The organism is Enterobacter cloacae complex sp. SHL021, from assembly GCF_049237765.1.
Taxonomy (GTDB): Bacteria; Pseudomonadota; Gammaproteobacteria; order Enterobacterales; family Enterobacteriaceae; genus Enterobacter; species Enterobacter cloacae.
The window spans coordinates 56649-110194 of sequence record NZ_JBMKJG010000018.1 but is presented as its reverse complement, the minus strand read 5'-3'; the positions used below and the strand labels follow the sequence as shown (position 1 = coordinate 110194).

At 50.8% G+C, this 53546-nt stretch carries 67 protein-coding genes; 61 read left to right on the top strand and 6 right to left on the bottom strand.

Annotated elements, in window-relative coordinates; translation table 11 throughout:
• Positions 1–209 precede the first annotated feature (209 nt).
• From ACOTZF_RS18150 to ACOTZF_RS18115, 8 genes are all read left to right on the top strand, one after another.
• Positions 210–557 carry a hypothetical protein gene (locus tag ACOTZF_RS18150; protein WP_421636170.1) on the top strand — a complete coding sequence of 116 codons (348 nt, stop codon included), beginning with the start codon at positions 210–212 and terminating at the stop codon, positions 555–557.
• Positions 558–679: 122 nt separating this feature from the next.
• Positions 680–1453 carry a phosphate starvation-inducible protein PhoH gene (gene phoH / locus ACOTZF_RS18145; RefSeq protein ID WP_072105572.1) on the top strand — a complete coding sequence of 258 codons (774 nt, stop codon included), beginning with the start codon at positions 680–682 and terminating at the stop codon, positions 1451–1453.
• A 10-nt stretch (positions 1454–1463) separates the two neighbouring features.
• Entirely contained in the window at positions 1464–1667 is a 204-nt protein-coding gene (locus tag ACOTZF_RS18140) for a crAss001_48 related protein (RefSeq protein WP_284953666.1), read from the top strand.
• A 15-nt stretch (positions 1668–1682) separates the two neighbouring features.
• Complete coding sequence (locus tag ACOTZF_RS18135; RefSeq protein ID WP_421636169.1) at positions 1683–2048, top strand: Gp49 family protein; 366 nt, start codon at positions 1683–1685, stop codon at positions 2046–2048.
• Positions 2048–2293: a GrxA family glutaredoxin gene (locus ACOTZF_RS18130; protein WP_105625560.1), complete on the top strand. Its 246-nt coding sequence runs from the start codon at positions 2048–2050 to the stop codon at positions 2291–2293. Before ACOTZF_RS18135 ends, ACOTZF_RS18130 begins: the two co-directional genes overlap by 1 nt.
• A 96-nt stretch (positions 2294–2389) precedes the next feature.
• A complete protein-coding gene (locus ACOTZF_RS18125; protein ID WP_006812569.1) occupies positions 2390–2914 on the top strand; it encodes a hypothetical protein in 525 nt (174 codons plus the stop codon).
• Positions 2905–3321: a type II toxin-antitoxin system YafO family toxin gene (locus tag ACOTZF_RS18120; RefSeq protein WP_052735733.1), complete on the top strand. Its 417-nt coding sequence runs from the start codon at positions 2905–2907 to the stop codon at positions 3319–3321. The genes ACOTZF_RS18125 and ACOTZF_RS18120 overlap by 10 nt, the downstream gene beginning before the upstream one ends.
• 172 nt (positions 3322–3493) lie before the next feature.
• Positions 3494–4600, top strand: coding sequence for a tyrosine-type recombinase/integrase (locus ACOTZF_RS18115; protein ID WP_101740085.1), 1107 nt, complete (start codon positions 3494–3496; stop codon positions 4598–4600).
• Here the strand turns inward: ACOTZF_RS18115 and ACOTZF_RS18110 are convergent.
• Entirely contained in the window at positions 4592–4978 is a 387-nt protein-coding gene (locus tag ACOTZF_RS18110) for a transcriptional regulator (protein ID WP_022649892.1), read from the bottom strand. The genes ACOTZF_RS18115 and ACOTZF_RS18110 overlap by 9 nt on opposite strands.
• A 263-nt stretch (positions 4979–5241) precedes the next feature.
• On the opposite strand from ACOTZF_RS18110, the gene ACOTZF_RS18105 reads away from it, so the two are divergent.
• The 5 genes from ACOTZF_RS18105 to ACOTZF_RS18085 all read left to right on the top strand — a co-directional run bounded on the left by ACOTZF_RS18105 (position 5242) and on the right by ACOTZF_RS18085 (position 13407).
• Positions 5242–5454, top strand: coding sequence for a hypothetical protein (locus ACOTZF_RS18105; protein WP_004110118.1), 213 nt, complete (start codon positions 5242–5244; stop codon positions 5452–5454).
• A gap of 109 nt (positions 5455–5563) precedes the next feature.
• Complete coding sequence (locus ACOTZF_RS18100) at positions 5564–7936, top strand: cobaltochelatase CobT-related protein (RefSeq protein WP_421636168.1); 2373 nt, start codon at positions 5564–5566, stop codon at positions 7934–7936.
• 96 nt (positions 7937–8032) lie between these two features.
• Positions 8033–9268, top strand: coding sequence for an AAA family ATPase (locus ACOTZF_RS18095; protein ID WP_042863512.1), 1236 nt, complete (start codon positions 8033–8035; stop codon positions 9266–9268).
• A 180-nt stretch (positions 9269–9448) separates the two neighbouring features.
• Positions 9449–12967 (top strand): DNA polymerase III subunit alpha, encoded by a 3519-nt coding sequence (dnaE, locus tag ACOTZF_RS18090; protein ID WP_421636167.1) that lies wholly within the window; start codon positions 9449–9451, stop codon positions 12965–12967.
• Entirely contained in the window at positions 12964–13407 is a 444-nt protein-coding gene (locus tag ACOTZF_RS18085; protein WP_421636166.1) for a hypothetical protein, read from the top strand. The genes dnaE and ACOTZF_RS18085 overlap by 4 nt, the downstream gene beginning before the upstream one ends.
• 29 nt (positions 13408–13436) lie before the next feature.
• Here ACOTZF_RS18085 and ACOTZF_RS18080 read toward each other — a convergent pair whose 3' ends face one another.
• Both ACOTZF_RS18080 and ACOTZF_RS18075 read right to left on the bottom strand, forming a co-directional pair.
• Positions 13437–14000 carry a helix-turn-helix transcriptional regulator gene (locus ACOTZF_RS18080; RefSeq protein WP_071684167.1) on the bottom strand — a complete coding sequence of 188 codons (564 nt, stop codon included), beginning with the start codon at positions 13998–14000 and terminating at the stop codon, positions 13437–13439.
• Between the two features lie 79 nt (positions 14001–14079).
• Entirely contained in the window at positions 14080–14304 is a 225-nt protein-coding gene (locus tag ACOTZF_RS18075) for a hypothetical protein (protein WP_006812563.1), read from the bottom strand.
• 254 nt (positions 14305–14558) lie between these two features.
• Between ACOTZF_RS18075 and ACOTZF_RS18070 the strand changes: the two genes are divergently transcribed.
• From ACOTZF_RS18070 to ACOTZF_RS18010, 13 genes are all read left to right on the top strand, one after another.
• The gene (locus ACOTZF_RS18070; RefSeq protein ID WP_000102109.1) at positions 14559–14990 is read left to right on the top strand and encodes a hypothetical protein; all 432 of its coding nucleotides are present in this window, start codon (positions 14559–14561) and stop codon (positions 14988–14990) included.
• Between the two features lie 119 nt (positions 14991–15109).
• Positions 15110–16138, top strand: a complete 1029-nt coding sequence (locus tag ACOTZF_RS18065; protein WP_421636165.1) for a regulator — start codon at positions 15110–15112, stop codon at positions 16136–16138.
• Positions 16139–16198: 60 nt separating this feature from the next.
• Positions 16199–17143: a 5'-3' exonuclease H3TH domain-containing protein gene (locus ACOTZF_RS18060; protein WP_421636164.1), complete on the top strand. Its 945-nt coding sequence runs from the start codon at positions 16199–16201 to the stop codon at positions 17141–17143.
• Positions 17143–17409, top strand: a complete 267-nt coding sequence (locus tag ACOTZF_RS18055; protein ID WP_000920226.1) for a hypothetical protein — start codon at positions 17143–17145, stop codon at positions 17407–17409. The genes ACOTZF_RS18060 and ACOTZF_RS18055 overlap by 1 nt, the downstream gene beginning before the upstream one ends.
• Positions 17410–17411: 2 nt before the next feature.
• Positions 17412–18488 carry a recombinase RecA gene (locus tag ACOTZF_RS18050; RefSeq protein ID WP_001051805.1) on the top strand — a complete coding sequence of 359 codons (1077 nt, stop codon included), beginning with the start codon at positions 17412–17414 and terminating at the stop codon, positions 18486–18488.
• Positions 18489–18578: 90 nt separating this feature from the next.
• On the top strand, positions 18579–18779 hold the full coding sequence (locus ACOTZF_RS18045; RefSeq protein ID WP_016051664.1) for a hypothetical protein: 201 nt from the start codon (positions 18579–18581) through the stop codon (positions 18777–18779).
• 3 nt (positions 18780–18782) lie between these two features.
• Positions 18783–19613 carry an SPFH domain-containing protein gene (locus ACOTZF_RS18040; protein WP_421636163.1) on the top strand — a complete coding sequence of 277 codons (831 nt, stop codon included), beginning with the start codon at positions 18783–18785 and terminating at the stop codon, positions 19611–19613.
• A gap of 162 nt (positions 19614–19775) precedes the next feature.
• Positions 19776–20147, top strand: coding sequence for a DUF2591 domain-containing protein (locus tag ACOTZF_RS18035; protein WP_054625105.1), 372 nt, complete (start codon positions 19776–19778; stop codon positions 20145–20147).
• Positions 20131–20541, top strand: a complete 411-nt coding sequence (locus ACOTZF_RS18030) for a DUF7238 family protein (protein WP_421636162.1) — start codon at positions 20131–20133, stop codon at positions 20539–20541. Before ACOTZF_RS18035 ends, ACOTZF_RS18030 begins: the two co-directional genes overlap by 17 nt.
• A 68-nt stretch (positions 20542–20609) precedes the next feature.
• Positions 20610–20885, top strand: coding sequence for a hypothetical protein (locus ACOTZF_RS18025; RefSeq protein ID WP_004110038.1), 276 nt, complete (start codon positions 20610–20612; stop codon positions 20883–20885).
• 40 nt (positions 20886–20925) lie between these two features.
• Positions 20926–21090: a hypothetical protein gene (locus tag ACOTZF_RS18020; protein WP_284953662.1), complete on the top strand. Its 165-nt coding sequence runs from the start codon at positions 20926–20928 to the stop codon at positions 21088–21090.
• Positions 21091–21101: 11 nt separating this feature from the next.
• Entirely contained in the window at positions 21102–21437 is a 336-nt protein-coding gene (locus tag ACOTZF_RS18015) for a hypothetical protein (protein ID WP_105625568.1), read from the top strand.
• A complete protein-coding gene (locus tag ACOTZF_RS18010; protein ID WP_006812558.1) occupies positions 21437–21649 on the top strand; it encodes a hypothetical protein in 213 nt (70 codons plus the stop codon). The genes ACOTZF_RS18015 and ACOTZF_RS18010 overlap by 1 nt, the downstream gene beginning before the upstream one ends.
• Positions 21650–22217: 568 nt before the next feature.
• Here the strand turns inward: ACOTZF_RS18010 and repA are convergent.
• Complete coding sequence (gene repA, locus ACOTZF_RS18005; protein WP_016051671.1) at positions 22218–23282, bottom strand: replication protein RepA; 1065 nt, start codon at positions 23280–23282, stop codon at positions 22218–22220.
• 743 nt (positions 23283–24025) lie between these two features.
• Here repA and ACOTZF_RS18000 point away from each other — a divergent pair.
• Positions 24026–24670: a hypothetical protein gene (locus tag ACOTZF_RS18000; protein ID WP_022649908.1), complete on the top strand. Its 645-nt coding sequence runs from the start codon at positions 24026–24028 to the stop codon at positions 24668–24670.
• 125 nt (positions 24671–24795) lie between these two features.
• Positions 24796–25239 carry an N-acetyltransferase gene (locus tag ACOTZF_RS17995; RefSeq protein ID WP_421636161.1) on the top strand — a complete coding sequence of 148 codons (444 nt, stop codon included), beginning with the start codon at positions 24796–24798 and terminating at the stop codon, positions 25237–25239.
• A gap of 31 nt (positions 25240–25270) precedes the next feature.
• Here the strand turns inward: ACOTZF_RS17995 and ACOTZF_RS17990 are convergent, their stop codons facing one another.
• Positions 25271–25771: a hypothetical protein gene (locus tag ACOTZF_RS17990; protein ID WP_252072658.1), complete on the bottom strand. Its 501-nt coding sequence runs from the start codon at positions 25769–25771 to the stop codon at positions 25271–25273.
• Between the two features lie 228 nt (positions 25772–25999).
• Here ACOTZF_RS17990 and ACOTZF_RS17985 point away from each other — a divergent pair, with 228 nt between their 5' ends.
• From ACOTZF_RS17985 to ACOTZF_RS17845, 29 genes are all read left to right on the top strand, one after another.
• On the top strand, positions 26000–27085 hold the full coding sequence (locus ACOTZF_RS17985; protein WP_058652539.1) for a metallophosphoesterase family protein: 1086 nt from the start codon (positions 26000–26002) through the stop codon (positions 27083–27085).
• On the top strand, positions 27082–27318 hold the full coding sequence (locus tag ACOTZF_RS17980) for a hypothetical protein (RefSeq protein WP_000107766.1): 237 nt from the start codon (positions 27082–27084) through the stop codon (positions 27316–27318). The genes ACOTZF_RS17985 and ACOTZF_RS17980 overlap by 4 nt, the downstream gene beginning before the upstream one ends.
• On the top strand, positions 27315–29231 hold the full coding sequence (locus ACOTZF_RS17975; RefSeq protein ID WP_421636160.1) for an AAA family ATPase: 1917 nt from the start codon (positions 27315–27317) through the stop codon (positions 29229–29231). Before ACOTZF_RS17980 ends, ACOTZF_RS17975 begins: the two co-directional genes overlap by 4 nt.
• A complete protein-coding gene (locus ACOTZF_RS17970) occupies positions 29221–29967 on the top strand; it encodes a hypothetical protein (RefSeq protein ID WP_213845524.1) in 747 nt (248 codons plus the stop codon). The genes ACOTZF_RS17975 and ACOTZF_RS17970 overlap by 11 nt, the downstream gene beginning before the upstream one ends.
• Before the next feature lie 11 nt (positions 29968–29978).
• Positions 29979–30548 carry a hypothetical protein gene (locus ACOTZF_RS17965; protein ID WP_002214145.1) on the top strand — a complete coding sequence of 190 codons (570 nt, stop codon included), beginning with the start codon at positions 29979–29981 and terminating at the stop codon, positions 30546–30548.
• Between the two features lie 77 nt (positions 30549–30625).
• Positions 30626–32941 (top strand): class 1a ribonucleoside-diphosphate reductase subunit alpha, encoded by a 2316-nt coding sequence (nrdA, locus tag ACOTZF_RS17960; RefSeq protein WP_421636159.1) that lies wholly within the window; start codon positions 30626–30628, stop codon positions 32939–32941.
• 107 nt (positions 32942–33048) lie between these two features.
• Entirely contained in the window at positions 33049–34191 is a 1143-nt protein-coding gene (gene nrdB, locus ACOTZF_RS17955) for a class Ia ribonucleoside-diphosphate reductase subunit beta (RefSeq protein ID WP_002231164.1), read from the top strand.
• 82 nt (positions 34192–34273) lie between these two features.
• Positions 34274–35152, top strand: coding sequence for a phosphoribosyl-ATP pyrophosphohydrolase (locus tag ACOTZF_RS17950; RefSeq protein WP_421636158.1), 879 nt, complete (start codon positions 34274–34276; stop codon positions 35150–35152).
• Positions 35153–35332: 180 nt separating this feature from the next.
• Positions 35333–36436 carry a thymidylate synthase gene (locus ACOTZF_RS17945; RefSeq protein ID WP_022649915.1) on the top strand — a complete coding sequence of 368 codons (1104 nt, stop codon included), beginning with the start codon at positions 35333–35335 and terminating at the stop codon, positions 36434–36436.
• 19 nt (positions 36437–36455) lie between these two features.
• Positions 36456–36851, top strand: a complete 396-nt coding sequence (locus ACOTZF_RS17940) for a hypothetical protein (protein ID WP_160859100.1) — start codon at positions 36456–36458, stop codon at positions 36849–36851.
• Complete coding sequence (dfrA51, locus tag ACOTZF_RS17935; RefSeq protein WP_000781812.1) at positions 36848–37324, top strand: trimethoprim-resistant dihydrofolate reductase DfrA51; 477 nt, start codon at positions 36848–36850, stop codon at positions 37322–37324. Before ACOTZF_RS17940 ends, dfrA51 begins: the two co-directional genes overlap by 4 nt.
• On the top strand, positions 37324–37968 hold the full coding sequence (locus tag ACOTZF_RS17930; RefSeq protein ID WP_101740151.1) for an AAA family ATPase: 645 nt from the start codon (positions 37324–37326) through the stop codon (positions 37966–37968). Before dfrA51 ends, ACOTZF_RS17930 begins: the two co-directional genes overlap by 1 nt.
• A 63-nt stretch (positions 37969–38031) precedes the next feature.
• Positions 38032–38451: a hypothetical protein gene (locus ACOTZF_RS17925; RefSeq protein ID WP_004109992.1), complete on the top strand. Its 420-nt coding sequence runs from the start codon at positions 38032–38034 to the stop codon at positions 38449–38451.
• A 9-nt stretch (positions 38452–38460) separates the two neighbouring features.
• Complete coding sequence (locus tag ACOTZF_RS17920) at positions 38461–39018, top strand: 3'-5' exonuclease (RefSeq protein WP_000208226.1); 558 nt, start codon at positions 38461–38463, stop codon at positions 39016–39018.
• Between the two features lie 128 nt (positions 39019–39146).
• Positions 39147–39989, top strand: coding sequence for a hypothetical protein (locus tag ACOTZF_RS17915; protein WP_023180903.1), 843 nt, complete (start codon positions 39147–39149; stop codon positions 39987–39989).
• Between the two features lie 185 nt (positions 39990–40174).
• A complete protein-coding gene (locus tag ACOTZF_RS17910) occupies positions 40175–40768 on the top strand; it encodes a phage N-6-adenine-methyltransferase (RefSeq protein ID WP_004109976.1) in 594 nt (197 codons plus the stop codon).
• 202 nt (positions 40769–40970) lie between these two features.
• On the top strand, positions 40971–41201 hold the full coding sequence (locus ACOTZF_RS17905; RefSeq protein WP_000262979.1) for a hypothetical protein: 231 nt from the start codon (positions 40971–40973) through the stop codon (positions 41199–41201).
• 594 nt (positions 41202–41795) lie between these two features.
• Positions 41796–42404: a ribonuclease HI gene (gene rnhA, locus ACOTZF_RS17900; RefSeq protein WP_421636157.1), complete on the top strand. Its 609-nt coding sequence runs from the start codon at positions 41796–41798 to the stop codon at positions 42402–42404.
• 141 nt (positions 42405–42545) lie between these two features.
• The gene (locus tag ACOTZF_RS17895) at positions 42546–43040 is read left to right on the top strand and encodes a hypothetical protein (RefSeq protein WP_421636156.1); all 495 of its coding nucleotides are present in this window, start codon (positions 42546–42548) and stop codon (positions 43038–43040) included.
• 9 nt (positions 43041–43049) lie between these two features.
• Positions 43050–43238, top strand: coding sequence for a hypothetical protein (locus tag ACOTZF_RS17890; protein WP_421636155.1), 189 nt, complete (start codon positions 43050–43052; stop codon positions 43236–43238).
• Between the two features lie 108 nt (positions 43239–43346).
• Entirely contained in the window at positions 43347–44189 is an 843-nt protein-coding gene (locus ACOTZF_RS17885) for a Rha family transcriptional regulator (RefSeq protein ID WP_421636154.1), read from the top strand.
• 108 nt (positions 44190–44297) lie between these two features.
• Positions 44298–44870: a hypothetical protein gene (locus ACOTZF_RS17880; protein ID WP_421636153.1), complete on the top strand. Its 573-nt coding sequence runs from the start codon at positions 44298–44300 to the stop codon at positions 44868–44870.
• Positions 44871–45010: 140 nt separating this feature from the next.
• Positions 45011–46696 (top strand): DUF4942 domain-containing protein, encoded by a 1686-nt coding sequence (locus ACOTZF_RS17875; protein ID WP_421636152.1) that lies wholly within the window; start codon positions 45011–45013, stop codon positions 46694–46696.
• 58 nt (positions 46697–46754) lie between these two features.
• The gene (locus tag ACOTZF_RS17870) at positions 46755–47444 is read left to right on the top strand and encodes a hypothetical protein (RefSeq protein ID WP_100151319.1); all 690 of its coding nucleotides are present in this window, start codon (positions 46755–46757) and stop codon (positions 47442–47444) included.
• Entirely contained in the window at positions 47441–47722 is a 282-nt protein-coding gene (locus tag ACOTZF_RS17865) for a hypothetical protein (RefSeq protein WP_101740081.1), read from the top strand. Before ACOTZF_RS17870 ends, ACOTZF_RS17865 begins: the two co-directional genes overlap by 4 nt.
• Positions 47723–47724: 2 nt before the next feature.
• The gene (locus tag ACOTZF_RS17860; protein WP_421636151.1) at positions 47725–48096 is read left to right on the top strand and encodes a hypothetical protein; all 372 of its coding nucleotides are present in this window, start codon (positions 47725–47727) and stop codon (positions 48094–48096) included.
• Positions 48097–48187: 91 nt separating this feature from the next.
• Positions 48188–48829 carry an HD domain-containing protein gene (locus tag ACOTZF_RS17855; protein ID WP_421636150.1) on the top strand — a complete coding sequence of 214 codons (642 nt, stop codon included), beginning with the start codon at positions 48188–48190 and terminating at the stop codon, positions 48827–48829.
• On the top strand, positions 48826–49377 hold the full coding sequence (locus ACOTZF_RS17850; RefSeq protein ID WP_058687813.1) for a hypothetical protein: 552 nt from the start codon (positions 48826–48828) through the stop codon (positions 49375–49377). Before ACOTZF_RS17855 ends, ACOTZF_RS17850 begins: the two co-directional genes overlap by 4 nt.
• A 38-nt stretch (positions 49378–49415) precedes the next feature.
• The gene (locus tag ACOTZF_RS17845; RefSeq protein WP_042863531.1) at positions 49416–50114 is read left to right on the top strand and encodes a lysozyme inhibitor LprI family protein; all 699 of its coding nucleotides are present in this window, start codon (positions 49416–49418) and stop codon (positions 50112–50114) included.
• A gap of 55 nt (positions 50115–50169) precedes the next feature.
• On the opposite strand, the gene ydfZ is transcribed toward ACOTZF_RS17845, so the two are convergent.
• Positions 50170–50373: a putative selenium delivery protein YdfZ gene (gene ydfZ / locus ACOTZF_RS17840; RefSeq protein WP_006812537.1), complete on the bottom strand. Its 204-nt coding sequence runs from the start codon at positions 50371–50373 to the stop codon at positions 50170–50172.
• 187 nt (positions 50374–50560) lie between these two features.
• On the opposite strand from ydfZ, the gene ACOTZF_RS17835 reads away from it, so the two are divergent.
• The 4 genes from ACOTZF_RS17835 (at position 50561) to ACOTZF_RS17820 (ending at position 53480) form a co-directional block, all read left to right on the top strand.
• Positions 50561–50827 (top strand): hypothetical protein, encoded by a 267-nt coding sequence (locus ACOTZF_RS17835; protein WP_421636149.1) that lies wholly within the window; start codon positions 50561–50563, stop codon positions 50825–50827.
• An 84-nt stretch (positions 50828–50911) separates the two neighbouring features.
• Positions 50912–51229 (top strand): hypothetical protein, encoded by a 318-nt coding sequence (locus ACOTZF_RS17830; RefSeq protein WP_421636148.1) that lies wholly within the window; start codon positions 50912–50914, stop codon positions 51227–51229.
• Positions 51230–51311: 82 nt separating this feature from the next.
• Positions 51312–52148, top strand: a complete 837-nt coding sequence (locus ACOTZF_RS17825; RefSeq protein ID WP_421636147.1) for a GIY-YIG nuclease family protein — start codon at positions 51312–51314, stop codon at positions 52146–52148.
• Positions 52149–52289: 141 nt separating this feature from the next.
• Positions 52290–53480 carry a hypothetical protein gene (locus ACOTZF_RS17820; RefSeq protein WP_039264864.1) on the top strand — a complete coding sequence of 397 codons (1191 nt, stop codon included), beginning with the start codon at positions 52290–52292 and terminating at the stop codon, positions 53478–53480.
• Positions 53481–53546: the final 66 nt, after the last annotated feature.

The window sequence follows — 53546 nt, the reverse complement described above, 5'->3', positions numbered from 1 at the left end:
GAATTTGCAGCGGGCTGGAGAAAGGGTCATTCTGAGAATGAAGATTCCGACGTTACTAACTGAGTGTTGTATCTAATCGTGGGGGCAGGTCAGCTCGCCAAGCTGCCGCACAAGAACTTTCACAGCAAGGTGTCGCCACAACCTATAGTGATAGAGATATCCGCGTTCTAAAAGAACTTACCGATAAGTTCAACTATCGCTACCTCCAGATGCTAGAGCAAGAGCCATTCGGAGCCAAAGTACGTGATGTGATTACGACACCACTTTATGAATTTTTTGTTCAGTCTGATGACCCATTTTGTTCATTCAACAGCCGAGAGCTTGAATCGATGCGAGTTGAATTAATAGGTAAGGTCAAAAATTTCTGGCGTCATTTCGGCCAACATTCTGCTGGTTGTGTAGGGTACTATGACTACATTGATATTTCGGCAATAAGAATGAGAAATCCTGACTCGGTTAATCGTTTTATTGAGCTAATTTATCAGACGCAGGAACTCGCCCAAGACATTTGCCGTACAGCACGGAAGTTGTTGGAAATACGAGCAAGACTGGAATAAAAAGGCTCATTCAAAGATTCTCACTCACGGTATTGAGAGTCTTTTGAAACACAAAATAGGTAATGACTTACCTATTACTTATCGGTATAGTTCTTTCAGTTACTCACTTGAAAGGACTCAATATGGGAAACAAACGTAAACAGGCGCGTCGCGCAGCTCGTCAGGCACTGAAGTCAAAACCACGCATCCACGGCTACGAAATTGACACAATCATCGTTGACGAGCTGGCTGCCGCCCCTGCTCTGCCACCAAAACCTAAACGCGACAACTCCCCCATCGAAGCGCGTAACGAGGCCCAGGCCCACTATCTTATCTCCCTCGATACCAAACCTCTGACGTTCGCCGCTGGTGAAGCCGGTTGCGGTAAGACCTACCTGGCTGCTGCCGTCGCAGCGCAGCGTCTGCTGGATAAGGAGGTCGGGAAGATCATCGTGACGCGTCCGGTATTGCAAGCAGAAGAAGATCTGGGCTTCCTTCCGGGCGACATGAGCGAGAAGTTCGCTCCGTTCTTCCGGCCCGTCTATGACGTGCTACAGAAGCGTTTGGGTGGCTCGTTCCTTGAATATTGCTTAAAACCAGAGGTGGCCAAAGTAGAGATTGCCCCCTTCGCTTACATGCGTGGGCGCACGTTCGAGAATGCTGTAGTCATTCTCGATGAGGCGCAAAACGTTACAGCGTCACAAATGAAAATGTTCCTGACCCGTATGGGTGAGAACGTAACCGTCATTGTGAACGGAGATGTGACGCAATGCGACCTGCCAGGCAATGTTAAGTCTGGTCTGGAAGATGCACTGGAGCGTTTTAAACCTTCCTCCCATGTTGGCCTTATTGAGTTTGCGACCGAAGACTGCGTGCGTTCTGAGCTATGCAAAGTCGCACTGGAAGCCTATCAGTAAGGGAAAGCCAATGATCAAAGAGTACCTGCCACACCAGAAACGTGTCATGGATGAACACGAAGAACTGTGTGGCCGCATCAAAGAACTGGAGGCGTACATTGCCGGCGACGAGTTTGCTCGCCTGCTGTATGTCGACCACATCATCCTCATTAAGCAGCTGGACACGATGAAGGCGTATGACCTGATTCTTCGTGCTCGGATCGCTCGTTTTTAACGTAAGGAAACCAAAATGACCGATATGGATATCGAAAACGAGATTGTGGCCAAAGGCAAAACGGCCGCGCGTGTTACCCCGGAACGCATTGAAGCTGTTATCTCAGGCGAGTTTTACTTTACCGGCGCGGACGGATATCGCAGCTCACCGTTGTGGCTGAAGCAGGAAGAGCCTGAACCGGCCCCGCAATTACTCGAACTGCTGACCTTCTGCGTTCTTGTGCTGGAGAACGGCTACACCGTAACCGGCGAGTCTGCGTGCGCCAGCCCGGAGAACTTTGATCCGGAGATCGGACGTAAAATTGCACGCCAGAACGCGATTGCCAAAATCTGGCCCCTGGAAGGCTATCTTCTCAAGCAGCAGCTGCACGAGGTGAAGTGATGAAGGTCGTTATCTACGGACGGGATAATTGCTCATACTGCAAACGTGCGGTCGAGCTGGCGAAGCAGCTGCACGGCCACGGCTTTGGCGATTATGAATACATCGATATTGTGTCTGCCGGGATCGACAAAGAGAAGTTGAGCGACCTGGTTGGCAAGCCGGTGGAGACCATACCGCAGGTGTTCGTAAATGGCGAAACTATCGGGGGTTATACGGAATTTGCTGCTTTTGCGAGCACCCTGTAATACAATACGGCTCCTTTTGGGGCCGTTTCTGTTTGTCGCAGTTTCAGGGAACGCGTACACTTAGTTACGAGCCAGCAAAAAGCAGGCAGATAAATCATGAAAGACTCAATCACCAAAATCGCAATGGTTGTGGCACTGGCACTAAGCAGCCTGTCACACGGTTCTTATGCCAAAGATCACACCCATGAACGCAGCGCTATTACTTCAGGGGCGAGCGCACCATCCCTCGCAGAACTGCGCGAAAGTGTGGGTAAAATCCAGGAAGTTACCGCTGATGGCCGTGAAATTTACGCCAGACTGGATGCGCTGGCAGAACATGATTTTGAGCAGGCAAAGTTTGCCGCAGAAGGCTTACGTGCTGATGTAATTGGCTCCCTGGCAATTGCCGAGTTCTTATTCCAGGCATTACCAGAGATGTCGATCATCCGGTCTTACGACAAAAACTCCACTGAATACAAGCTATGCAGGGCTGTCGCTGAGATGCGTCACGGGGCCAAAAATCTCGATAATCTGGTTAATCAGATCCTGACAGTTAGCCCTCTTCGCGAATCAGAAATTAGCCATGCGGCTCTTGCTGTTCTGGCAGCCAGTGGCACAGAGGCTTCGACCAAATGGCTCTGATTGTCGAGATCAACCCCGATACACGCGCCGCATTTTTAGACCCCACTTTCAAAAAGTTCCCTGGATTGGAACAGCAGCTCATAGAGGAATTTATTTACTGCAAGGAGCACAACGCCACAACGGATACCTTCGGCAGTGACGCCGTCTTCACTTTTCCACCTTATGCCGTAGACGCTCAACTCGCTCGCATCCACATCAAGCTACCCGACGAACAGCCCTGGCCACCTCGCACTCCAGATCGGCAGAAGAAGAGTAATACTTATTTAGTTTATGCACAGCATTTGTGGAATCCGGACAGATACTCCATTCTTGCACTTGTTACCCCAGCACACGATCTCATGAGCGCCGCCAACACACAGTTAATCTCCCACTTTTCAGCCTGTGCTGAAGATTTTCACAACCGCTAAAATCATCTTGCTTGTTTCTCAGATTTAAAAAAATCGACTCTCAATGATTCCATACCTATTAAGTATGGAATCATTGTACAAAACAGACTATTTTATGGTTGATCATACAAAAACTTATGCCTAATATACTGTTTATACATACAGTAAAAAGGCTTCACTCAGTGAGTGGATAATGAAAAACACCTTTGATAAAGCACGCGCAGCAGAAAACACCTCTCGGGAAGCCATCGAGTACCTCGAACGCGCTTCCGGTTTGTCGGCAGTGTCGACCGCCAAATTCGACGGAGACATGTCGTTTTCTTCCGCCTTCATGTTATTCACTCGCTTATCTTTACTGATAACGAGACGTCGACCTGAAATAGCCGTTCATTGTGTTTTGATACATGTAATGCCGCATATCTCTGAAGTAAAGGTAAGTGATATAAGTAGGGTCTTGGTCAACCAACTGGTGAACCCACTGATACTGGAAGGCAAGATCGTCCAGGGCAGACGCGTATTCTCCCTAATGAAACAGTTCCTGAGCTGGTGCGCTTTTCAGGGGCTGATTGATACATCGCCGTTGAATGATATGTCTCTCAATAAAGTTGCTGGTGGCGCGAAGCCAGTACCGCGCGAACGTAAGCTGACCGACGCCGAGGTCTGGGTATTCTGGAACGTCTGGGATTACTTCAATGTGTGTGAAGGCACAAAGTGGGCGGCCAGGCTCTGTCTTGTTGCTGCCAGACGACCCGATGAAGTGCTCCGGGCCAGAAAGGATGAGTTCAACCTTCAACGTGATGTATGGAATCAAGGTACGCGAAACAAATCGGCCAGACAGCACGCGCTGCCGTTAAGCCCATTGATGCGTCAATGCGTGGAAGAGTTGTTCGAGTACGGGAAAGGCAGCCAGTGGCTCGTTCCTTCGAATAAGAAGAAGGGCGTAGATACGCCAATGTCTAAGGTGGCCATTGCCCAGGCACTGAGAAGGATACTGGAACGACCTGAGTTGATGGAGGTTGAGTCATTCACCCCACGCGATCTGAGACGTACAGCTCGTAGCTATTTCCCCGCTCTGGGGATTAGTCAGGAGGTGGCTCGTAAGATTATGAACCACAGTCTTGAAGGGATAGATCGCGTCTATGACCGCCACGATTATATGGATGAGATGCGAGACGCCTTGAATAACTTCTCAACGTACATCGCATCCATCGTTAATCAAACAGACTTAGACGAGATAGACCACAAATTCAAGGGAGATCGTCTAGCCACCGAGCTTATTCGTGTAAATTTCTCACAGTGACTTGATGGCCTCAACCACCTTTTCTGACGCACCTTGTTGACCGTCAAAACGGTTACGGAACGCTTCTAGAACGAGTTTTTCATCAGCGGAGAGAGGTGCAGTGCCCTCTTCGCGAAAAAACTCAAGCAGCTCAGGATGACGTTCTTCCAGAACCATCAGCATCAGTCGAACCGGATCTGCATCCAGCGCTTCGGCTAATGCTCGAACCTTATCTACTGGAAGTGGGATTTTGCCGCTTTTGATGAGAGAGAGATTGTTGGCGTTCTTGTACCCAACCTCTTTGGCAATGGTAGCCTGACTTTTAGGCGAGATTGTGATTAACGAGTCAATGTAAGCTGCGTAGCGACCTTGTTTGATCTCTGTTTCGTTGGTAGCCATGTAGTTAACCTTGCGTGTTTTGTTTATCTCTGGTAAGTGCTTACTGATATTACAGCAAAGGCCAGGGTTGTAAAGACTTATCTATTTAATTTCGGTAGGCACAAAATCCCGGCATACCGCCATTATACTATGGTTTTTAGGCGGTTTGTCACTATTCGCTTACAGAAATAAGTAAGACGTATCTGATATAGTTGCATTCCATATTGATACAATAGGTAGTAGTATTGCCGAACTTTCAAATGTGTTCAGTTGGATGATATGAAATGAAAAATATAACTTCTAAATTGACCGCCCTTGAGGTTGGACACGCATATGCGATTGGACTGGATGGCGTCGCGACGATCCTGACAGAACTAGAATCTGAGGAGCTTCCCGTGGAAATGGTTGATACGACGGTTTTCACTTTTGAGCTAAAAAATAAACATTTCACTCTCATCAATACCGGTTGCGGCTCCCTTGCCGTGAGAACCATTTAAAACACATTCCTGCCTATAGATGCCTGTACGAACAGCTTAGTTACCTGTTCGTACAGTGATAAATTACGCACATCAGAAAACAAATTGTTTTAATAACAAGGAAATTCTCATGTCCAAAGCCATGACCAGATCTGTGCTGAAAGAGGTACAGGACTTTCGCGACTGCGTAAAACGAGTTGTAGCGATGCTATCAGGCAAACAGATACCTGTTGCAGAGCGAGGCAATGAAGCATATGTCCGCTACAACCGGCGCGGCGAACCAGTGCTGGTAAACATCCCATCTATACCGGACGACGCGTCACCAACCCTCATGAACGCAGTACGTGGTTTTCTCGACCATGAGGTAGCCCATATCCTCTTTACTGATCCGAAAGTCGCAATGAAGATGCGCGAGAAAGGAAAGGCTCCGTCTACCGGGCTTTGGAACGCGCTGGAAGACGTTTTTATTGAACGCAGAATGGGACAGGTATTCAACGGAACTCGTCGCAATTTGCTGGCCACACAGAACCTGGTGATCGACAAATACTTCAAGGGCAAAGTGTCAGAGGCGGTTTCAATCTGCCACGGCAACCAGCGTGAATTGTTCCTGAAATTCTTCCTTTGCCCGGTCGTTCGCGCCTGGGATGGCCAAAGCCCTTTCATCGACTTTATGGAAGAACACTGGCACCTCATCGAGAAGCCTGTGGCCTTGCTCAAAGAGCATGGTATCGACGTGGCCGTTCGCAATATGTCGAACACAGAAGACTGCGTGAAGGTAGCAGCTGCTATCGCCCAAATCATGCAGGATATGAAAGACAAGCCAGAGGGCAAATTACCAGAGCTTAAATCGTCTGCTAGGAAGCCGTCGAAGAGTGAGGATGAGTCAGAGGAAACCCCAGAAGCCGGTGACGAACCGACTCATAGTGAATCAGCACCAAAGCGTACCAAAGGCGAAGACGACGACAAGGAAGAGCAAGAAGATGATGCCTCAGAAGAGGAAGAGTCTGGGGATTCTGATTTGCCTGAATCAGTAGATAAGGACTTACCTATAGAAGATAAAGAAATTAGTGATACAGAAAGTAAATATACAGAAGCAGGCGAAGAGGAATCAGGAGACACCCCAGAATCCGATGATGCCGGCATGGAATCAGGTGATTCTGATGACGAAGGTGGTAGTGATGACACTGGCTCTCCAACGCCTGGTGATGGCATTCGCGAAGACGCCGATGACTCCGATGGTTATGGCTCTGGCGCCGCTGGCGATGGGGATAGTGATAGTGATGACGGCGAAGACTCCGATGCCGGTCACGGGGAGTCGGAAGGAGAAGGCGAAGAGGAAGATGATGCCGCCGATCAAACAGACGGCGAAGGTAAAGAAAATGAGGATGCTGCGGAAGCGCCTGAAGACAGTGAGTCAGGCTTTGTTCCTGCTCCGGATGAAATGACTCTGGAGGACGCACTCAAGGCGCTCGACGAGATGGAAGACGGAACAGGCGAAATGACCGAAGACGCACTGTCGGCCACCATCAGCAAAGAGCTTATGAGCACCTCACTTTCTGAGTATCGCCCATACGATCGTTCATACGACTTTATCGGGTTGATTGATGGGGCTGAAGAGCATGTAAAGCGCACCAGAAAGACGTTCGGCGCAATCCCGATGCACTCACCGGTCGATCGCTACCGCATGGTTCCGGAAGGCAGAAGGCTCTTTGAACTGAAAATCGAAAAACATCTGTCAGCAGGCGTTTCTTCGACTCTGGCCAAAGACCTGGAGCGAGCTATCGCCAGCCGCAATCGAGTTCAGTTTATCCCAGGCCAGAGACGTGGGCGGATACATGGCGCGAACCTGTATCGTCTGGCAATGAACGACGACCGCGTGTTCCGCAAGAAAGAAGACCACAGAGCGGTGAACGCGTGCGTCCAGCAAGTGATCGACTTGTCCGGCTCAATGGGCGGCAGGAAGATTCAACTGGCACTCGCCAGCGCCTACACCATTGCGGATGCTCTGGATCGTATCAATGTGCCTAACATCATCACTGGCTTTACCACGTTTGGTAGCCCAGATTATGAAACCATGTCGAAGCGCGGGTTTACTCGTTTCGAGGCGCTAATGCTGCCCATTATCAAAAACTGGAATGAGAAAGCTAACTCTCCAGAGATCCGCGCCCGCATGGGCTGCGTGTGTGAGACGTTCCCCCTGCTCAATAACGTCGATGGTGAGAGCGTCGCGCAGCTGGCGACTCTGTTTGCAGGGCGAATGGAGGACAAGAAGATCATGCTGGTTATGAGCGACGGGGCGCCATGTGCTGCAGGCGATGGGTTCCATCAGCATTTGCGAACCGTCACCAAAGAAATTGAGACGTTGAGTGACATCGATTTGATGGCTATCGGCGTTCTGACCGACGCACCACGGCGTTACTACAAAAATTACGCACTGGTAAACAGCGTAGAAGAGTTAGGGCCGTCAGTCGTCACAGAGCTATCTCGTATCATTCTTGGGTAATTGCTTTACCCGTAAAAATAAGTAATCACTTACTATACAGCCTATTATATTTATATAAGATATACCCCACGAACGACAAACAGTAAGGAAAAACACATGACCGCTACTGCACTACAGCAAGAAGAACATTTGCCGGAAGCCATCGTCTGCAAGTGGTGTGGCAAATCCTTTCATTACCTGAAATCCCATATCTCTATGGGCCGCTGCGAGAACATTCCTGAGTCCGCGAAAGGTCTGGACGTGGACGAGGTGGTGAAAATGTACACCACTGCGTTTCCGGATGAACCAACGATCTCTCGCACGGCACTGGCCAAACTCAATGAGAAGCGTGCCGAAAAGCATTCAGGCGAAGGAAAAGTAGCGGAGATTAGCGCCCACCCGGGCTACGCAGGAACGGTCGAATACAAAACCGAACTGGTGGCCGCGCACGAGCTGCTTGGCGTAACGATCAAAGAGCTGGGAACGCCACGCGGAAAACCACTACAGGTGACAGTCAACGTCAACACGCCATATCCGGAGTTCGTACCGGAAGCGAAGAAGAACTATGTGTATGGCGACTTCGACCTGATTAAAGACATCTTCATGATGCTGGAAATCGGAATCCCAGGCTATCTCTGGGGTCATGCAGGAACCGGTAAATCTTCTCTTCCTACGCAGCTATGCGCCCTGCTGAATCGACCACTGATCCGCGCCCAGCATACGGCGTCTATGGAAGAAGCACACGTTACAGGCCAGATCCTCGCTCGCGATGGCTCCACCTACTTCGAGCCGGGTTTGCTGGCGCTGGCGATGAAAAATGGCTGGGTGTACCTCGCTGATGAATATGACTTCGCGTTCCCGCAGATTCTGGGTGTGTACCAGCCAGTTCTTGAAGGAGAACCGCTGATCATCAAAGAGGCAACTCCGGACTGGCGCCGTATCACTCCGCATAAACGCTTTGCCTTCATTGGCACTGGAAACACTAACGGCTCTGGCGACGAAACGGGTCTCTATCAAGGAACGAACATCCAGAACGCGGCGAACTTCTCGCGCTTCGGCATTGTTTCGAACGTGAAGTACATGAGCACTAAGGCTGAAGTCAACATGCTGGCTGAGGCTGGCGTCATCCGCGAATACGCCGAGAAGATGGTGAAATTCGCGAACCTTGTCCGTGAAGGTTATGAACAGCATCTGATCAGCCAGCCAATCGGCCCTCGCGAGCTGCTGCTGTCCGCAAAAATCGGAATGATGCGCGGTGATTTCTCTGCCGGCATCGAAAAGTCGTTTATCAATAAACTTCCATCCACGTCTGCACAGGCAGCGCGTGAAGTGGTTCAGAAGATCTTCGGTTAATCGTGCGTAAAGGATGTTTCGGCTCTCTTATCGCAGCGTCTGAAACTGGCCGGGCTTGTCTGGCGTGTCCGGATAGGCCCGAGTGCCACCAGTCAGCCAAAGAGGTTGCGATTTCGATGTATGGGAAGTTCGTTGGCTTCCCCAATGACAAAATCAAGAAAACCAGAAAGGTAAAAACACATGAAGGCTCTGATGGTCAGAACTGACTTCTCCCTGGGAGAGTCGGCTCTAAAAGCAGAAAACGCGGTGAAAATCGCGAGAGACGCTGGCTACACCGCTGTCATTTCCGCTGACAGCATGAACATTGCCAGTGTGATCCCCTTGCAACGTGCCGCTGGCGACGACATGGCGGTTATTTGTGGTGTTAAGCTGAATGTTGTCGATGATCCGACATACGAGCACCGCGCCCGCCTTACGAAAGAGTCAGGGGGATGTATGGAATCATTGGTACGTGATCGCCGCTACTGCTTCACGGCACTGATAAAGAACGAGCAAGGTTATCGCGACGTGTGCGAACTGATGACCTTAGCCAACAAGCGCGAGCAATTCTACTTTGTCCCGCGTCTGGCGCTTGACCAGCTGGCGGCCGCATATGCCAAAGGCAACATCATCCTGCTGACGTCTGACATTGGCAGTGTATTCCAGCGCCGGGACTTCGCAAAGATTATCGGGACGCTGGTGACATCTGGAGGACGCGATAACTTCTACAGCGTGGTTTATCCGCACCCTACCCCATTCTACGACCAGATTAACGTCCGGGCGATGAAAGTGGCGAGCGCACTGAAAATAGAGCCAGTGGCGTTCTATCCCGCTTATTACGAAGCGGTCGACGACGCTGACATTAAAGACATTGCGCACATGGTTACGAACAACATCAAAATCGACCAGCCGCATCGTCTGCGTATTCCCCACCAGCGAGATAACGCCGTTAATGGTCGCCGCCATCTCCTTGAAGCGCTGAAAGCCTTCTCCGTTCGAATGGATGTGCCGGTAACAGCTGCAATGGCCTCAACAACGCAGGACACCATTATTGAAGCCTGCACATGGCGCTGGCATGAATTGTCACCAGCACTGCCCAAGATGGCAGACGACGAGCCTGCAACGCTGATGAAGCTGGCTGTCGCGGGGCTGCGCAAGCGTCTTACTACCAAAGAGTTTGGCTACACACCACCGGCTTCTGAGCACCGTGTGTATGTTGATCGCCTGAAGTACGAAATGGACACTCTGACCCGCCTGGGCTTCTGTGGTTACTTCCTGATGGTGCGCGACCTGATGAATCACAGCCGTGAAACTGGCATTCCTGTCGGGCCAGGTCGTGGTTCCTCTGCCGGGTCTCTGGTGGCGTGGTGCATAGGCATAACCAACGTTGATCCTATCCGTCACGGTCTTCTGTTTGAGCGTTTCATTAACCCTGAACGTCTCGACTTGCCGGATGCGGATCTGGACTTCAGCCAGGCACGTCGTCATGAGGTGATCGAGTATCTGAATGAACGCTATGGCGAAGATTACGTTGCCGGTATTCCGAACTTCACCTATCTGGGCGCTGCTTCGGCGCTGCGTGACACTGCGCGTATTTACGGTGTCGACGCTGCGGATATGGCGGTATCCAAAGAGTTCAAGAATCTGGAAGACGATAGCCTGTCGCTGGAAGAGCTGCGCGAGCAACTGGCCAGCCTGGACAAATACGCCACGAAAAACCCGGAAGCGTTCAAAGCGGCGTGTAAGCTGCAAAGCCTGATGCGTGGTTTTGGTCGTCACGCTGCGGGGATGATCGTCGCTGGTGTTCCATTGGTAGAGCGCACGCCCGTCGAGCTGCGTGGCAATGCTCGCTGTATTGCGTTCGATAAACGTTACTGCGAGGCGATGGGGCTGATTAAGCTGGACGTTCTCGGTCTGGCAACGCTCGATCTGCTGGATAGCGCGAAAAGCTACATCAAAGAGAGTACCGGGGAAGACATCAATCTCGATGCTATCCCACTGGACGATCGCAAGGTTCTGGATGGGTTCGCTGCAGGGTACACGCAGGGCGTATTCCAGCTGGAGTCCGGCCCCATGCGCAAGCTGCTTAAAGATCTGGGCGGTGGCATTGAGCCAATGAGCTTCAAAACCGTTGTCGCCACAACCGCACTCTTCCGACCTGGCCCGATTCAATCCGGCATGTTGGACGACTATGTCTCGGTGGCCAAAGGCTTCATGGCTCCACAGTCGCTGCACCCGGTACTGGACGAACTTACCGCGGAAACCAACGGCGTGATTCTGTATCAGGAACAGACGATGAACGCGACACGATTGCTGGCCGGCTTCACGATGGCCGAAGCAGATGGTGTGCGTAAAGCGATCGGTAAAAAGGATATGGAAAAGATGAAGAGCATGGGCGAGAAGTTCGTCGTTCAGGCTCAAGCGGGTTGGATCGACGTTGAGATGGAAGACGGCACAACGCAGCGTATTCACCGCGCGGAACACTTCAAATGTGAGGACGGCGCACTGCGGACGGTCGAAGAAGCGCTGGAGGCAGGTGTGAAATTGCCTATGGCTGCTGTACGCGTTACAGGGTCACAACCGGGCTTGTCTGAGACGAAAGCTAAGGAGATCTGGGATGCCTTCGAGAAGAACGGTGCGTATCAGTTCAACAAATCACACTCCGTTGCCTACTCGCTGATCAGCTATCAGTCTATGTGGTTAAAGACACACTACCCTGCTGAGTTCTTCGCTGCTGCGCTCACCATTCTGGGCGAGGATAAGCACCAAGGGCTGGTTAAGGATGCGCTGACCTATGGCATTCGCGTATTACCACCAGACGTTAACGTGTCATCTAACCGAATTGAGATCCGCACGCTGGAAGACGGCAGCCAGGTACTGTATGCGCCATTCTCTGCTGTGAAAGGCTGCTCTGAGAACGGATGCCAGGCCATCATGAGAGCGCGTGAGAAAGTTGGCGGCAAATTCGAGTCACTTGAGCAATTTGAGGAAGCGGTCGAGAAGCGTGCGTGTAACAGCCGGGTACGCGAGTCACTGCAAAAAGTAGGTGCGTTCGCATCGATTGAGCCTGGCAGTCTGCCAGCGACAGATCCGGAACGACTGCGCGACCAGGCAGAGTTGATGGGCAATCTGGTGATCGACGCTGTAAAAGCCTCTCGACCGTTCGAGATGAACCCTAAGCGCTCTGCTGAAGTGAATGTACTGATGACTCGCATGGCGGCAGAAATGGGTCTGGGAGACGACCTGATTCGCCCAAGCATTGGCATTAAGCCGAAAATCATGGTCATTCTGGACAACGCGAACGGCAATGATGGGCGTACCGGCTACTTCATGGAGAACGGCTACGACGACTTTAAGGCGAAGTTGCTTACTGCAGGCGATCTGCGCATGGGCGATCTCTACGTCACCGGCGTATGCAAAAAGGTGAAGGACAAAGAGAAGGACTACACCAAAGACGAGATCGGCCAGTTCACCGACTTTATGCGTGAAGAGATCAATCTGGTGCGTCCGACCTATGTGCTGACGTGTGGCAGCCGGGCGACGTCACTCTTCAACAACAAAAGCAAACCATCCGACCTGGTTGGACGCAAAGAGTATCTGCCAGAGCTGGATGTGACCGTTTTCTACGGATTTAACCCGAACATTTTGTACTTTCGCCCAGAGGAAGGCGAAAAGCTGGAAGCAATTCTGGCAGAGGTAGCGGAGACTATTAGCAAATGAATAAAGAGAACATCATGAACGAGGCACAGAAGATTGCACAAGCGCTGGCGGCTATCCCAGCGGATTTTCAGGATAAAGCAGTTGCGGCCACCATGCGGTCGCAGTTCTGGGAAATCATCGACTGTCCGGTCACGTTAGATCTGGCGCTGGCGTTCGCCGGGCTGGATGGTGCCGACAAAGTCAGTCGTTTGCGTAAATGTGCCAGAGCGCTGGCGCTTAAAACGCAAGATCCGAAGGCGTGCCAGTATCTGCTGGAGATCTACGAATCGGATAACCCAGAGGAACAGCTGGAGGCGTTCAAAGTGTTCCGCAATCGGGTGGTGCTGAAGGTGGCCAAAGAGTTTATGGAAGTGAACAAGATTGGCGATGTGAGACAGTACAGGCTGAAACGCCAGACCAGAGTCACGCTATCCAACATTTTTGGTAAGAAAGTCGCATAAAGCAAAAACCCGCCGATTGGCGGGTTTTTTCATGCGCATTCGGCGTGATGACGTCGACGTGCGATAAGTGCTACCGCGATCGACTCAACTTCTTGAAAATCTTTTGAAGCACTTGCACGTAAGGCAAGGTTCCATTTACTCAGCACACGAGCGTTATTTACCAAGTTGCTGTCTTCTTTTAATCGACCGTTCTTTAGTAGCCATTCGGCTACATCAGCCCAATCCCAGAGTGGAGATTGGCCTTTAATGCGTTGGACTGGGCAAGGGAAGTCGCCGCTACCGCGAGTGCCATCTTTCAGCATCGCAATCGCCTGGCGAGACATTTCTGTTATTTCTGCAATGTCGCTCAAGCCTACAAGGGCAGAGTCGACAGATTCAACAATAGCGCCGATTCCGGCTGATTCGATATTGTCGACCGCTGATGCAATAGCTGCATCCAGCGATTCAGCTTCGCGGTCGAACTCAACATAGACGGAGTTTCCATATGCGCAAATCAGCGCATCGTCACAGCCGCTTTCGTACAGCGCGTCTTCCAGTCCTTCGGTCTCATACGTTACGCCTGAGAGTGTCAGAGTGAAGTTATAAAGCGCCATAGTACCTCTTCGTTTAGTATTCAGAGTATTCTCTTATATTCGGTAAGGAGTGGTTGTCGCCACTCCTTACCGGGCAAAATCACTTGCAGTGTTTTACGGTGCTTATGATTCGCTTGGCATGGTTTTCAGCACTTTTCGGCGTCGACCATACACTCATTTGGTGATCTCGGTGTTCACCTTCTGGATTGCCACAACGCAACCTGCAAAAGCAGTGAGCAGAATCGCCCGGTGCAACCCAAACCCAGCCTTGGTCTAAAGCATATTCAATGGCCGCTTGAATGTGCTTGTTCGAATGTTTCTTCATTCGCCTCCGACAATATTATACTATTACCAGCGTTGACATCTGTCAACGGCGAATGAAATTCATCCGTCCATGTCCCCGCCCTGTTGTCGCACGCTGTCTACGGCCAGCTTTTAACGGCGCATAGAGTACCAGAACCACCCGATTTTTCACTGGCTTGCCTATCTCATAACCTCCATTTCATCGTGTCATAATCTCCACCGCCTGCTCCCACCATGATAAAATTGATATATATAAATAAGCAGGCAATTAACACCATGAGCACCGATATCTACGAAAAAATCATGTCCGATCTGGAGTTCGACCGCGACAATCTTGAGGAAGTCTGGCGTCAGCAACCGCGCCTGTTGATGGAGTACGGCTCTAAGCTGGCGCGGGCAGAACGCGAGGTCGCAGATGCAAAACTCTCCCTCGATGCGATTGAGGCGAAAATCTACGACAATGAGCGTAAGAACCTGAGTATGAACGGCATTAAGTTTAATGAGTCCGTACTGGAGGCAAAGGTTAGAACCAACCCGCAATACCTCGCAAAGCGCCAGAAACTCGACGATGCCCGGCACATTGCAGATCTGTACAAGCACGCTGTAGCCGCCTTCTCTCACCGCCGCGACATGATTGTCCAGGCGTCCAAAATGGCTATCGTGGAAATTGAACGTTTGGGCGCCGAACGTTTCCACTCTCCCCGTTAATTTATGCTAGATCGTAAGTAAGTACTGATCTATCATTCTTCTCGCTCGAAAGAGCCACGAATAAACGAACGCCCAACGCGCATAGCGCCAATGGCCACAATCACAACAAGGAGAAATACATGTCTAAGTCATTACTTGATCTGCTTAACAAGACCCGTGGCGATATTGCTTCTAAACGTGGCAATAACGTTGATTTGACCCGTCTGAAAGACGGCAATAACTATCTGCGCATTTTTCCGAACATGGACGACCCGAATGGCGTGTTCTTCCAGACTTTCGGTATGCACTACGTTAAGCATCAGAATGAGGAAGGCAAAGATGTAACCACCGCCTACATCTGCGAACAGCACACCCACAGCCACGCTTGCCAGCTGTGTGAGATGGTTATGGAAGGTCGTGCTCGCTTTAAGGGCAACAAAGCGATGGAAGAGCGCATTAACAGTATGCGTGCTACACCGCGTTATCTGGTCAACGGTGTTCTGTCTGCGCGTGAAGACTTTGCAGACGCAGAGAAATGCCAGTTGATTGAGCTGCCGTCTACGGTCTTCGACGATATCTGCAAAGTGATGTCCGAAGATATTGCGGATGATATCGGCAACCCACTGAGCAAAGAAGAAGGCTATGCGTTCCTGATTAAGCGTACCGGTTCCGGTCGTGACACCAAGTACGACGTATCCCCGAAACGTAAAGTCTACAAAGGCGACATTCCTGAGAAGCTCTGGACTACCCAACACGATCTGATCGCATACGCGAACCAGGCTGACGAAACTCGTCTGCTGTCTACGGCTCGCACTATGGGTCGTCTGATTGGTATTGCGGCTCCGGCAGCAACGATGTCCTCTCCGGCCATTTCTTCCGCTGCAAAATCAGCTGCTGCTGAACTGCCAGGCTTTGGCTCTATCACTGGTCATACGGAAGGCGCAGCTGCTGTCGCTACAGCACACACTCCGGCTCCAGAGTCCACCAGCCTGGTTGATGAAGAGATCCTGCGTGCCGCTGAAGCTGAGTTCAAACCGGAAACTAAACCGGAAGAAGTTAAAGCTCCGGAAGCCGCCGCAGCTGCAAGTGCTTCAGCATCTGCTGCCGCTGCATCTGCACCAGCTGACGAAGGTCTCGACGACCTGCTGGCTGAACTGGACGCTCTGTAATCCCATAACGTGACCAGTAAGGCGTCTACGGACGCCTTACTTTTTGGAAGGAGTGTACCGGTGAATTATCTCTTTGTGGACGGTAACAGCCTGGGCTATTACCACCAGCAATCCGACAAATTACACAACGGCGAGATGGAAGTTCAGGCGGCTTTTGGCTTCGTGAAGAACGTTCGTCGTTACGCCTCAATTCTCCATGCCCGCCCAATGATCTTGTGGGATGGATGCAGCGACAAACGTCGCGACTTCTACCCGGAGTACAAAGCGAATCGCGATGACGACCCGGATATGAAGAAGATGAAAGAAGGCTTTGCCATCCAGAAGCCGTACATCTTGAAAATGATGACCGCGCTGGGCGTTAACCAACTCATTGCAAAGGACGCAGAAGCGGACGACCTGGCTGGAATGCTGGTCTCTCGCCTGGCTCCGCAGCCGACCGTCGATCACATCTACCTGCTGACTGGCGATGGCGACTGGCTCCAGCTGGTTCGCGAGAATGTGAGCTGGGTAAGCATGCGTGAAGATGCCAAGCACAAGCAGGTGAACTTCGAACAGTTCGCAGAGCTGACCGGTCTGCCAACGCCACGAGCGTTTCTGGAAGCGAAAGCGTTGCAGGGCGATAACTCGGACAACATCAAAGGCGTCGGCGGCATTGGTGATGGTGGCGCGAAAGAGCTGCTTCATGAATGGGGAAGCGTGGCCGCAATGGTACGCGGCATTAACGACGGCTCCATTGTCATCAACAAAGGTCGCTATAAGACGGCATTCAACAAGCTGGCAAAGAACGCCTTCAACGAGAAGACGGGCTGCCGGATGCTCGAAGCCTTTAAGCGCAACATGATGCTGATGAACCTTATCGACACAAAATTCCCACCCAGCGAAATCGAGTCGATTAAAGGCGCACGCGACATGAATGCCTTCGAACAGATGTGTTACGAGCTGAATTTCCGGTCGTTTCTGGAAGATCTGGAAGTGTTTGTTCTGCCATTTGAGAGGTACTGCTGATGCTGAAATCCATCATTAATGGCGGGGCAACTACGCCAACCATGCTGGCTAAAGAGATTGTCTTCTGCCACGGCGAGCACGCTGTGGTGGCGCTGCCGAACATTCTGGGCGCTGCTGGCATTTCTGCTACTGAGCGTGAGTTCGCGCTGGTCAGCGAGCAGGTCGTGAAGATCATCGCTCGCGTCGCCAAACACCTGAACCACGACGCAATCAAGTTTGACGAAGCCGCTGCTTCGAAGCGAATCAACGAATCAAAAGGAGCCTAATCATGGCAAAAGGCAAATCCGCACTGGCACTGGCGCTGAAAAAGAAAATCGGCAGCAATGACGAGATCCAGAAGGTCTCCCACTGGATTGACTCCGGTTTCCCTCCACTGAACAAAGCCATTTCCGGACGTTACGACGGTGGTTTTCCGTGTGGGCGTATCGTTGAAGTCTTCGGGCCACCAAGCGCCGGTAAAACCTTTTTGGCGACGGCTGCAATGGTGTCAGCACAAAAACAGGATGGTCTGGCCGTATTCCTTGACCACGAAAACAGTTTCGACGTTGGTCTGGCGGTAGCGAACGGACTGAACGCCGACGAAGACGACGGTCAGTGGGTCTACAAACAGCCGGATACCTTCGAAGACTCCGTAGAGCTGATCGGCACAATCCTCAAGCTGGTGCGCGACGAAGAGCTTATCCCGGAAACAGCTCCTATCTGCATCGTTGCCGACTCTCTGGCGTCGATGGTTCCGAACTCGAAGGCTGAGAAGTTCGACAAGATGGCAGAAGGCACTGCGAAGGACAAAGATCAGCTGAACATGAACGACAACACGGCGCTGGCGCGCGCGACGAGTGCGAACTTCCCTACTCTGGCGCTTTGGGCGCGTAAGTACAACGCGTGCATCATCTTCTTGAACCAGGTGCGTACCAAAATTGGCGTGATGTTTGGCGATCCGACTACGTCTCCGGGTGGCGACTCCCCGAAGTTCTACGCGTCGGTGCGCATCCGTCTGGGCGCATCCGTTATGAAGGATGGCAAAGAGAAGATCGGACAGGACGTTGGCGCCGAGTGCATCAAAAACAAAGTCGCGCCTCCGTTTGGCAAATGCTCATGGAAATTCTACTTCGACCCGACTCGCGGGCTGGACGTCATCGAATCGCTGGTTGAGTACATGCTGGAGGAAGGATACCTGCCCAAGAACGCCAGCGGGCGTGTGGAAATTGGCGATAAGAAATACACCAAATCGCAGATCGTCGAGATGTACCGCGAGAAGCCACTCCCGGAAATCATCGCAGCACTCCAGGCGATAGACGAACGGCGAGCGAAAGAGTCGTCCCCAGCAGAGACAGAAGAAGCGTAATCACAAGGCGTCCGTTGGACGCCTTTTTATACTTGAAAATATATAAGTACTTACTTATCATTTCTACACCAAAACGACAAAGGGAAACACATGATTAAGGGTTATCTCATGGCTGTTTCAGCAGTGGTATCAGTCTGCTTTATTTACGGTTTACTGGTTCCATCGCTTATATCAGCTAAAAGCGATCTGGCCTTCTTTATCGGACTTGCCATCGCTTTAATCTTCCCGGTTGCCTTGTTAAAAGCTGGCCGCAGGTATATCAACTCACTCAATAAAACTAAGGAGAAGTAAGTAATGAATAAAGGTTTACTGGCGGTGGCTTTGGCTGCTATTTGCACAATGGGTCTGACCGGCTGCGATCGCGTGGAACCGGGATACGTTGGCATTAAGGTAAACAAATTGGGTGAAGACAAAGGTATCGGTGAAGTTGTCGGCGTTGGCCGTCAGTGGACTGGTCTGAATACCGAGCTGTACACCTTCCCCACTTTCAAACAGATGAAAACCTACGATGAGCCGTTCACATTCCAGATGAGCGACGGTACAGCCATCGGCCACAAAATTGGTGTGGCATATCTGGTTAATCGCGACAAAGTAACTACCGTATTCCAGACCTATCGCAAAGGTGTTGATGACATTACCGACACTGATCTGCGCCAGAAGATTGCGGATTCACTGAACCGTCTGGCCAGCCGCATGACTACCGACACGTTCATCGACGGTGGCAAGGCGTCTCTGCTCGACAATGCGCTGAAAGACATTCAGGCAGAAATGTCACCGGTAGGTATTGAGGTTATTAGCCTGTCATGGGTGGGCAAACCAGACTACCCGGACACTGTCATCGAATCTATCAATGCCAAAGTGACCGCGAACCAGAAAACGCTCCAGCGCCAGCAGGAAGTTGAGCAGCGCAAGGCAGAAGCGAACATGCTGCGTGAACAAGCCGAAGGTGAAGCCGACGCTATCCGCAAGCGTGCTCAAGCAGAAGCTGATGCCATCAAGTTGCGCGGTGAAGCATTACGTCAGAACCCGAACGTCATGGAGCTGGAAGCCATCAACAAATGGAATGGCCAGTTGCCTCAGTACATGACTGAAGGGGCTAATACTCCGTTTATCGCGTTGAAGTAACAGCCTTTTCAAAGATACGGCGTCCGCTTGGACGCCTTTTTTATTTCCGTATTATCACCAACAAGAAAACAAATTGGTTACTAATACGGAATTAGCATCCGTAGAAGTACAAAGTGACAACGCCACATAGTTGTTCGGCAACGGATGAGAAGGAGATCGGGAATGAAAAATTACAGCGAGATGACGGACTTTGAGATTAACTGCCTGGTCGCGGAAGCCACCGGCCATCGACCGCTTATCTCACAATATGGCTGGAAAGGCTCACAGGAAGGCGATTACACAGCAGTGGTCGCCATCGGCCCGAACGGAGCCGGAACCTTCGACTGGTGTAACGATCCGGAAGATGCGTGGGACATTATTTACCGATACAGAATCGGCGTAATCCCTGCCAGACAGCCTGGCGAGTGGAGAGCGGCCCACAGAAAGGTGGATAGCTCAACGCCACAACATCTGATCCAGAACCCTAACCCTTTCAGAGCGGCAATGACCGTGTTCCTTTTAATGCAGGAGAAAAAGCGTGAAGAAACTGTATGACGCGGCCAACGCTGCGCTGGATGTAGTGGATACCGAAATTGCCCAGGGCTTCCCGGAGCCAGAATGGTCGACGCAGCTGCGTGAGGCGATTGCAGAGATGAACGCACCGGAACCTTCAGAAGATGAAGCCGACTGGCAGCGTTTCATCAGAATGTACGCGGAAGAGATTGGCCCGACGCCCACCGCAGAACAGGCCATGCTGCTCAAGTACTTCAAGGAGGCTGGAGAGAATCTGCCGGTTGATGATACACCGCACTGGTTTCACGCCGCCTGGCGTAAGTTCGACGTGATCTACACCCGCGGTATGGGAAGTAAAGATATGGTCGTCTGGCATCTGATGCACATCGATAAAGCTGTCGACCGCACGCTGGAGAAGTTCTTTCCACCAGCCTGAACACAATGATTGTGCGCCGCATGGCGCACATTAATATAAATAAGTACTTACCAACAAGGAGAAGACACATGAAGATTTTGGTTCGAATTTCAGCCAGCACCGACTATGACGTTTACCCGCTATTCATGGTCAAGTGCGATGGGCTGAACGATGAAGAAATTCAAGCGGCAATTGAGCGCAATCTCGTTGAGTACACTGGCATGGATGCAGATTCTGTGTATGTCGATGATGACGGTGTTTGTTGGCACAACGGTAGTTGCTGGTACGTCGACGACACGATGCCGGTAAGCGATGAAGACGCGGCTCATCTTGAGCGTATCTTAGGCATCAGCACTTTTGAGTGATATTTACAGCAAAAAATATATAAGTTAGTATCTACCTATCATGAAAACTGTATTAGACACTTTATTACTTATTGTCTCGATAGCTTTTGTGCTCGATTGCATCTTCACCGGAGCAATCCGTAAAGCGCTGACGCCTGTTAATGGCGCGATGGTTAATGCGCTGGCCGTAGTGCTGGTATTCGACTCAGCATTTGGCGTTATCTAAGGAGTCGTGGCATGAAGAAAATAGTCCTGGCTCTGGCGCTGCTCTCCCTCCCAGTCTACGCGGACACATACGTCTATGAGTGTGAGATGTCAGTGGCCGAAGTGAAAAACAACGTGATCCGCAATGTCGTCAAAGCCAGCTACGGCGCGATGGTTGTGGACAGCGGCGAACAGTTTTATGTTGTGCGCGATGATCGCGTCCTGTCTTCCCCCTATCTCACCGAACGTAACGGAAAACTGACTGGCGTGGGTGAAGATAAGTTCGTTTACAACAAATCAGGTGATGTCTACGGCGTTCACGCGAAGAACGCCAGCTATCTTTTCGATGACTGCAAGGAGGTTGGTTGATGGCGGTTACACTGGCAGGTCTGGAAATCGAAAAAACAAGCGGCTACTGGCGTGCCAAAGGGTTTAAGCAACCTGGCGTGCTGGAACGTCTGGAACGTGAGGACGGTGTCATTGTCCACCAGCGTCGCGAATGGCGCATGTACGATCCGGAAACAGGTAAGCTCACGACGAAGGCCGGGACACTCTGGGGTCTGCTGAAGAAAATCCACTGAGAACACTAACCACTGCGGTGAGTAGCCAGCTCACCGCGTGCGTATCCGGCCCATAACCACTGTAGTGAGTAAAACGCCTGCCGTGACATCCGGTATCCACTGTAGTGAGTAAAGTGGAGATTATCGACGTCGCTATCCACTGTAGGGAGTAAATAGGCGTTCATTCGCAGCAAACAACCACTATAGCGAGTGATGGAATGCGCTCTCCAGCGGGTATCCACTATAGAGAGTAAACCTTCACTGTTTTCAGCGGATATCTACTCACTACAGTGGTTAGTAAACCCAGCCAACCGATTCTGCTCTCCACAGTGGATAGCCAATAACGAAGGGAACAACGATAACCACTATAGAGAGTGGGTTTAACAAGATACCCAGTGACCACTAACCTCGCAGCCCTTGATTCATCTAGGTTTGTAACCACTAACATTTATTTCGTTGTTTGCGTGCCACTGCCTACAGTGGTTACTCTTCGGTTGCTGTTACTCACTACAGTGGATAGCGGATTCCAGATAAACAAAAGGCTCACTACAGTGGATAGTGAGCCTTTCTACTCTCTACAGTGGTTGGGCTATTTACGAGTTTTAGCTTTGCGCAGCTCTTCGAGAATCGCCAGTTCTTCCTTGCTTAACATGACCATCTCACCGTCTTTTTCTTCAGGAACAACATCGATGATGTCCTCCTGATCATCACCAGGCAAGCTATCTTCCTGCTCTTCTGGTTCTTCCGGCGCAGCTTTAACTGGTGGCAATGCCGGGCGTAACTTCGGCCGCCTATAGTGGATGATGAAGTAGACCGAGCTGCCGCGCTTCACTTCGGTGTAATCGAGATAGCCGATCTCACGCAGCTGCTCCATCGCCTTCCTGACTGTCGCGTTCTGGGTAATGGTGCGGCTGGTTAAGTTAAGTCTGGCGCGTAAGCGAGCCAGCGAGATTGGTGCCGGGTCAGGTGGCAAACTTTCGATGAAGGTGTAGAGCGCCTGCGCGGATTCTTTTCTGGAGAGTTCGTTAATTGCCCGGAGTTGCAGAAGAACCTTTTTGTCGAACTGGTAGAGTTCGAAAATCTTAGGATCAGCCTGCAGCGAGACCGTGTCGTTCTTTGTGCTGTACTTTGCTGTCTGCACAAGGTGCGTCACGTAATACTCATCAGAGCCTTTACTGCGGAATGAGATAGTGTTTGTGGCAATACGAGTTAGAGAACTGTCCAGGCGCTTGCGTAACTTCGCGGACGATCTGGCCGTTGGTATGCCACAGAGCCTGACGAACTCGACGAACGGTAACGTGACGGTGTCGCCAACAACCTTGTGCTTGGCGAACGCGTGGATGATGCCTACCCACGTTTTGAAGTCGTTATCCATATCCAGACGAACGCCAGAGATCCTTATGTCCTCGTACCCTTCGGCTTTGGCCAGAGACAGCTGTTTGAGTTCAGCAGAGGCGTCCATAGAGACCATTTGCCCCTTTCTGCCCCTGGCGGTCGATTTCAGCGTCGGAACGAAGAGACCAAGACGCATCAGAGCAACAGGCTGAACTGTGTTGTTGGTGTTAGGAACTAACGTAACAACTTCACCGGTCTTTTTGTCTGTTTCTGAGAATGCTTCAACGATCGCTATGTTTTTATTGCCGTTTTCGCTCATTCCAAGTGTCTCTTTTTATTCGACCGCTTTGGTGGCCTTTACTGATTACAGTGGATAGTAGCACTCATCGCAGCGGTTATCCTACCGCCTATAGTGGTTTTTCTACTCTCTACAGTGGTTGGTTTACTCTTCATAGTGGCTGATCTTCTCTCTATAGTGGATATCGATCACCTCTAAGGCCATGTGGCACAACGGTTTGCGGGGTACGGGGATCTTTTTGGGTCTTTGTGGGTCTCTTTGGTTCTCTTTGGGATCTGAATTACTGGATCGGGCCTGTGTATAAAAATCAGATAATTGCAAAACCAGCCATCACTCCCCTTGTGGGGATAACGTGTGGTCGAAACAATCACACCTGAACGCAAATCTTCCAATATATCTATTAATATCAGCTATCTGCCGTAGAAAAACAGGCACTGAGTTATCCAGTTAAGACAATGTCTCCTACTCACTACAGTGGATACCGACCACTCTCCAGAGAGGTTGTTTTGCTCTTCATAGCGGTTATTATGCTCTCTACAGAGGTTACTTTCCTCCCCATAGTGGATAGTAACCCCCTCTCAGGCCAGTAACCGCAACGGCTGGAGACGATCGGGGATCTCTTTTGATCTTCTGTAGGATCTCTCTGGGGATCTAATTATTGGATCGGTCCTGTGAATAATGGGTATAAGTAAAACAGGCATTTGCAAACATCGGTGCGCCTTGTCAGTTATCGTTGCCCCGGACAAACTATTTGAATAAGAATTATGGATCTCAAACGCACGCGCTGGGTTCGCCGTCTTGAAGATGGCTCCTACACCATTGAATCGAACACTAGCCTGAACAAACAGAAGTTGCTCTGCGACCTGTGCGGCATTGCGTCGAAGTGCCCGATTAACGAAACCCGGCTCAAACTCCACGACGCCGGTGCGCACTTCCACCTGAACAGCTGCATACGTTACGTGCCACTGCTGGCATTTCGTAAACCGATCATCGGATTGGACGCTCCCTACTTCAACACACTCCGCTCTGGTGTAACATGGCGAGACCGGGTCGAGCCAGGCAAACTCGTTTGTCTGGTTGAGGCTGATACTGGAAATATCATCCGATTCGGGAGAGTCGATAAGGTCTACTCCGGCCCGGTGGATGAGATGTTGCGGAAACATAGCCGGTTTAACCATCTTTGCATGGGTGGAGAGAAGATCGAGAAGGTTGGCGAAGTGATCCGCAAATCCTACGGACATTTCCTGAACGACGACAGCCTTCTCACGGCCATCTACATTCGCCATGTCGATCGGGAGTTCGATACGGAGTATCACAGCGCTGAAGAGTTGAATCTTGTCGACCCTCGCCCAAAAGCTGGGGTAATCGACATCAGCGTAGCGCGTCAGAAGCCCCCTGAGACGTTTTAAACGTAAACTCATGGTTTTCCGGGGCATAAAATATGGTGTCTTAGAAAGACACTGAGAGCTTTAGGGATTAATACATGAGTGAATTTTATTCTAGGGCAGCAACTGTGGCAGACATGCCATTTATCATGAGTGAGTTCGAAGACGGCGCACGCAAGGGTCACTTCTACGAAGAGATCCTCACATCAAAGGGGGGTAAAACCTTTGAGAAGCAGACCAGGCTGGCCATCAAGACGAACGAGCAGGGCCAATACTCCGGGCATTATATCTACATCCTGCTGCGCCGTTCTGATGACAAAAAAGCAGGGCTAATCTGGTTCTGTGCCGCACTCGATCCAACCGGTGCGCCACGACTTGAACTCCGTGCCGTCAGTATCGTCAAAGAGCTACGCGGGAAAGGCTATGGGTCAATGCTGGTGTCCGACATGATCCATTCAAACCCGAGCCAGCCGATGATGGCGAAGTGCTATGTCAAATCCTCGCAAATGGCCGACATGCTAAAACGCAGAGGTTTTCACCTTTTCGACACGTCCCCCAAAGGCACGCAGATGCTGTTTCGCGATCCAAAGTAAAAAGCACCCCATACGAGGTGCTCCTGAAGAATTAATCGCAAGTTGTTTTGCCAGTGCCGTCTGGGTATACGATGGATTCGCACGACTTGCCGTCCAAGAAGCTGTAGCTGCGAATAGTGCCGTCCGGATCGCGTTCTGTGTAGGACTCCAGCTTCTTCGGATCAGCGTTCTTACGGCGCACTTCTTTCAGCTCATATTGGGCCTTGTACATCTCCTTGTAGGCTTCTTCTATGCGCTTCATTTTGATTTTTTTAGCCTCTTCGTTTCCAAGATAAGCGGCCATTTCTATATCACAATTAAACTCAATTTTTGGAAATGTTGGCTTGTACGAGTAATACCGATTTGGTGAGTTTTCGTTGTCTGTCAGGTAGGCTTTACCACCGCAAAGCTTATCAGCACGATCTTGCGCAATAGCAACACTGGAAGTTGAGTAAATGTTGACGTACCCGCCAGCTGACTTTTCATCTTGAGGCTGCTTTGGCACGCATCCGATCAGAGCAATAGCCATCGCCCCTACAATTACGCGTTTCACCGTCCGTTCTCCTTTTTCGTTTGGTTGTCATCATTGAGTGATTGCGATTATAGAGTGGCTTGTAACATTTAGAAATCTTTGCCGCTTCATAAAATAGGTATTCACTTACTTATATATTTTGTCATAATCATATGCCTGTAGATTTTCTTCTGTGCCGTGTTGTCTGGGTTGTTCGCCTCTTAAACACGCTTAATATCTGTATCAAAATAACCACAAAGGAAAAGACACATGACATTGCCATACGGGGTGATATCAGATCCCCATTATCATCGTTGGGATGCTTTTGCGACAACAAACGCTGACGGGCTGAACTCTCGACTGGAGATCCAACTGGACGCCACGAAAGAAGCAGCCAAAGCCATGAAAGCTGCGGGCTGCAAGCACATGCTGGTGGCTGGTGATACTTTCCATGTTCGTGGTGCTATATCGCCTTCCGTCCTGCATTTCGTGACCGAAACTTACGAGTGGATCATCAAAGAGTTGGGCCTCGAAGTGGTTATGCTGGCCGGCAACCACGACCTCGAAACCAACGATTCCGTATACAGCGCCAATGCAGCGGCCTCTCTGCGCTCAATCGGTGTGGAAATCGTCTGCGGCAAACGTCCTCACTCCATCAAAATGGGCGACGTTACCGTCCATCTGATTAGCTGGCGCAATAACCACGCAGAGCTTATCAGCGACCTCAAAACACTGCGTTCCGGGCTGGATGGCGACAACCACGATGTCGTTGTGCATACCTCGATCAACAAAGCGATCCCCACCATGCCTGATGTCGGCATCGACGCACAGGAACTGAAAGATATCGGCTTCCGTTTGTTGCTGTCCGGACACTACCACAACCACAAAGAAGTGCTGCCTGGAGTGGTTAGCATCGGGGCGCTGACGCACCAGAATTGGGGCGATGTTGGCTCGCTGGCTGGCTTCATGATCGTCAACCCTGACGGCACATTCACCCACCACGAAACCTCCGCACCCAAGTTCGTCAACCTTGAGGACGATGTGGAAGACGACCAAATTCGCGGTAACTACGTGCGCTTCCGTGCCGTTGTGGAGAGCGATGAAGAGGGCATCAAAATCCAGAACGTCCTGAAAACAATGGGCGCGAAGGGTGTCGTCTGCAACTTCATCCGCAAGGCATCGATGATGGAAGGCACTGCCAGTACTGCGGAGACCAGCAAAATAGACAGCCTGGGCGAGTCCGTCGCGGCGTACTGCAAGATCGTTCACGACACTGACGGCGGCTTCGACCTGAGCAAGCTGGACATGCTGTGTCAGGAGATCCTGACCGAAGCGGAGAGTGCGGAGGCAATGTGAGTACGAGCCATTCTGGGAGCTTTCGGGACTTCATCTCCACGATGAAAAGACTTGAACGAGGCCAGACGGTGATGTTCCACAAGCCCTACCCACCCAACGGAAACCCTGTGGCGTTTTATCTGGGAAGACTGAGCAAACAAGGCGTACTGAAACGCCGATCTTTCCCGGCCCACACGGAGTTTCAACTGCGAAAAGGCCAGCATTTGAATCAAAAAGTTAGAGGCATTGTATGAAATTTCTAAAGCTCCAGGTTGAGAACTTCATGGCGTTAGCCAGCGCCGAAGTTGAGTTAGACCAACGCGGTCTGGTGCTCATTCAGGGTGTTAACAGTGGCGACTCTTCCGCTGCCAGCAATGGCGCGGGCAAATCGACTTTGATGAACAGCCTGATGTGGTGTCTGTATGGCGAAACTGCGCATGGCGTCAAAGGTGACGACGTGCTGTCTACAGGCCACGAGAAAAACTGTCGCGTGATGGTGACTGTTGAGGATGAAGGAAAGCGTTACGCCATCATTCGCCACCGCAAACACAAAGAGTTCAAGAACCGGCTGATCGTCCGTGGCGAAGACGGTGACATGACCAAAGGCAAAGACACATTGACGCAGGAGTTCGTTGAACGCCTGGTTGGTGCATCCAAAGAGGTGTTCATGGCGTCCATCTACGCCAGTCAGGAAGCAATGCCAGATCTGCCGGGTATGTCCGACAAGAACCTCAAAACCATCGTTGAAGAAGCCGCTGGCGTCGACCGGTTAACGCGAGCCTATGCCATTGCTCGCGAGCGTGCTAATGCAGCTGCCGCACGCATGGATGTTACCAAATCCAAAATGGACGCCTGTCTCACGCTTATCGAGACCGCGCAGTCAGAGATTGAGGCGGCCAAAGCGTCCTCTGATAGTTGGGAACGCGATCGCGGCGAACGTCTGGATAAGGCCCGCGTCGATTTGGCTGGCGCAGAGGTAACGCTGTCTGAAGTCGTGATGGAAATTCGCTCGCTGCCAGAACAGATCCGGGATACGGAAAACGCGATTGCTGGCGAACGCAGCAAGCTGGCCTCCAAAGAAGAGCATGACGCCAAACTGCTGAAGGTGCGCGGTGCGATTGCGGAGATCCGCTCAAGCATCCGCACTTCAGAAGCGGCACAGAACGAGTCCATGAACCGTGCTCGCTCGTTTAAAAGCAAAGCAGAAGAGGTCAACACAAAGGTCGGAGCACCTTGTGTTACGTGCGGAAAGCCCTACTGCGAAGAAGATTTGTCCACCGTGAAGGAGAGTTTCATTGAACAAGCGCGTAATGAGATCGGCCAGGCGCAGGCATCAGCAGCGGCAGTGGCTCAACACAAAGCTCGTCTTGAGAAGGCGCTCGGCATCGAGTCTGCACTGGTCTCAGCCACACCCGACGTCTCAGAAATCATCGCCAGAATCGAACGCCTGACCAATGAGCTAAGTGCGCTGCGTCATCGCGAACGTGAAGTTGTGGCCGTCGAAGCGATGGTGGCGCGGGCGCGTACCGACATGAATCGCATTATGGCAGAGGTAAACCCATTTCTGGCCGTTATTAAGCGTCATGAAGACAACCTGGCTGCCAATAAATCTAATCATGCAGTACTTAAAAATGAGTTAAAGAGTATTCAGGAACAGGCTCTGTTGCTGGAGAAAGCTCGCCAGGTTTACTCCCCAGCTGGTGTGCGTTCACACATCCTGACCTCCGTTACGCCTTTTCTGAACATCAGAACTGCGGAGTATCTCAACACGCTGTCGGACGGCAACATCGTTGCCGCATGGTCGACAATGGAGACAACGAAGAAAGGTGAGTATCGCGACAAATTCAATATCAGCGTGACCAAAACAGGTTCCAGCAAATCGTTCCAGACGTTGTCTGGTGGCGAGAAGCGTAAGGTACGCATTGCGTGCTCTCTTGCCTTGCAGGATCTGGTTGCCAGTCGCGCCAGTAAGAATATTGAGCTGTTTATCGGCGATGAAATTGACGACGCGCTCGACACTGCCGGTCTGGAGCGTCTCATGGGGATTCTGGAAGCCAAAGCGCGTGAACGCGGCACAGTGATGATCATTTCCCACAAAGAGATGAAATCGTGGTTCCGGGAAACCATCACAGTCGAAGTCAAAGAGGGTCGCAGCTATGTCGTTTAACTTGAGCCGAACGCAGTTTTTGCAGATGTTTGCCGTGATGCAGTCTATAAAGCTGATAAACCACCATACGGCAAAAGCAGCTGCGCCTGCACTTTTGTGGAAAAACGAAAACATCAATGACGACCAGTTCTCGGTATTAACCAGTCTGTTGTCATCTACTCCGTTGATGCCGAGTATGTCTATGCTGCCGTCAGGAAGCACTGCGCCGATCCTTATTAATCCATTTACGGAAGGTGGATATCTCCCACATTCTGGGCCGGGGTTCGTTGTGATTCCTGAAACCGGAACGCTGAACATCCAAGAAAATGCGCTCTTCAATGCGATGGAGACGCACATCAGCACCGCATTCACTAATCTGATTCGACACGCTAACGCACGCGCGGATCACGTTGCAATGCCGGGTGCTGCCTTCGCCAGCTTCTCTGTTGACTATGATCGGCACGCGCCAATCTCAAAGCGGGCGAAACTTTGCTTTTATGAAGAGGGATGTGAAGTAGCGGTTATTGAAGTTCTTCTCCCCCATGTATTCAGCGCGAATGAAACGGCTGCACGCCATCTGATCGACATCATGCGACATTTCATCGGCCAGAGCATGATTGATGCAGATATTGCGGCAGGCGTTCTAACCAACGATAGCATTCATGTTGTTAGCGACATTCCGGAGCCGCCAACTCGCGAGCCGGAGAAGACACTTGAACAGAAACTAATGGAATGCCCAACCTGGGCTACGTGGTAAGGAGACCAAAAATGAGTAAAACCATTCGTGTGGTCGGCGTCGACCCTTCAATGAGCAACTTTGGCCTGGCGATTGGCACGCTGGATCTGGAAACGGATAAGCTGGACATTCATGGCCTGACATTGGTGGAAACCAAAGCTGGTGGCAACAAGAAGACGGTTCGCGTAAACAGCGACGATCTGCGCCGCGCTAACGAAATCTGGCGTACCGCCAAACCCATAATCGAGCAGGCTCATATGGTGTTTTGCGAATTGCCGGTTGGTAGCCAGTCCAGTCGCGCACAAACCTCATACGGTATCTGCATTGGGGTACTGGCGTGCGTGGATAAGCCACTGATACAGGTCACGCCAAACGAGATTAAGCACTATGTCGGGAATAAGCTGACCACGTCGAAGGAAGAGATCATTCAGTGGGCTACGCAGAAGCAGCCAAACGCCCCGTGGCTGCGTCGGAAGCAATCTGGTAAGGAAGTACTGGTGAATAAAAACGAGCACCTTGCGGACGCTGTCGCGTCGATTTACACCGGTATGCAAACTGATCAATTCCGTCAGGTTCGCGATGTTCTTGCAGGAATTTTATAAGTCGGTAATTGATAGGTAAGTACTTATCTATTAACATGAGACCACTATATTTAGTGGCCTTTTTTATTGGGTGATACATGATAAGCATCGTCAAACGTAACGGTTCCACAGAGCCGTTGTCAGAGGAAAAATACAACCGCGTTGTGATGTGGGGAGTCGAAAACATTCGCAACGTTAGCGCGTCTGCTGTCGCTATGGGCGCCGCTGCCAGCATTTTCGACGGAATGACCACCTGCCAGCTGCATGAAGCGCTGGTGAAGTCCGCTGCCGATCTGATCTCTCCGGAAACCCCGAACTACTCGCAGGTTGCCGCGCGACTGAGTCTGTTCAAGATCCGCAAGGACGCCTTCGGGCAGTATGACTACCCGAATTTCTACAATCACATCGCCAGCAACGTCAGCCGTGGCGTTTACGATGAAGACCTTCTCAAGTACTACTCCCAGGAAGAAATTGCCGAGCTGGGCGTGTACATCAAGCCTAAGCGCGACGAATACTTCGGCTATGCCGCCACCGTGCAGCTGGCGAGCAAGTATCTCGTTCAAAACCGTGTAACTGGCGCTATCTACGAAGGGCCACAGCAACTCTACATGCTGGTCGGCATGTGCCTGTTCCAGAATTGGGAAGATGGCTGCGCCGGTAAGACGCGTCTGGAGATGGTCAAAGGCTTCTACGATGTGACCAGTACATTCAAGCTGTCTCTGCCAACGCCAATTATGGCCGGCGTGCGCACCCCTACTCGCCAGTTCTCCAGCTGCGTGCTGATTGAAGCTGCTGATAGTCTGAAAGGGATTAGCGCTGCGTCTTCCGCAATCATCGACTACGTGTCACGTCGCGCGGGCATTGGTATTGGCTTTGGGCGTCTGCGTGCGCTGGGAAGTGAGATCCGCAATGGCGAGGCCACCCACACTGGCGTTATTCCATTCCTGAAACACTTCCAGACAGCTGTGAAATCCTGCTCTCAGGGCGGTGTTCGCGGCGGCGCTGCTACAGCGTTCTATCCGATCTGGCACTTGGAAGTTGAAAGTCTGCTGGTACTGAAAAACAACCGTGGCATTGAAGAGAACCGTGTTCGTCATCTCGACTATGGCGTGATGATTAACCGTCTGATGTATCGCCGCCTGGTGCGCAACGAAAACATTACGCTGTTCAGCCCACACGATGTGCCGGGCCTGTACGACGCGTTCTTTGTTGATCAGGACAAGTTCGAAGAGCTGTACCTGAAGTACGAAGCCGACGAGAGCATCCGTAAGAAATCTATCCCGGCCGTCGACCTGTTCTCTACGCTGATGCAGGAGCGTGCCTCTACTGGTCGTGTTTACATTGCCAACGTCGACCACATGAACGATCACGGCGCATTCGTTCCGGAAATTGCACCGGTACACCAGTCCAATCTCTGCATGGAGATCACGCTACCGACCAAGCCACTGGCGTTCACTGACGATCCGAACGGGGAAATCGCGCTTTGCACTCTGTCTGCGTTCAACCTGGGCGCGATCCGCACGCTGGACTCACTGAAAGATGTGGCGTTTTACGCTGTGGCGGCACTGGACTCTCTGCTCGACTATCAGGACTACCCGATGGCTGCTGCAGAAATCCCGGCTAAAGCTCGTCGTAGTCTGGGTATTGGTGTGACCAACTTTGCCTACTATCTGGCGAAGAACGGCTTTAACTACTCTGACGCTGCTGGCAACCAGCTGGTGCATGAGACCTTCGAAGCCATTCAGTACTACCTGCTCGATGCGAGCTGCCGACTGGCCGAAGCGAAAGGTGCATGTGACTGGTTCTCCCACACCAAATACGCACAGGGCCAGCTGCCAGTCGACCACTATCGCAAAACGCTGGATACCAACCCGGAGACCTCTTTCGAGCTGAAAATGCCGTGGGAAGAGCTGCGTGGCCGTATCCGTGAGCATGGTCTTCGTAACTCAACTCTGACCGCTCAAATGCCGTGTGAGACGTCCAGCCAGATCACCAACTCCACCAATGGTATTGAGCCGCCCCGCGGCACGGTGTCCGTGAAGTCTTCCAAAGACGGCATCGTGAAGATGGTCGTTCCGGACTTCGCTCAACTGAAAGACCAGTACGAGTACCTGTGGGATATGCCGGATAACCGCGGCTATCTGACTAAGGTGGCCATCATTCAGAAGTTCTTCGATCAGGCCATCTCTGCGAACACCAACTACGACCCGACTCGCTTCCCCGGCGACAAGGTTCCAATGATGAAGCTGCTGGAAGATCTGCTGTTTGCGTATCAGCAAGGTGTGAAGACGCTTTATTACCACAACACGCGTGATGGCGCTGGTAAGCGTGACGACGACGATCAGGTGCCAGAACCTTCCGCTGCGGAGGTTGTTGAGCCAGAAGATGAGTGCGAAGGCGCGTGCAAAATCTGATGAGCGTGGGGAGAAATCCCCACCTATTCATTGAGTTGAACACCTTGTTTAAACCAATAAGATAACAATTTGTTTAAAGCCATTCGATAACATTCAGAGGGAAACACATGACTTATTCTACTTTCCGTTTGGGCGCTAACGACGCAACGAAGGAACCTATGTTCCTCGGCCAGTCTGTCAACGTAGCACGCTACGATCAGCAAAAGTACCGTGACTTCGAAAAGCTGATTGAGAAACAACTTTCGTTCTTCTGGCGCCCTGAAGAAGTCGACATTACCACTGACCGCATCGACTTCAATACCAAGCTGCAAGAGCACGAGCGCCATATTTTCCTGAGCAACCTGCGTTACCAGACGCTGTTGGATTCCGTTCAGGGTCGCAGTCCTAACGCAACACTGCTGCCGCTGATCTCCATTCCTGAGCTGGAGACATGGGTCGAGACCTGGTCGTTCTCTGAGACGATTCACAGCCGCAGCTATACGCACATTATCCGCGGTATGGTGGATGACCCGAGCATCGTTTTCGACGGCATCGTCACGGACGAAGAGATCATCAGCCGGGCTGTAAGCATCTCAAGCGAATATGACAGACTGTACGAAATGACCTGCGCTCGCCAGCATCTTGGCGAAGACGAATTTGAACGGCTGTATGTCAGCGAGTTTGATGGCAAGCCCTACCCTCTCCAGCGCCAGCTGTTCCGAACACTGGTGTCGGTGAATGCACTGGAGGCGATTCGCTTCTACGTGAGCTTTGCGTGTACGTTCGCCTTTGGTGAGCGGAAGCTGCTGGAGGGCAACACGAAAATCATGCGCTTTATCGCACGCGACGAGGCTCTGCATTGCGAAGGTACTGAACGCATGATCCGCTTTATGCGTACCGGTCGTGAAGGTCTGATGTGGAAGATGATTGCCGCAGAAGAAGAGAGCTTCATCTATCAGACCATGATGGACGTGGCCGGGCAGGAAATGCGCTGGGCTGACTATCTGTTTAAAGACGGCTCAATGATTGGCTTGAATGCCGACATCCTCAAAAGCTATGTGAAATACCGCACCAACCTGGCAATGCGTCGTCTGGGGTTGCGACCGCTGTTCCCGGAAATTAAAGACGATCCACTGGTATGGATGAACAAATGGCTACTGTCAGACACCCTGCAGATCGCTCCGCAGGAAGCTGAACAAAGCAACTACCTCGTCGGCCAGATTGATTCCGCTGTCGATCGCTCCGGACTGAGCCAGTTCGCAGACCTTTAAGCCGAGTTTAACCACTTTGTGACCTGCCGCTGCTGGGTCACAATTGACGCATCAAATGAAGTCCAAAGGAAAGAAAGAAGACATGAAATTTACGAAACTGACCGATCATCTGAAACTTGCCGCAGACAAACTCGTGGGATTTAAGCCTGAGCCTTACGAGTTGAATCCTGGTTTTGGCAAGGCAACGGAAAGCATCTACTTGATGGTTGACCAGTTCCACACACTGTTTCAGCACCCACGCCGTGCCATTCCAGATCCGGCATTACTGCGTCTGCGTGCCAAGCTGATCCACGAAGAAGCAGTTACTGAGGGCATCCCGGCAGCTAAAAATGGGGATATGACGGCGCTGCTGGACGCGATGGCTGACTTCCTTTACGTGGGCGTCGGCACAATGGTGGCCATCAAAGGCGGCATCTCGACGGGCATGAGTTACTACACCCAAGAGCAGAGTGTTGATCGCTTCATCCACACCATCATGGTTCCGGGCAACACGGTCTTTGACGATATGGCTATCCCGTTTGAAGAAGCAAAAGAAGCTGCATTAATGCTGAATGCGCTGGCTGACAAACTCGAAGCGAAGCCGATAAGCGATTCTGAATTGGTGCAGGAGCTGCGCCGCGTGATGAACAAAATCTACGTTGCCTCCATGATGACCTACCGTCTGGCTGATTTTCTCGGAATCGATATTGTTGAGCTGGTGGCAGAAATCCACCGTTCCAACATGACCAAGCTGTGGCCGGCTGACGCCGAAGAGCGTCGTGTGGCGGTAGAGAATTGCAAATACGACAAGGAAGATCTGGGCTTCCGCCACGCTGAAGGGACTGACATGATGATTGGCTTCAGAGTTTCTGATGGCAAGATCCTCAAATCCCCAACCTACAGCGATGTGGATCTGACTCGCTTTGTTGAGAAGGCGAAGTCCTCATCTCTTTACGAGATGCTAAAAAATAATTGTAAGTGAGCACCTATCATTATATATTGCCTGAGCGTGTTTTATTGTCCAAGTTCTTAATTGCTCATTGCAATGGTGGCCTAAGAGCCACCATTTTTTCTTACTCCCCTCCTAGCCTTACACACTTCTGACAGATAAACTTGTATAAAATAATAGGTATGTACTTACTTATCTTGTGTGAGGTTGATTTTGTCTATCCTACTGAATCGAGACTTTACGAACGGTCAGTTTGCCAGTGGTTCGTATGCCAAAGTGGTTGAAACGGTGCTCAACACTGGCGTTCACGCGGGTGATCGCACCGGAACCGGCACAAAAAGCGTTTCATATGTCCCTTCCTACTACATGCTGACGGGCGGCTCTGTTCCACTTATCTCCGGAAAAGCCGTCAACCTGAAGCCGTTACTGGTTGAGCTGGAGTGGTATCTCAAAGGAACGGGCAACATCCAGTTCCTGAAAGATAATGGCGTCAAAATCTGGGATGCCTGGGCTGATGAAAATGGCGATTTAGGCCCGGTCTATGGCAAACAATGGCGTCGGTGGGAAGATACCCGCATCGTGAGCCATAGCGAGTATTTGAGCAAAATCGACACGTTCCGTGAGCGCGGGTACAAGGTCGAGGGGTATCTGGGCGTAAGTGAAGATCGCGTTGTGTTGTCCCGTGAAATCGACCAGCTACAGCGTATCGTTCACACGCTTCGCACCAACCCGACAGATCGTCGCATCCTGCTGAATGCCTGGAATGTTGGCGAACTGGAAGATATGAAGCTGCCGCCATGCCATTTCGTGTTTTCACTGTGGAGTCGCGAGCTGGACTTTGAGACTCGACTGACGATGGCCACCGACATTGGCATCCAGCACAACCGCCACGGCCACGAATCCATTTACACCCAGATGCTGTGTCTTCTGGAAAGAGATGGCGGCATTACTGAGAACATGCTGGACGAGCTGGGCATCCCGAAACGCATTCTGAACTCATGTCTGGTGCAGCGCAGCGTCGATACCTTTGTTGGTATGCCGTTCAACATCGCCGGTTACGGCATTCTCACCCACTTCCTCGCGAAGATCACCGGCCACATGGCTGGCGCATTCGTGCATTTTGGCTTTGACGTTCATCTCTACGACAACCACATGGAAGGCGTTGAGGAGCTGATGAAGCGCGAGCCGCCCAAAGAGTCCGACCCGGTTGTCATTTTTCCGCATGAATGGGCCGAACTGGACGACTTCAAATGGGAAGGTGTGCAGGTGTGCGGCTACAGCCCTCTTCCGTGGATCAAGGTTCCAGTGGCGGTGTGATATGGCCAGAGGGATGTATGTGTTGTGTGAAATTGAAGGTGTGCTGGCGAGAGCCAGCCATCGCAAAGCAGTGTCTGATGCGGATGCAGGCGCTCTCATTGCCGGTGATGAACTCATCTTTCCCACCAGCCGCATGTTGCGTGGTTTTGCTCGCTCCGGTGCTGAAGTGGTGCTTATCAGTAGTCGTCCGGAAGCGCTCGAAGGCCCAACCAAACGCTGGCTGAAGGACTTCGGCATTGATTATGACTGGCTCCACCTTGTTCCGCGCGGTGTCAGTTTTGAAACCCATATCAAGCGCACGCTGGCAGAGCACAAAGGCGACTTACTTATCGCCGCACTGGTTCATGATCCGCGTCTGCGTTCTGCGCTGGCAGATTCTCACCAGCGACCAACCATCTATGAGGTAAGCCAATGAAGATGATTGCAGCTGTCGGCCGCAACTATGAAATCGGCATTGGCAACGAACTTCCCTGGCGTTGCCCGACCGATCTGAAACTGTTCAAACAACTCACCAAAAACGCCACTGTCGTGATGGGACGCAAGACGATGGAAAGTCTCAAGCGCCCGCTGCCAGAGCGCCATAACCTCGTTTTGACGCGCTCTCGTGGGTATATCCCCAATGGGTTCTACCCCGCTGGAATCGATGATGTTTTGAGACTGCCAGATCCGGTCTGGGTGATTGGTGGCGGGCAGATTTACTCGCTCTTTATGCCACACGTAGAAGAGATCTGGCTGTCGCATATTGGCGTGGATGTGCCTGGCGCGGATGCGTTCTTCCCGGCGCCAATGATGCGTTCTTTAGGGTTCGTACCAGTCGAAACGGCTTATACCCAACGTGCAAATGAGGATGAGCCTGGCTTTTTGCAGATAGTATACAGAAGGTCGTAATGGATTACCGGATTGGAATCACTGGCGCACAGGGCAGTGGAAAAACAACCCTGGCAAGGTACATCGATGCGCATTATGGCATTCCGTATGTGGATGCCGGCGTTGGCAAGCTGATGAGCAGTCTGGGGGTGAAGGTTGGCGAGCGTTTGCCCCTTTACGAACGTCTTCAGGTTCAGATGGAGATTGCCAGACACATCGAGATGATCACCCGCGGCGTTGAAGGTTTTGTTATCGACCGCACGCCAGCCGATGTCATGGCTTATACGCTTGACCTGGTCGGCCAGACCAACGAAGACCGCTGCATCGAGCTGGCTCTCGACATTGAGCAGTTTTGCCACAAAGCGGCCATTTCCAACTTCAATGCTATCGCGGGTCTTCGCCCGGGCGTTGAGCTTTCCAGCAAAGAACTCGCGCGTCCCCAGCGAGGATCGCTTGACCGTCTCTATGTTGCTCGCATCGATGCACTTATGTGCGGTGAGCTGACGAAAATCAACACGCTTCCCCAAACCGGCGATCTGCAGGTGTTCGTTATTTCTGAAAAGTGCCGCACGGTTGAAGCGCGAGCCAGATCGGTATTGCGAGTGCTGGACAGAGCCGCTGAAAACATCGAGCGCCGTATAACAGGACGAGTGACCTTCCACTGAATGTTGCTCCCCTGTTGGGCAGTGTGACAATAAGACACGCGAAATGAATCGAGGAAAAACAGAATGATAGACGAACTTCCCCTCTCGGATGAATTAGATCGTAAAGCGATTGAAGCACTGATCCGCATTGCCGACGAACAATCCCGCTCTTTGATGAGTGAACGTGAAGCACGTCTGGCTATCCGCGCAGTGTTTGAGTCCGTTCAAGGGCTTGTTGGGGAAGAGGTTGGCGAAGCCATCAATGTGGCGATGTCGCAGTTCAATGGCGGCACCAAGCGCCCTCTGTTTCCTATGCACCTCAAACTCTCAGGCGGTACGGTTCTGTACGTGTCCGTTTGCCTGGAGACCAACCAAATCCAGATCCTCAACACATCAACGGGCGAATGGCGCGAGCCGGTCGTCTGCGAAAGTGGCGAGGACGCACTGAAAAAGGCTGCTCAGTTTGTGCGTGGCGCACTGCTGAAAGGCGCGAAGAAGCTGTAAGGAGTACGAATGACCACGATTGTCGGTGGCGTCGATATTGAGTCCACAGGGCTGGACTTCACATCCGGCCACAAAATTATCGAAATCGCGATAACCCGTTATGAACTGGAAACCCAGAAGCACATCGACAGCCTTGAGATGCGCTTCAACCCGCGTCGCAGTATCGATCCGAAGGCGCAGGCAGTGCATGGCATTTCACTGGAAGATCTGGCGACGGAACCGCTACTGGCTGACCACGCAGGCAAGATTGCTGCGTACATGGGCGCATGTAGCGCGTTAGTCGCCCATAACGGAGAGGCTTTTGACCTTCCGTTCATTCGCCACGAGTTCGGTAGCTATGGGGTGAAATTGCCAGATATCCCTCTGGTTGACTCCATGCTGGATGGCTTGTGGGCTACCGAGGATGGGAAGCGCCCACGCCTGGAAGAGCTGGCGTTCTCACTTGGGTTCACTTACGACCGTGAGAAGGCCCACAGCGCTCTCTACGATACTGACCTGATGATGCAGTGTTTCTTCAAAGCCCGAGAGAAATACGGCTTCTTCAAACTCCCATTCGAAAGCGCCTGATGGCGCTTTTTCTTTGCCTTCAGTTCTTCTAACTGCCTGTAATTATGACTTTTCCGCCTGATAGGTTTTGCCAGAATACGCTCAACCAAAACGCGGAAACGCACCAACGAAAACATAAGGAGTTAAAAATGAGCGCAGTTACAAACACTGTTAAAAACGATGACCTGGACGAACTGACTGCAATGTTGCAATCTCTCGACGAACCAGTGCAGAAAGCTGCGAAAATGAGCGGTGTCGACGAGATCGACGATCTTCTCTCTGGTCTGGATGATGCAATCGCAAAACCAGTCGAGGCGGTGGCGGATGAAGTCATGAATGCCAGCTCTACCGGCGATCTGAGTAGCGTTCTGGAAGAGCTTGAGATTGAGCACGAATCGGTGAAGGTCGAGGAACCAGAGCGTGACCTTGTTGCGGAGATAGTGAACGAGCCAGCGCCTGAACTTGACGCTCGAAGTACTGAGACTACCGGTACAGATCCAACCCCTTTACCTTCAGTGGCGTCAGAGCCTAAACCTGAAGAAGAGCAGCCAAAACGCCAGAAGGCAAAATCAGAGCGTACACCGGCCAAACCTCGCTTCACGCTGGAAGGTAAGGACGAATCGTTCTATGCGACAGCCGGTCTGGAAAGTGAGAGCTTTACTGCCGCATTCGAAGGGGCGCCAGTCAAAGCGAAAGACAAGATCTTAAACCTTTTGAACTGGTTTAGTGGTGGGCCGGAAATCAGCGTCTACACGGTAATCGCAATGCGCCATATCCTTGACGCGAACACGGCGACCAGCAATAGCATTAAACTGGCGCTAATGAGCAACCCGGAGAAACCATATCCGCTCAACACCGCTTCGACTCAGGCTGGCCAGATGATGGCTGTGTTTCCAGCTACTGGCATTGCCACCAGGGAAGGTGGAAATCTAACCCTTAATAAAGAGTCGCCGATCGTCAAAAAATTCATAGCGGAGTATTCCATTGGATGATGTTCCCCTACCCGTTCTAAAGCCCCCTGACAGCTTTAGGACGCTGGGTAAGCTAATTGCATACCCAGCATCGATAAAACGCGCCAGAGAGCTTCCCGTTTGCGAATCTGGCGCGTTCTTCTTTGTTTGCTATCCGTTTGATTAAATGAAAAAATAGGTAAGCATTTACCTATCAAAGCAAGATAATGATCGCAGCCGAAAAAATCAAAAAGCGAGAGCGTGATGCCTCTCTTCGCGACCTTTGGCGCACACCGCAGTGGTTGTTTGTCGCCATCCAACGTTACATAGGCGTAAAGTTCGATGTGGACGTCGCCTGCAACAAAGATAACGCTCTCCTGCCGAACTTTATCGGTGTTGAGCGTGATGCGCTCAAGTGCAGCTGGGGAGAACCTGGCACTGTGGCGTTCCTTAACCCGCCCTACTCCAAAATCACCCCCTGGATAGACGCAGCCATCCGCGAGCAGGCGCGTGGAGTGACGACGGTCATGTTGATACCACAATCCCTCGATACGCAGTGGTACGAGCGTGCGGCTGAATGCGCCAACGAAACCGTCATCTTGTCTGGCGGCCGCGTGGCGTTCGTTGAGCCAGATGTTGAACTTGGGCTGGTGGAGGTGAACATCAACCCTGGTGGCAGCATGTTGCTTATTTTCCGTGGCTACTGTCAGGAAGCTGGGCACACCATCAGCAAGATACCGCTGGCGGTGATGAAAAAGCTGGGTGGTTATGATCCTGCCAATGTTGTCAGGAAGAAGAGACCACGTAAAAAGGCAGCGTAAACACCAGTCTGGGAGTAAGTTTGAGAACCTGCTTCCGTATATATAAATAACTAAGTACTAATTATTAATATATACAGACGCAGGCTTTTTAAGACGTGATTTCCAAACAACTCCCAGACCGTTTTACACCTCCAGAACCCACTGGAACCCCTCTTCAGACGCTCTAGAATCGATTTTATGAACCACAGTAAGGAAAACTATCATGGTATACCCGACGAACGTCGTAGCGCTCGTTGAGAGCGATTTTCTGGCCAAAGTGCGCGACATGATGAAAGATCGCGATAAGGCTTTCAGTCTCTACGAATGGTCGCTCAAATGTCTTCATTCAGGCGAGCACAAAGAGCTGGTGGAGCAGCTGTTAGGGGAACTCATCAATGAGGTGTTTGCCCTGAACGTCCAGCTTCATGGTCGAGAAAATAATCAATCGAAATAATCGGTAAGTACTTACCATTTAAAACGCAGGTCGCCAGTGATAAAATCTACCCGCTTTCCGGATTGATTCCGGCAGCTCGACCTGATGGGTGGGGGATAGCGTCACTGGCGTCAGGTTTAAAAAAGCTCACTACCAGCGTAGAACCGGCACCGTTTAGGGGGTTGGGGAAGGGGGAACCAAAGTGAGCAGAGAGAAGGGTCACTTTATGATTGTCGAGTCTGGAGTGTTTCGAGAGGTTGAATCCAGTACTCCCCTTCATAAAGTGTGGGAAGATCTCGGTTCTGGGGTGCTGTCATCCATAACTTCCCAAGCCTAAGCTGGCAGTAGACTTAGGTCATAACTTTTCAGGTTATGTAACGACCAGGTTGGTGAGGAAATTTTGTACTCACCTCCCTGGGAAAGTATTACCTGAAAAGACAACCTCTCACTTCGTTCGAGGTGAACTTCACTCACTTCGTTCGTTCAGTTCAGGTTTTATTAAAACCTGTTCTGGGAAGTAAGTTTTTCTTTTCTAAAAATTTTTAATATTTACACGCACGCGTGCGCACACGCGCGAGGAAAAAAATCGTCGCGGCGCGCGATTCTGGAGCCAAAATGACGACCAAGACCCCAGCCCGGCAACATAATGGCTGCCGCACGAAGTCCAAAACCAGATACCAAACCCACCAGCAATCCCGTACCAACTTCAAAATCCCCGTAGTCGAGTTCAATCCCCAGCTCAAAATCGTAAAAGTATTCAGTGATGGCTCTTGCCTCAAAAATCCGGGCGGGCCGGGCGGTTACGGCATCGTTCTCCAGTATCGAGGCGAAGAGCGCGAGCTTTCTGAGGGTTTCCACAGCACGACCAACAATCGGATGGAGATGATGGGCGCCCTGATTGCGCTGGAGCGTCTGAAGTACCCCTGCAACGTGATCCTGCATTCCGACAGCCAGTATCTTAAAAACGGCATGACGCTCTGGATGAAAGGCTGGAAGCGTAACGGATGGATCACATCTGAGAAGAAGCCAGTCAAAAACGTCGATCTCTGGAAACGTCTCGATGCGGCCGCCAGCCGTCACAATGTCCGCTGGAAGTGGGTTAAAGGTCATGCCGGCCATCGCGAGAACGAAATGTGTGACCGCCTGGCGAAGATCGCCGCCTACTCCGCAGCTGATATGCCTCACAAGCGTGACATTGGATTTTTGTCACAAAATGATAAGTAAGTATTTACCTATTATTTTAAATCAGGTATCTTACCGTTCGTCAGGATGACGAAGTACCGGTAGGTACTGTTCCAGGATGGAACGCCAAAAGGCGGCTGGCTTGGCCAGCCGCAACTCTTTCTGACACTGAATGGAATCCAAATGGCACGTCAAACGCCTTTCACTTCTTTCAATAAACCTCCCCGTTCAATTCGCCTGGTTCTGGCCGAGCTGTTTAGCGGTCGTGTTTCTGCACGCCTTGCGGAACTGGAAGAACGAGTGTTTGAGCTAGAGAAGCGCATTGATGCGCAAGCTACCGCCATAGCAAATCTGGGTGCGACAGTAGGCATGGGGAAGGTGCGTGATTCCGTCGCCTCTCGTGTGTTGCGTGAATCCCAGGCACACAAGGACAGTTCTCATGGAAAATTTTCAACGAAATCGACTGAAGCCAATGGCCTACGGAGTAATTTTAGCAACCCTGGCAGCGGTAGCCATGCCAGCCGGTCAGAGTCTGTTGATGCCGGACACAACTACTTCCACCACAACCTTGCAGACGACACCCCTGCCAGAACGACCTCCTGTCTCTCTGGATGGGATGCTGCTGGACACGATTCCAGCTCGACCTGCAACTCCGGATCTTCCTTCTACTGTGACTGAGGCTATTGCATGAAATGGAGCTTCCAGAAAGTCACCGCGATGATTGTTGGCCTCGCCATTTTTCTGCTTGGTGGCTGGATCATGAATCTGGTGAAACTCGTGAACGGTGGCGATCTTCAGTTTGATGCCGGAATGACACTTGCGCGTGTCGTGGGAATTTTCGTTGTTCCGGTGAGCAGCATTCTCGGGTTCTTTTGATGCCGAATCCATTTTCGGCACTGTTAAAACAAATTGTTTAGCCAATTAACCAATGAGAGTTAACAACAAGGGCCACTGACGGCCCTTTTTACACTGAATGGAGAATGTATGTTTGAGATGACTACTTTATCGATTCCCGGTGTGCTCCCGGACAGACCATTGATGTCCTCAAAAGAAATCTCAAAGCTGACCGGTAAACGACACAGCGACATTCTTCGCGACATCCGTAGCGTGCTGAATGAGCTGTATGCCGACGATTACCATAACGCAAAATTGCGTTATGAGAAAAATCAGTTACTTACAATTGTTGAAGGCATTGTTGTCAACATCGATTACCGGGGAATGGAAGGCGAGTACATGCTCGACCGAAAGCATACCGATGTTCTCATTACCGGCTACTCGTTGAAGTACCGCGCTGCTGTCATTGAGCGCTGGCATGAGCTGGAAATGAGTGTTTCAAGCGGGGCGCTTTACGGTGCCTACCCCAGCATCCCGGAAACCTTTTCAGAAGCACTTCGACTGGCAGCCGATCTTGAAGAACAGCGTGCTGATCTTGAGCGCAAGCTGTCGGTGGCAAGGCCAAAAGCCATTCTCATGGACACCATTTGCGGCACTGCTGATGAGCTTTATGGGCTGAATGAATCTGGTCGCATTCTCGGAACGTCCGGGGCTGTTCTGGGTGCGCTGATGGACTCGCTGGGTGATGTGTACGTTAAGCGCAAATACACCACTGTCAACCGCCAGTTCCTCAAGATCTTCATTGACCGCGGATATGGCAAAAACGTTGTCATCGGAAACGGACGCAACCAGGCCAAGTTCACCTTTAAAGGACTTTGCTTTGCTGCCGGGAAGCTAATTGCTGCCGGGAAAATTATCGCCAGCGCCATTGAGTATGAGCCGTGTCGTGAGCATGTCGAACGTGAAATGAAGGAATCCAAATGTCTTCATTAACCGTCAGTGTTGGCGTCCGCCTTTACGTAGCGTTTGCCCACCTTTTCAGTCACGCCACAATAACGCCATCGAGAAAACAACTTGTTTAAAAACATAAGGAAAAAACACATGTGCGAAAAATGCAATAAAACTAATGCCAAAGTTGAAAACGTGATTAAAAAAGTTGGTGCGGCCGAACTGGTTGAGATCATGGGTCTTGTGGTTGGTCACGAAGACGACGCCTCCCCTATTGACCGCCTTTTCAGCGTTCTCAAGTTCTCAAGCATGATTGATGATCCGATTGAAATTGTGATGCTGGCGCGTCATTTCGGCGAAGCGTATCTGGAAGAGAAAGAACGCGCCGACAAACTTCAGGCAACTCTGGAAATGGTAAGCAAGCCGAAGTGCTCACCGGATTCAGTCAAGGCAGATGAAACCAACGCCAGCAAAGATCGCGAAATCGCCGGACTGAAGTCTTCTCTGGCGATGTTGCTGGCCGCCTTCAAACTGATGTCTTCCCAGGCTGGGTTCAAAATGCTTGATCTGAACAGCGACGATCCGATGGCCGTTCGCCAGCTGCTGGGGGCAATGGCCGACCAGCTTGACGACACCAAGAGCCGTCTTGAAGACATGATGCGCGAGCTGACCCATCGCCACGACCTGAACAAACAGCCGCACAAAACGCAGCACGTACACCACTAATTTCTCACCTGCCGACAGGGGGCGAAAGCCCCCTTTTTACGCCTTAAATCAGCTGCAACGCCTGTGAATGCTGCTTTTACGCCTTTTCAACTTTGGGAAAATAACACCAACAAGAAAACAATTTGTTTAATGGTGTAATCATGAATACAGCCCTTTCCATCATTGACGCTATCACCCCAAACACTGATATCGACTACCGGCAGGAAATGAACGTCATCCACGAAATTGTGGCCGAGTGCGAGAAAGAGATCGCATTCATGCATCAGGTTCACGACTTCGTTTATGGCGACGAACGCCACAACATGATTAACCGCCTGCTGCGACTCAACCACCGGCCGGATGACGAGCGCACACGCTTTAACAGAGCCTGGCTGGATAAGGTCGACCTTGAATGGGTGAAACAGAATATCTGGGCCGAGTACTGGAAGAAGGTCACGGATATGACAAACGTTCTGCTGATCATGCCAGCTTCCCGCCGCGACGAGTGGCGTGAGCAGTTCATTGAGGGCAAGCAGGAGACCATCAGGACTGACAGAACCGGCTACCAGATGAAGGTTAAGGAGTTCGTTGGCGTGCCGGAGTTCAAAGCAGAAACGGTCATCCCCACGATGCTCAATCTGCTGAATGACAGGCACAAATATCTCTCTGAGCGCGTGTATGGCTTGTTTAAGGCGCTGAGTCCTGCCCACAAGACCAATAAGACGAACGGCTTTAGCGAGCGTCTGATCATCGCCAACTGCATTTCCGAGTTCTGGCGGGACAGCGTCAGCGTGAACTACCGAAAAGAGGACTACATCGACGACCTGCGCGTCATGCTTCATTTCTTTGCGCACAAAGAGTTCATCACCATCAACCGCACAACTGAGATGCTATCTGCTGCGTACCGGGCAAACGACTGCCAGACCGGTGACTGGATGAATGTCGACGGAAACCTGATGCGCGTGAAGATGTTCAAGAACGGCAACGTTCACTTTGAAATACATCCTGACGTGGCCTGGAAGCTGAATGAGGTGCTGGCTTACAGTATGCCTGCAGCAATCCCGGCGCCATGCCGTACCGCACCCAAAACACGGGCACCAAAAGAGTTCGGGTTAATCCAGAAGACGATCTCCGAGCTGGTTCGTACCGCGCTGCGCGACGGGCGATTCAGCAAAGACAAAGGCGTCTGGTACTTCTCTGATTCCAACCTCCAGAAGTCGCAAGTGGAAGAGCTTGAGCGCACACTGAACTTCATTGGCGGCGTACAGGAGAAAAAGCACTGGCAGTTCCCGTATGAGATCGGCCATACGCTCAATACGATTGTGGCCACCGGCTTAATACCGGATACAAAATCACACCAGTTCTACCCTACCCCACGTTTGATAGCGGAGTACGTTGCCAGAGCTATCGAGCTGAAGCCAGGTGAGAAGCTGCTGGAACCTGAAGCCGGGCGTGGAGATCTGCTGGCCTGCATCGACGTCAATCCGGAAGACGTTACCTGTATAGAAGTCGCACCTCTCTTCGCTGATATCCTGCTTGGCAAGGGGTACACAAATACGGTCTGCTGCGACTTCATGAAGTGGTCTGAGGACAACGCAGGCTATCAGTTCGACAAAATCGTCATGAACCCGCCCTACTCTCTTGGCCGTCACAGAGAGCATACGCTGGCCGCGCTGGAGCATCTGAAAGTCGGCGGGCGACTGGTGGCAGTACTGCCGGGTGATGCGCCAGTTCTGAACTGGATGACGCTGGATAATTACGTTTATGCCAAAGGGAAGTCGTTTACTGACGAGTTTGAAGACACCGGAATCACTGTAAGCGTATACGTTTTCAAACGTGTAAAATGATAGGTAAATACTTACCTAATTTATGTAAGAATAGAGCCACTTTATCAGAGGTGAACACATGAGCGAAAAATCGAGAATTACATTCGCCAGCGTTAATCAGGCGAAGCTGCCATTTAATTTAGTGCTACAGGGGAACGAAGGAACGCCTGCCGGAACCATCAAAATCGACAAGGAGCTTGTGACGTTCGAAGGTAACTTTGATGAATCGGCGCAGGTTTTTATCGAACATCTGGCACGCCGTTGGAGCCAGCAGTGGAGAGACCTTGAGAAACGCGCCAATGAGTTCGACCGGTTCATGGACGCAATGGACACAGCAAAAGAGGCTCTGTCTGCCGGCACTCCGTTAGATCTGGAGTCGCTTTTCAAAGGAGAAATGGCCTCTGCGATGTTTGCCACCATGTTCGCAGGTGAGTTCGTCCGCAGCGGCGCTAGAAACTACCTGGAGCTGGGGTACAACGTTCCTGAAATGGGCGAGTTTACCGTCACCATCCAGCGCAAAGAAGGCAAGACACCAGGCGAACGTATCGCTGAACTTGAGGCCGTTGTTGATCAGCGTAACGGCGAGTGTGTTCGTTTGATCAACGAACGTGATGCGCTGCGCGAAGAGCAGCTAAACAAAGGCTCGAACACACGCGCGGCCGCAGACATCTACTTCCAGTTAGTTGAGGAATGCCAGATCCCACCAGGCGGCTCTTTGGTCGAGTATGTCCGCGAATTGCAGGATAAAGCAGAGAGGTGCGCGGCATGAATGATCTGCCTGTCGAGCGCGTCTCCGCTTTTGTTAAGTCCCCGCTGGATAATCCCCTCACCCGCGGTGAGCAGATGGAGCTGGCAAGGTGGTTTCTGCATATCCATGAGCAGATGGAAGTTTTTAAACAGTTGCCGGATCTGCCCATTACAGACGGCCATGTTCAGCAGGTGATTAACAGCCACGAAAAAGGCTGGGCGATAATTTTGCCGTGCAAAATTACCTACGAGCTGGCTAAGGAAGTGCAGGCTAACAGAGCAAGGAGTAAGGAAGAGTAACTATGAAGTTGGGTAATGCCGTTTCGCTGTTTTTTACGGCATTACTGGAAGGTTTCAATTATCGCTTTTGTCCATTCTGGGATAAGGCGCTGGATATGCTTATTGAGGAAGGAACGCTGCTTGAGGTGCGAAATGGGATAGCTCTGTTTGAGCGCGACGCCCAGCTATATGAAGTGTTCGTCGGGGCTGGCTTCAACCACTTCGGGCATCTTATTAGCTTGAATACCAAATCCATCGACGAGAGCGTCATGCGCCGTCCGTCGTTCCGTGTAATGGATAAGCTGCAACGTCATGTAAATGCCGAATTACTACGCGTAGCCAAAGAAAAAGAACGAGAGCTACAGGCGATGATTGGATCGCTTATCGCTGAGTAAATAAAGGCCACTATTGTGGCCTTTAACAATTTGTTTTCTACCTTTTCTTATCTGTGAAAATAACTACATCCAGAAAACAACGGAGTTAAGAATGTCCCGTATTTCCAAAGCCCATATGTTTGCCGCTGGCGCTCATGGCGGCGTTGGCCAGAAAAGAAAATATACCGGTGAAGACTACATCAACCACCCGGTTGCTGTCCGCGAAATTGTTGCCTGGCATGGTGGAACCGTGGAGATGCAGATCGCGGCGCTTCTGCATGATGTGGTCGAAGACACCCATGTCACCATAGAGATGGTTCGTGAGCACTTCGGTGAGCACGTAGCCGAAACGGTTCTGGCTCTGACCAACATTGCCAGACCAGAAGACGGCAATCGAATACAGCGCTTCATCATCAACGTCCGGGAGCTGGAGCAAAGCCTCGACATGCAGACGCGCATGATCAAGCTGGCTGACCTGCTGGACAATACCTCTTCTATCGTGAGTCGCGACCCTGAGTTTTCAGCCATCTACCTCGCAGAGAAGGAGCTGATGCTGGCCGTACTCTTTGACGGCAAGGAGATTGGTGCCGATGCCGGTGTTGTCGAGTACCTGGAGAAAAAAGGCATAGAGCATTCGTTGCTAATAAACGCCCGGGCGATGGTGACGAAAGGCATTGCCAGTCTGCAACCGGTACACACCAAACGTTATGAAAAACACAAAGCGCTGATCTGGAACGCGTGGGAGGCTGCATGAAGGTCGAAAAAATAGATGTTCTTTCCTTTGTGCTGACGGATCTGGAACGTCTCGACCCGGTACGCGTAATGATTGAAAACTACGAGCCGGGCAAGGGAAGAGTCACCATTACCTGCTATGGGAAAGCATGGACTGCTGCCTGGTTCGCGATGGGCGGGGATGACGTGCAGACGTTTATTAAGAGAGTGAGCAACGATTATTTGATTGGTTGCCTCGACCCTCAATTGCTGAGTACGGTCGACGATGACAACGACGCAAACCTGCTTTTCGTAAAGTCCGAAATCATAAAGTTGCGCAGGGAGAGAGAAATCGACGCAGAACAGGCCCGCAATATGTGGGACGAGGCAGAAAACGCTGATGACGTAAAAGAAAGTTGCTGCTGTTTCGGTGTCGGCAACGAACTGCTGAGTCTGTTTGGTGACGATCCGTGGTATGCCGGTTGGCCAACGGTGCCAAACCCCAGATACCAATACCTGGAACGTATCGTGAACGCGGTACGTGATGGGCTGAAAGCGCTTGACGATCAAGCGAGAGAAGCAGTCGGTTAAGTGTTATAGTCAGGCGCTTTTATATTTATGGAGTGAATATGAAAAATATCCTACTGGCATCATTGTTGGTAGCATCGCCGGCTGCTTTTGCAGCCAGCTTTGACTGCCAAAAGGCTTCGACAGAAATCGAACACAAAATCTGTGACAACGAACGCCTGTCAAAATTAGACGAACAACTTAGCGCAACCTATTCCAGCGCGCTCAAGGCTAACCCAGAAAATGCAGACACCCTAAAGACGGTTCAACGTCAGTGGATAAATATGCGTGGAAGACTCACTGATGATAAGGCTCTTGAGCTGGCTTATCTTATCCAAATTAATGGACTCAAGGGGTTGGATGGTTCGGCCAGCACAGCGGTGGTCAATGAGACACCGAAGCCGGTGCAGAAGCAGCCTGAAGTTCAGGAAAAGACAAGCAAGGCAGACGCAAAGCAGGCTAAGAGCGGTGATGAGCTAACTCTGGAGTCATTCCGAGCTAAGTATATTGAAGTTGACGGTGAATACTACAGCACGACATCCCTTCCCAGAGGGAGTTCGTTCTTATTCACCTGCGCCAGTCGCATTGCCGATGACCAAGTTAATGTCTGGAAGAAGTACGCAGCAAAAGAGGGCAAGATCGACCTTTTCTTTGAGCTTGAGACTCGAATACACACCGCGATGCTGAATGCCAATTTTCAGAAGCTGAATAGTGATTTAACTAAAACAGGCATTTGCGATCTGATTACCGCTGTTCCGTAAGCCAGATAAGGCCACTATTTGTGGCCTTAAACAATTTGTTTTATAGGTGGTGAAATTAATGGAACCCCAGGCGAACTAAATCCATTGGGCAGAACAGACCCTCCACACCTTCGATAGACACGCAGTCAGAACGGCGTAATTGTTCTTCTGATTTGCCTTCTCCGCAGATTTCCTTGATGACTCCCGTTGCACCATTCGTTGCCACCATCACTCGGCTGCCGGTAGTGATAGCGTTACGGTTGCGATCATAGGTCTTCATCGTTTCCTCCTTTCACTTGGGTCAAATCAGGTTTCAAAAATTGCCGCTTTTCATGTATGTGCGGTTTGCAAAATCTCAAGTTCCGAAACAAATTGTTTTCACCACCTTGTTATTCAATTAACCAGTAAAGTTGACCAGTACCGTAAAAAAAAACTACTGTTTATACATACAGTGTTGAGGGTGAGCAATGGGTAGCAAGAATTCCAAATATGTGTTCGTCTATAGGGGCGAAGCACTCGAGCACTTAATACCTGGACAGTTCGTTTTCTTCCAACGTAAAAAAGAATACGGCGATGGATTCTGGCTTGGTAAAACGCATGAGGACGGGTTCGAGTTTGTGCTGGAACAACCCACTTCACTTAGTTACGGGCTTGCGTATCTGATCAGTCTGTCTAGTGTTGAAGCCAGACATATGGAGTTTGTGGACGACATAGATGATTTTAAATTGACCTAATTACCCCTTAAACATTTTGTTTTCAGTCTTTTGTTATCTGAGATAATAACGCAAATAAGAAAACAATTTGTTTAAGGAGTTGGTATGTTGAAGCTCACGGAAGTCTACAAAACGGCAGTGATCAGCACCGCTCATGTAACGGCAGCGGATTCAGAACGGCTACCCATTGCCTGCTTCGACCCACTTACTGATCGCGGGTTGAATTGGGTACATGGTACACAGTACGGCTGGATTGTTCGTGCTGGAATGCGAGGGAATGACTGGAAAGAAGAGCTGCGTGAGTATGGCATTTCAGAAGAGACGATCTCTAACATACAGACCATAGTGGATGCCGGCTTTGACGCGGTTCACTTCGATTGCTACGCCGAGCTGGTGGACGGATTACCTGGCTGGGACTGGTAAGCCTTTTTTTTGTCGTGGACAGATCGGCTCTCCATGTGAGATACCAGATATCAGAGCCGATCTCATAAGGGACATTTTCTGCATGGAACTATTCCAGTACCTTCAGTCGCTATACCCGCAGCTGACCCCAAATAACAGCAAAATTCATTTAGCCAGCACCAACGAATATAAAGAAAACCCGATACAGGAGTTCGTGAAAGAGACGTTCGACGACTGGCAATGCCTGCAGAAGCTGAAAAGCTTCAATCGTACCTACGTTGTCTCTCTTATTCAGACTGAAGATAAGGCGCGATTTCTCTATGCTGGCACCTATCTCAACGTTGGGTGTTCTCTGACAGCATCACATGCAGTACCTGGCCGGAACGAAGACTACTATCTCTATCAACTGACACCTGTTCCTGAACTGGATGAATATCGTGGACGTTTGTATGTCAGTGCGGAGCGTCCTCGCAGATCTATTTTGAACGGCGAAACTCTTGCCGGAAAACTGCGAGTCGTTGAGATTGCGCCATCCTGTCTATCATTTGGCGAGTTTCCCGGCTACAAAGACGTAGTTCTGGACAGAGCCAGTCTCGGAACCATCATTCGGCAGGAGTTAAAGTCGTGGAGAACTGCACTGAGTATTGTCAAAGGCATCTACCTGCTGACTGATGTTGATAGCGAGAAGTTGTATGTTGGCCAGGCAAACGGCAAAGGCGGAATATGGGGAAGATGGAAGACCTACTTTAAAACGGGTCACGGCGGGAATGCTGGCCTGATTGAAGCGTTTGGAACCGGCGATGAGGAAAGGCTCAAGAATGTCACGTTCTCTATTCTGGAAATCATGGACATTAACAGTGACGCCTGCGAGATAAACCGACGAGAATCACACTGGAAACGCATACTGCTTTCTCGTTCAGTAGGACACAATAGGAATTGAGTTATTGTCGAAATTGTAGCGTTTATTTGTTTACGCATATAAGAAAACAAATAAATAACAAGAGCTATAATATCTTGGCTAAGTAGTTGATCGGCCCCCTTAGTCAACCGATTACTGGAACGAGACATTTAAGAGGACAATATGACGGATACAGCTTTTTCGAAATCGTTACAAAAGGAAGTCGACCCCGAGCAGTACTTGGCACTTAAAAATTTAGATGATAGCTCAGTTCATGCTGTCGCTCGTGAAGACATCATCTGTCCAATTTGCAAAGTCGGAGGTGGCTCGTTTGTTAGAGCCTCTAGGAATGATGGTTATCACAAGAAGGCGCATTTCAGATTTACTGGTGAAGCTGGCCAAGGCCACCATCCATCATGTGACTTCTACGGAGATAGGTTAACATCTGAGGTAAGGCAGCACCTTGTCACATTCACGAAAGATCGAACAAAGTATTCGCAGGTAATACGAAAACTGGTATGCGCCGGCATACAGGAAGGGATTTTTACGCAAGAAAAAATGTGGCAGATGAGGGAATGGTTCTTCAATAAGCGTAAGGACTCCACATTTGAAATATGGCTGGAAAAGGGTCATTTGGATTGGCTTGACTATATTAGCGGGTTACGTGAATCATATTTGGCATGGACAAACCCGGATATTATGCCTTTCTCACCCATTCAGGCTACTGTGCCTGGTTTTTCTTGGTCTCGTGCAATTGACAAAGAGGTGCTAAGAGTTCACATCAAGACTCTCCAGCAATTGCGTAAAATTTCAGTATCCCATAGAGACATTTCGGCAATCTTAGAACACATAGATAATAATCGTGGCCGTGCAATTCTCGACCCATCGCTTTTGGAAGATGAGATAAATAAGACTTACAAGCTTACTGGGTTTGTGATGAGCAATTACATTGAGTTTAAGACAAAAACGGTTAGCGACAGAGCATATGGAGAGGCTAAGTTTCTGGCATTTGCCGCACTGCTGTTATTCGTGTCTGATTGGGATCTCAACATTGCTATTGGTAAGTTTTCCAAGATTGCCAGAGTGAAGGAGGTTGATGACATGCTGGCTGGTAATTTCATTGGTCTTAACCCTTACTTCCGGTACGACGTGGCTAAAGCTGTGAAGAAATTGCAGGATAACTGGCCGATTGAATACCAAGAGTTGGAACATTGGGATGTAGAAAAATCTATGCGTGAGGCATATGAAAAGTGGTGTTCGACAGAGCCAGAATTCGCTCCACCTCTTTTACCCGACCTGTATGTTACCCAACACGAGAAAGAAGTCGCACGAGACGAGGAAATCAGGCAGTGGATTAAGAACGGAGATGTTTGAGCACAACTAGCTTAATCAATCCGTTGACATTGGCGGTCACAAATTGAGGATTTCTATAAGAGTCCG

What these genes read in the sequence shown, in the direction of transcription:
- ACOTZF_RS18150 (WP_421636170.1), top strand. Translation starts at nt 210, where the DNA reads ATGCTAGAGCAAGAGCCATTCGGAGCCAAAGTACGTGATGTGATTACG.
- phoH (WP_072105572.1), top strand. Translation starts at nt 680, where the DNA reads ATGGGAAACAAACGTAAACAGGCGCGTCGCGCAGCTCGTCAGGCACTG.
- ACOTZF_RS18140 (WP_284953666.1), top strand. Translation starts at nt 1,464, where the DNA reads ATGATCAAAGAGTACCTGCCACACCAGAAACGTGTCATGGATGAACAC.
- ACOTZF_RS18135 (WP_421636169.1), top strand. Translation starts at nt 1,683, where the DNA reads ATGACCGATATGGATATCGAAAACGAGATTGTGGCCAAAGGCAAAACG.
- ACOTZF_RS18130 (WP_105625560.1), top strand. Translation starts at nt 2,048, where the DNA reads ATGAAGGTCGTTATCTACGGACGGGATAATTGCTCATACTGCAAACGT.
- ACOTZF_RS18125 (WP_006812569.1), top strand. Translation starts at nt 2,390, where the DNA reads ATGAAAGACTCAATCACCAAAATCGCAATGGTTGTGGCACTGGCACTA.
- ACOTZF_RS18120 (WP_052735733.1), top strand. Translation starts at nt 2,905, where the DNA reads ATGGCTCTGATTGTCGAGATCAACCCCGATACACGCGCCGCATTTTTA.
- ACOTZF_RS18115 (WP_101740085.1), top strand. Translation starts at nt 3,494, where the DNA reads ATGAAAAACACCTTTGATAAAGCACGCGCAGCAGAAAACACCTCTCGG.
- ACOTZF_RS18110 (WP_022649892.1), bottom strand. Translation starts at nt 4,978, where the DNA reads ATGGCTACCAACGAAACAGAGATCAAACAAGGTCGCTACGCAGCTTAC.
- ACOTZF_RS18105 (WP_004110118.1), top strand. Translation starts at nt 5,242, where the DNA reads ATGAAAAATATAACTTCTAAATTGACCGCCCTTGAGGTTGGACACGCA.
- ACOTZF_RS18100 (WP_421636168.1), top strand. Translation starts at nt 5,564, where the DNA reads ATGTCCAAAGCCATGACCAGATCTGTGCTGAAAGAGGTACAGGACTTT.
- ACOTZF_RS18095 (WP_042863512.1), top strand. Translation starts at nt 8,033, where the DNA reads ATGACCGCTACTGCACTACAGCAAGAAGAACATTTGCCGGAAGCCATC.
- dnaE (WP_421636167.1), top strand. Translation starts at nt 9,449, where the DNA reads ATGAAGGCTCTGATGGTCAGAACTGACTTCTCCCTGGGAGAGTCGGCT.
- ACOTZF_RS18085 (WP_421636166.1), top strand. Translation starts at nt 12,964, where the DNA reads ATGAATAAAGAGAACATCATGAACGAGGCACAGAAGATTGCACAAGCG.
- ACOTZF_RS18080 (WP_071684167.1), bottom strand. Translation starts at nt 14,000, where the DNA reads ATGGCGCTTTATAACTTCACTCTGACACTCTCAGGCGTAACGTATGAG.
- ACOTZF_RS18075 (WP_006812563.1), bottom strand. Translation starts at nt 14,304, where the DNA reads ATGAAGAAACATTCGAACAAGCACATTCAAGCGGCCATTGAATATGCT.
- ACOTZF_RS18070 (WP_000102109.1), top strand. Translation starts at nt 14,559, where the DNA reads ATGAGCACCGATATCTACGAAAAAATCATGTCCGATCTGGAGTTCGAC.
- ACOTZF_RS18065 (WP_421636165.1), top strand. Translation starts at nt 15,110, where the DNA reads ATGTCTAAGTCATTACTTGATCTGCTTAACAAGACCCGTGGCGATATT.
- ACOTZF_RS18055 (WP_000920226.1), top strand. Translation starts at nt 17,143, where the DNA reads ATGCTGAAATCCATCATTAATGGCGGGGCAACTACGCCAACCATGCTG.
- ACOTZF_RS18050 (WP_001051805.1), top strand. Translation starts at nt 17,412, where the DNA reads ATGGCAAAAGGCAAATCCGCACTGGCACTGGCGCTGAAAAAGAAAATC.
- ACOTZF_RS18045 (WP_016051664.1), top strand. Translation starts at nt 18,579, where the DNA reads ATGATTAAGGGTTATCTCATGGCTGTTTCAGCAGTGGTATCAGTCTGC.
- ACOTZF_RS18040 (WP_421636163.1), top strand. Translation starts at nt 18,783, where the DNA reads ATGAATAAAGGTTTACTGGCGGTGGCTTTGGCTGCTATTTGCACAATG.
- ACOTZF_RS18035 (WP_054625105.1), top strand. Translation starts at nt 19,776, where the DNA reads ATGAAAAATTACAGCGAGATGACGGACTTTGAGATTAACTGCCTGGTC.
- ACOTZF_RS18025 (WP_004110038.1), top strand. Translation starts at nt 20,610, where the DNA reads ATGAAGATTTTGGTTCGAATTTCAGCCAGCACCGACTATGACGTTTAC.
- ACOTZF_RS18020 (WP_284953662.1), top strand. Translation starts at nt 20,926, where the DNA reads ATGAAAACTGTATTAGACACTTTATTACTTATTGTCTCGATAGCTTTT.
- ACOTZF_RS18015 (WP_105625568.1), top strand. Translation starts at nt 21,102, where the DNA reads ATGAAGAAAATAGTCCTGGCTCTGGCGCTGCTCTCCCTCCCAGTCTAC.
- ACOTZF_RS18010 (WP_006812558.1), top strand. Translation starts at nt 21,437, where the DNA reads ATGGCGGTTACACTGGCAGGTCTGGAAATCGAAAAAACAAGCGGCTAC.
- repA (WP_016051671.1), bottom strand. Translation starts at nt 23,282, where the DNA reads ATGAGCGAAAACGGCAATAAAAACATAGCGATCGTTGAAGCATTCTCA.
- ACOTZF_RS18000 (WP_022649908.1), top strand. Translation starts at nt 24,026, where the DNA reads ATGGATCTCAAACGCACGCGCTGGGTTCGCCGTCTTGAAGATGGCTCC.
- ACOTZF_RS17995 (WP_421636161.1), top strand. Translation starts at nt 24,796, where the DNA reads ATGAGTGAGTTCGAAGACGGCGCACGCAAGGGTCACTTCTACGAAGAG.
- ACOTZF_RS17985 (WP_058652539.1), top strand. Translation starts at nt 26,000, where the DNA reads ATGACATTGCCATACGGGGTGATATCAGATCCCCATTATCATCGTTGG.
- ACOTZF_RS17975 (WP_421636160.1), top strand. Translation starts at nt 27,315, where the DNA reads ATGAAATTTCTAAAGCTCCAGGTTGAGAACTTCATGGCGTTAGCCAGC.
- ACOTZF_RS17970 (WP_213845524.1), top strand. Translation starts at nt 29,221, where the DNA reads ATGTCGTTTAACTTGAGCCGAACGCAGTTTTTGCAGATGTTTGCCGTG.
- ACOTZF_RS17965 (WP_002214145.1), top strand. Translation starts at nt 29,979, where the DNA reads ATGAGTAAAACCATTCGTGTGGTCGGCGTCGACCCTTCAATGAGCAAC.
- nrdA (WP_421636159.1), top strand. Translation starts at nt 30,626, where the DNA reads ATGATAAGCATCGTCAAACGTAACGGTTCCACAGAGCCGTTGTCAGAG.
- nrdB (WP_002231164.1), top strand. Translation starts at nt 33,049, where the DNA reads ATGACTTATTCTACTTTCCGTTTGGGCGCTAACGACGCAACGAAGGAA.
- ACOTZF_RS17950 (WP_421636158.1), top strand. Translation starts at nt 34,274, where the DNA reads ATGAAATTTACGAAACTGACCGATCATCTGAAACTTGCCGCAGACAAA.
- dfrA51 (WP_000781812.1), top strand. Translation starts at nt 36,848, where the DNA reads ATGAAGATGATTGCAGCTGTCGGCCGCAACTATGAAATCGGCATTGGC.
- ACOTZF_RS17930 (WP_101740151.1), top strand. Translation starts at nt 37,324, where the DNA reads ATGGATTACCGGATTGGAATCACTGGCGCACAGGGCAGTGGAAAAACA.
- ACOTZF_RS17925 (WP_004109992.1), top strand. Translation starts at nt 38,032, where the DNA reads ATGATAGACGAACTTCCCCTCTCGGATGAATTAGATCGTAAAGCGATT.
- ACOTZF_RS17920 (WP_000208226.1), top strand. Translation starts at nt 38,461, where the DNA reads ATGACCACGATTGTCGGTGGCGTCGATATTGAGTCCACAGGGCTGGAC.
- ACOTZF_RS17915 (WP_023180903.1), top strand. Translation starts at nt 39,147, where the DNA reads ATGAGCGCAGTTACAAACACTGTTAAAAACGATGACCTGGACGAACTG.
- ACOTZF_RS17910 (WP_004109976.1), top strand. Translation starts at nt 40,175, where the DNA reads ATGATCGCAGCCGAAAAAATCAAAAAGCGAGAGCGTGATGCCTCTCTT.
- ACOTZF_RS17905 (WP_000262979.1), top strand. Translation starts at nt 40,971, where the DNA reads ATGGTATACCCGACGAACGTCGTAGCGCTCGTTGAGAGCGATTTTCTG.
- rnhA (WP_421636157.1), top strand. Translation starts at nt 41,796, where the DNA reads ATGACGACCAAGACCCCAGCCCGGCAACATAATGGCTGCCGCACGAAG.
- ACOTZF_RS17895 (WP_421636156.1), top strand. Translation starts at nt 42,546, where the DNA reads ATGGCACGTCAAACGCCTTTCACTTCTTTCAATAAACCTCCCCGTTCA.
- ACOTZF_RS17890 (WP_421636155.1), top strand. Translation starts at nt 43,050, where the DNA reads ATGAAATGGAGCTTCCAGAAAGTCACCGCGATGATTGTTGGCCTCGCC.
- ACOTZF_RS17885 (WP_421636154.1), top strand. Translation starts at nt 43,347, where the DNA reads ATGTTTGAGATGACTACTTTATCGATTCCCGGTGTGCTCCCGGACAGA.
- ACOTZF_RS17880 (WP_421636153.1), top strand. Translation starts at nt 44,298, where the DNA reads ATGTGCGAAAAATGCAATAAAACTAATGCCAAAGTTGAAAACGTGATT.
- ACOTZF_RS17875 (WP_421636152.1), top strand. Translation starts at nt 45,011, where the DNA reads ATGAATACAGCCCTTTCCATCATTGACGCTATCACCCCAAACACTGAT.
- ACOTZF_RS17870 (WP_100151319.1), top strand. Translation starts at nt 46,755, where the DNA reads ATGAGCGAAAAATCGAGAATTACATTCGCCAGCGTTAATCAGGCGAAG.
- ACOTZF_RS17865 (WP_101740081.1), top strand. Translation starts at nt 47,441, where the DNA reads ATGAATGATCTGCCTGTCGAGCGCGTCTCCGCTTTTGTTAAGTCCCCG.
- ACOTZF_RS17860 (WP_421636151.1), top strand. Translation starts at nt 47,725, where the DNA reads ATGAAGTTGGGTAATGCCGTTTCGCTGTTTTTTACGGCATTACTGGAA.
- ACOTZF_RS17855 (WP_421636150.1), top strand. Translation starts at nt 48,188, where the DNA reads ATGTCCCGTATTTCCAAAGCCCATATGTTTGCCGCTGGCGCTCATGGC.
- ACOTZF_RS17850 (WP_058687813.1), top strand. Translation starts at nt 48,826, where the DNA reads ATGAAGGTCGAAAAAATAGATGTTCTTTCCTTTGTGCTGACGGATCTG.
- ACOTZF_RS17845 (WP_042863531.1), top strand. Translation starts at nt 49,416, where the DNA reads ATGAAAAATATCCTACTGGCATCATTGTTGGTAGCATCGCCGGCTGCT.
- ydfZ (WP_006812537.1), bottom strand. Translation starts at nt 50,373, where the DNA reads ATGAAGACCTATGATCGCAACCGTAACGCTATCACTACCGGCAGCCGA.
- ACOTZF_RS17835 (WP_421636149.1), top strand. Translation starts at nt 50,561, where the DNA reads ATGGGTAGCAAGAATTCCAAATATGTGTTCGTCTATAGGGGCGAAGCA.
- ACOTZF_RS17830 (WP_421636148.1), top strand. Translation starts at nt 50,912, where the DNA reads ATGTTGAAGCTCACGGAAGTCTACAAAACGGCAGTGATCAGCACCGCT.
- ACOTZF_RS17825 (WP_421636147.1), top strand. Translation starts at nt 51,312, where the DNA reads ATGGAACTATTCCAGTACCTTCAGTCGCTATACCCGCAGCTGACCCCA.
- ACOTZF_RS17820 (WP_039264864.1), top strand. Translation starts at nt 52,290, where the DNA reads ATGACGGATACAGCTTTTTCGAAATCGTTACAAAAGGAAGTCGACCCC.